This window comes from Pseudomonas sp. NPDC087358 (genome assembly GCF_044900785.1).
GTDB lineage: Bacteria > Pseudomonadota > Gammaproteobacteria > Pseudomonadales > Pseudomonadaceae > Aquipseudomonas.
In genome coordinates this window covers 236,251-293,921 of the sequence record NZ_JBJDOA010000003.1, presented here as the reverse complement: position 1 = coordinate 293,921, position 57,671 = coordinate 236,251, and the positions used below count along the sequence as shown (strand labels likewise).

Genomic DNA, 57,671 nt, shown 5'->3' with positions numbered 1-57,671 from the left:
ATGAAAAAGGCATATTCGACAATTTACATTTGGATTACTGAAAATGGAAAAAATAGTTCTCATTTCCGACTCAGACGATGAAAAATCTCGTGATATCGACGCCCCATCGCAGTGGTATACCGTGGTTCATAAAGTAGTAAACTCTCGAGAACTCGCAACGAGAAATCCTTGGTCCCACGATGCGTCAATTTACGAGAAAAAATGCTATCTAATGGATGACTGCGTAATATCATTTCGTCCTGCGCGGTATGAGGACCGCATAGGCGGGATCAAAGACTACAACAAAGGCCTCTATTTTATAGAAATCGCAAACCAGGACAGCACGCAGATATTCACCTCGAATAAGGTTTACGAGTGGGACAAGGTAGTGTCGCTGAGCGGCCTCTTTACCGGAGTCTCTTTCACTGCGGCAACGCGAGTCTGGAAAGCAAAAAAGTTGTAGCACCTTGCACTTATAAAAAACGAGAGCATCCGAGAACATTACATTACCCAGCCTTGACAAGTTAGCTATCGACAAAAACGACGGGTATATTTCGCACCTACGATCATATATTTTATTTACAGGAAAACCTGGAAGGTTCTAGCTATTGACTGAAAATCTAAGACAGCATATCCCCGGCTGCCGCCGACGGCCCCGAGGGCGGCTTCGGAGGTACGCCGCACATCAAGTGGTACAACAAAGGAGCGGACGGTCATATTTTTTATGACATACCGAACTGAATGAAAAATTAATTCACTTTCCAAAGTTTTAATGAAAGCGAGCCCATTGCGGGCGCGGATCAAGCATGTGGTTTTTTGCGATGCGTAAGCTGAGCCGCGAATCCAAACGAATAAGTTCTCTGAGAGAAGTCGGCAATCTTGAAGGCATAGTCAGCGATGGCCGCTATTACGGTGCCTACAACCTTGTCACTTACAAAGGAAGAACTGCAATTTTCAAGGGACAACTCGTAGTCGCAGTGATGGCCGGCATATTGGCCGATGAACGTCGGACCCGCGCTTTGAAAATGGTGTATCTCTCGGACGACCGCGTGATAACGATAGGGCGGCCCGGAGCTCCGCGGACCGCCTGATCGTGGTCCCCAGCAAGCTGGACTGGCACGCCCTGCGGCCAGAAGCAGAACCGCGCTCGCTTCAGCATCCAATTCCAGACCCCTGTAGCAGTCCGGCTTGCCGGCGGCAGCGCGCTCAAAATCGCCGCCGCCGGCAAGCCGGACTGCTACGAGATGCGGGCGGTATGAAGATCAGGATTCTCGCCGCAGGCCTCAGGCGCCTTGCTGGCGAATGGGAGGGTCAGTTGGTGGCGATAGCCCTGGGGCAATCTCACTTCCTCAGCTTGCAGAAACCAGCTTCAGACCCACGACCCCTGCCAGGATCAATAGAATGCAGACGATCCTCATCGGCGCTGTGCTGTCGCCCAACAAGGCCATGCCCAGAATGGCAGTGCCGGCCGCGCCGATGCCGGTCCAGACCGCATAACCTGTTCCTACCGGCAGGGTGCGCAGCGCAAGCGAAAGCAGTACGACGCTCGACAAGCCGGTAGCGACGGTGAACAGCGCCGGGGTCAAGCGTGTGAAACCCTCAGAGGCCTTCATCCCCAGCGCAAACGCAATTTCCAGCACCCCGGCCAGACTCAGTAGTAACCATGCCATGTTTTCAGACCTGCAGTGGCTCGCCAGGCATGCAGCCGAGCGAGCGATTGCGGATAGAAGTGCTCAGGCGCCCGACACGGCCAGCGTATCCGGCGCCAATGCCCCAGAGTCAGGCCTTGCAGGCGGCCGGCGCTGAGCGGAACGCCACGCCGAAACGGTTAAAGGCATTCATCAAGCCGATGGCATAAGTCAGGTCCGCGAGCCCCTTGTCGCCGAATTCGGCAAGTGCAGCCTGGTAATCAGCGTCCGCCACGCCGGTTTCGGCAACACGGGTGACAGTCTCGGCCCACGATAAGGCGCTGCGCTCACGCGGGCTGAACAGCTGGCCGGCGTCGTGCCAGACCGGCACCAGGAGCAACTTCTCCACACCAACGCCTCCCTTGAGCAGATCCCGTGAATGCATGTCGATACAGAACGCGCAGCCATTGATCTGCGATACCCGCAGATACACCAGGTCGACCAGTTGCTTGGGCAACCCACACTGTTGCAGCGAGACATAAACGCCGCCAAACGCCTTGTACGTGTCAGGCGAAATGGCGGAGTAGTTGATGCGATTGCTCATGACGAATCCTCGAAGGGGGTAATTTGAGAACCCATCCTCAGCGATCTTGGTCCAGCGCAGAAGGTCCAAGACCCGGCTTGTTATCTGGTCCATGAGCAAGACGAGCCGCCCACGTTGTGGCACATCATGGTCCAGTCCACAGGCGTGTTCTTGGCTCTTCAGGGTGGGTCATACGCCCCGTACAGTGGGCTTCAAATCCCCCGAAGCCACTGTCGAGCGAGTCAAATATGAATATTCTGCATGTGAGTTGCAGCTCCCGCGGGCAGGTCTCCGAGAGCACCCGACTGGCCAGCTGCATCATAGAGCGGCTACTCGAAGACCAGCCCACTGGGCGGGTGGTTACACGGGCCATTGGCGGTGCCAGCCTGCCCCACGTCGATGGCAACTATGCCACCTCCCAGCAATCCACCGCCGACGTGTCCGGCAGCGGATCGGCAGCGCTCAGCGAAGAACTCATCGGTGAACTGGAGCGAGCCGACGTCCTGGTCATCGGTACCCCAATGCACAACTTCAGCCTACCCTCGGTGCTCAAGGCGTGGATCGATCATGTCGCGCGTGTGCGCCGTACATTCAACATCGCAGCTCAGGGCAAAAGCGCGCTGTTGGCCGATCGCCCAGTCTTTATCGCGATCTCCTCGGGGGGCAGATTTTCCGGCGAACGCGCACGTCAGCCGGATTTTCTGACCCCGTACCTGACAGCCGTCTTGAACATGATCGGCCTGCGCGACCTGACGTTTTTCACCGTCGAAGGCACCGCGATGGGACCTGATACGCTTGCTCAAGCCCGAACCCTTGCAACCGAGGCGCTGACCCGGCATTTCGCTTCCTGGCGACTGGCCTGATCACGCACATGAGAGAACCATGAGCCCACCCGCCCAGCGTTTTTCACCCCTTGATCCTGGCTCCTCTGAACCAATCTACCGGCAGATTTACTGGCGATTTCGCGATGCGATCAATGCTGGGGCGTTGGCACCCGGTGATCGCGTCCCCGCAGCCAGGGCGCTGGCCAAAGAGCTGGGACTCGCCAGGGGCACGGTCGACAGCGCGTATTCGCTGCTGACCGCTGAGGGCTACTTTCAGCCGCGCGGCCAGGCGGGCACGGTGATCAGCAACGGCATTAGACCTGGCCCGGGCGCCACCGAGCTCGAAGGTACAAGACACGCGGGCGACAACTGCTCGATCAGGGACAAGTCGCCCGTGCTGCCTTTTCAGATGGCGCTTCCAGCGCTTGACGCCTTCCCGAGGAAAATCTGGGCGCAGATCGGCGCGCGCTGCGTGCGCACCATGCGTATGCAGGACATGGCGCAACCATCGGTACACGGCCTGGGCTCATTGCGCACGGCAATCGCCACTTACCTGCAAGTGGCCCGGGGCATCAACTGCGCGCCCACCCAGGTGTTCGTGACCACCGGCTATCGCAACACCCTGACATTGATCGCTCATGCCTTGCTCGCCCCAGGCGATCGGGTATTTATCGAAGACCCCGGCTACCTGCCGACCCGCCAGTTACTCGGCCATCTGGGTATGCATGCGGTTTCTGTACCAGTTGACAGCGACGGCCTGCTCGTCGCGCACGCGCTGGACGATCCGCTGGGCGCGCGCGCTGCTGTCGTGACACCGGCCCATCAAAGCCCGCTCAGCGTGTCACTCTCGCTGCCGCGGCGCCTGGCCCTGCTGGACTGGGCGGCGCAGCAGAACAGCTGGATCATCGAAGACGATTACGACGGCGAGTACCGCTACATCAGCCGCCCGCTGCCAGCGCTCAAGAGTCTGGATCGCCAGGGTCGTGTGCTGTACGCCGGGACATTCAGCAAGGTGCTGTTTCCGGGCATCCGCATCGGTTATCTGGTGGTGCCACCGGCGCAAGTCGAGCGTTTCGAGAAGATTGGCCAGATGTTTCTCGGCGGCTGCCCGGAACTGACCCAGGCCATCGTCGCCACTTTCCTGACCGAGGGTCACTTTGCGCGGCATATCCAGCGCATGCGCAAACTCTACGGCGAGCGCCGGGAGGATACCGTCAAAGGGTTGAAGGAAGCGTTGGGAGAGCGTGTATGCATCGACTCGCAGCCGGGCGGTATGCACCTGATATTGCGTCTGCCGCAGGAGCAGTCTGACACCGCGCTGGTCGCACGCTTGCTTGGCGCGGGCATCCATGCCGAGGCGCTGAGTGACTGGAGCATCGAGCGCAAGGGCGATTCGGGGCTGCTGCTGGGGTTCGCCAATATCCAGTCCCCGGACGTTGCCAGGCAGCTGGGGCAACGTATCCTGGCGTTGATGTGACAGCGACCATCGCGGCCATGGCCCGGTCACGATGATCCTTCTTGGACCTGTAGCGCCGGATTGATCTGGCCCATGATCCGCTCCCCTCGAACAACCCGTCAGGAAACTCCATGGCCCTTCAAAGCATCGCGGTTTTTTCCGGTTCCAACTTTGGTTTCAATCCGGCGTATGTCGAAGGCGCCCAGGCATTGGCCAGGGAAATCGCCCAGCGCGGTCTGCGCCTGGTATACGGCGGTAGCGACAAAGGCTTGATGGGCGTGATGGCCGACACCGTGCTGGCCGAGGGTGGTGAGGTGGTCGGCATCATTACCCAGCGGCTGTTCGACATGGGGCATATGCATGCGCGACTGACTCGACATGAAGTGACGGTCGACATGCGCAGCCGCAAGGGGCGCATGAGTGACTGCGCCGATGCGTTCATTGCCTTGCCAGGAGGCCTTGGAACCTTCGAAGAACTGTTCGAGGCCGCAACCCTGACGCAACTGGGTGAGCACAGCAAAGCGGTCGCTTGCCTGAACATCGGCGGTTTTTTCACGCCAGTGCGCAGCTTGCTCGACCACGCGGTCAGCGAAGGCTTCATGAAAGCCGAGCACAGCGACATGCTGATCTTCGACGCCGACCCCTGTCGCCTGCTCGATACCCTTGAACAGTGGCAGGCACCGACCGTCAACAAATGGATCGAGCCGCGGACATGACAGATGGCTGGAACCTGATCAGCCTTGCGCCGACCCGGCAAAGCAGAATGCAGGCACTCGCGGTATCTGCATCAACGCCCGCCTGATTACGCCCGCCCCGCCTGCCAATCATCCGGCACCACCGCAATCACATCGATCTCCATCAGCCACTGCGGCTGGCCCAGGCCTGAAATCACCAGCCCGGTGGAGATCGGGAACACGCCCTTGAGCCACTTGCCGACCTCCTGGTAGACCGGCTCACGGTAGCGTGGGTCGATGATGTAGGTGGTGGTCTTGACGATGTGCGACAGGTCAGAACCTGCTTCTTCGAGCAGTTGCTTGACGTTTTTCATGGCCTGTTCGGCCTGGGCACGGGGGTCGCCCAGGCCGACCAGATTGCCGTCGAAGTCGGTGCCGATCTGGCCGCGAACATAGACCGTGTTGCCGGCCCGCACGGCCTGGCACAAGTCGTTATCCAGCGACTGATTCGGATACGTCTCTTTGGTGTTGAACATGCGAATGCGGGTGTGGGTTGGCTGCGCCATGTCAGGCTCCTGGAAAATCAATCACTGGCCGCGCCGCCAGGTAGGGTCAGCGCGGAATGGAATATCACGCGCTGACGGCAGACTGGCCCAACGCCGTCGCGACCGGCGACACGCCCTGCTCTGCCTGGCGATCCGCTGCATCGCGGTAGTCCAGATAGCTGCGCTGAATGGCGATGTGGTCGGCGACGTATTTGGCATCGTGCCAGACGCCCCAGATAAACGAAGAGCCGCGCCGCGATTGCCAGGGCAGGCCCAGAAAGTAGATACCGGACTCAGTCGACACGCCGCGCTGGTGCGCAGGCTTGCCCTTGGCGTCGAACGCATCGACCTGCATCCAGCTGTAATCGCTGGCAAAACCGGTGGCCCAGACGATTGTGGTGACCCCCGCCTCGGCCAGATCCAGTTGCACAATCGGCTGGCTGATGCATTCGGCGTCGGGGAACACCCGCCGCGCTTCGGGCTCGGGTGGCAGATCCAGACCGTTGCGTTCGATGTAGGCATCCGCCGCGTCGAGCACCGCGAGGTAATTTTCGTCACCGCGAGCAAGGTTATCCGCCAGGTCCGGCTGAAAATTCACCACACCGTCGTTGAACGATCCGGTCACGCCCACCAGCTTCATGCCGCGCTGCGCCAGCTCGCGAAAGTCCACGGTACGCCCGCCGTGGGCGCCGCTGACGGCAATGGTCACGTGTTCACGACCCGGCTTCATGGCGGCTTGATCCCACTCGCCGAGCACTCCCAGCCACCAGCAGAAATCGCGGTTGCGATAGGACCGCGGCGGACGATCGTGCTGCCCGACCGACAGGTAAACCTCTCTGCCAGCGCGCTGCAGTTCGTCAGCGATCTGGGTACCGGAGGACCCGGCCCCGACCACCAGCACCGCGCCTTCAGGCAGTTGCCGGGGATTGCGGTACTGCGCCGAGTGGATCTGCGTCAGGCGCTCATCCTTGGGCGCGATGGCCGGAATCACCGGGCGCTGGAACGGCCCAGTGGCCGCGACCACGCGGTTGGCGTGGATCACCCCTTCAGAGGTTTGCACCGTAAAGCCCGGACGCCCGACATTGCGCTCGACCTTGCGCACTTCCACGCCGGTACGCACCGGGGCATTGAACTTGCGCGCATAGGCCTCGAAATAATCGGCCACCCGCTCTTTGCCAGCAAAACCGTCCGGGCTCAGGTCGTCGAAGGCAAGACCTGGAAACCGGTCGTGCCAGGCCGGACCATTGGCGACCAGCGAGTCCCATCGTCCGCTACGCCACGCCTCGGCGATGCGGCTGCGCTCCAGGACCAGATGAGGGATGCCCAGTTTGCTCAGATGCTCGCTCATGGCCACGCCTGCCTGGCCTGCGCCTACCACGAGCGTATCGATTTCTATGTTTCCAGCTGTCATACCTGTGTCCTTCACGAAGGCGGGTGTGGACGCATTCTGTGCAGGAACGGCCGATAGCGAAATTATGATTTTTGTCGTCGTAAAGCAGGAAAAAGCTAGGGCCACGCGCCCGCTCCGTCAAACCGCAGCGGCCGATTGAAAGGAATACCGCGTTCACCGACCTCTGACATGGCCGCAGGGCACTGACCGCAGCCTATGCCCTGCACTTGCCCATTGGCCGTTACTTGCGCGCCTCCAGAATCAGGTTGAACGGGGTTTGTGCGGCGCGACGAAAGTGTTTGAACCCCGCCTCCATAAACACCTGGCGCAGTCTCGCCTCGCCAGCCTGCGCGCCCAGCCCCAAGCCCACTTCCTGGGACAACGAGTTGGGCGTGCAAATGAACGTCGACGCCGCATAAAACAAGCGCCCTACCGGGGTTATGTTCTGATCCAGGCTGTCGTCGGCGTATGGCTCCACCAGCAACACCGTGCCGTCCGAGCGTAGCGTTTGCCAGGCATGTTGCGCCGCGCCGACCGGGTCACCCATGTCGTGCAGGCAGTCGAAATAACAGATCAGGTCGTAGTCCTTGCCGGGGTAATTCTTGGCGGTGCCTTGCGCGAACTGCACACGTTCGCTGACGCCGGCCTCCCGCGCGCGATCCATGGCAGTGGCGATGGACGGCGCGTGATAGTCAAAGCCTGCAAACCGGGAGGCCGGGAATGCCTGGGCCATGACGATGGTCGCGGCGCCGTGCCCACAACCGACATCGGCCACGTTGGCCCCCGCTACCAGCTTGTCCACCACCCCTTGCAATGCTGGCAACCACTGCGCCACCAGATAGCTTTTGTACCCAGGGCGAAAGAAGCGCTCGGTCCCGCTGAACATGCAAGGGTGATGATCACCCCAGGCCAGACCGCCATCGCCGCGCATGGCTGCGACCAGCTTGTCCTTGTCATGAAACATCGAGGCCACCACCATCATGCCGCCTGCGACGTAGACCGGTGAATCCTCGATGGCCAGGGCCAGCGCCTGCTCTTCAGGCAGCACGAACAAACCCTGGTGATGCTCCATATACCCCGATGCCACGTGAGCGCTGAGCCACTCCCGGATCAGCCGCGCATTGCAGCCGGTGCTGCTGGCGAGCGCTTGCGCGGTGACCGGCCGACTGTCAGCCATGGCTTTGTAAAGCCCCAGCTCATCGCCGAGGATCACGTTGGCAAGCATCGCCGCGGCGCCCATGTCGGACACCAGCTTGCCCATGAACTGGTTAAGTTTCTCCTCGTCCATTACCCACCCTCCTGTCAAGAAGGCCATCGTCGGCACGGGCATCAAAGACCTGAAAACTGTTGGCGGTGACCCGATGGATAGCCCGCCACCGGCTGGCCGGCCACAGAACCCTGGAGACGTACAGTCAATGGTTGAGGTGACCGGTCATGAAGACGAGCTGTTTCCCGCACGGGAAGTGATTGAGTCTAGTCCCTGATCGGCATTGCAGGAGTGAGCCCGGTTTTAGAGGCGGGCCTGGCGCGGGCGCCGCAGCGTTGAATGGCTGGCTGATGCAGCGAAACGACGCCAGGACGGACCAGCGCTACGTCACTGACGTCAACATCCCCCCACACATCAACCCCAGCACACTGCGCATATGCGCCGCATGCGCCTGGCGGTCGGGCACCGCTTCGGTCGCCAGACGAATGAACGCAAGGTTCGCGTACTGGTTGAACAGCGTGGCCGCAACGTCGATATCGACCGATTCACGCACTTTGCCCAGTTTCTGAAAATGCACCAGCAGCGCCTTGGCCTCTTCGACCACCGCGGCATTCCAGGGCTGAAAGGCCTGGGACGGCTCTGCGGTGAACAAGAACGGCGCCAGTTCACGCCACAGCGACGCCGGCATGGCGCGCAGCTGGTAGCGGGTCATCAGGCCTTCGAGTTCGCACAGGGCCTCCAGCGGGTCGGAATTTTCATCGAGATTCGCCCGGGCCTCGCGCATGGCCTGTTCGTCGGGTGCTTTGAGCAGCGCCAGCAGGATCTCCTGCTTGCCGCCGAAATAGTTGACCACCGTGGGCGCTGAAACGCCCGCCTGATTGGCGATCTGCTCAAGGGTGGTGACGCCGAAGCCATTGGCTTTGAACAGGGTCAACGCGGCCTCGGCAATCACCTGACGGCGATGCTCCTTCTGCCGCTCTCTGAGTCCAGTCATGGGGCCTCTTGGGTGGGGTGGAGAGTGCTGAGAGGTTACGGCGATATCTTTTTATCGACAAATATTTTCTTTACAAAAATATTTTTAGGTGACAAAACTTATTCCACCCAGGCACCTGCCCTCACCGCCCGCCGACGTTGCCCACAGGCACCCGGCGCTACCCACCCGGAGACATGCAATGACCCTCGAACGCGATCCTATCCGCTCAACCGTTGACTACCAGGCCGCTGATGCCGCGCATCACATTCATGCGTTTGTCGATCAGAAGGCACTCAACGAGGAAGGTCCGCGGGTCATGGTCCGGGGCGACCGTCTGGCGCTATGGGATAACGACGGCAAGCGCTACCTGGATGGCATGTCGGGGCTGTGGTGCACCAACCTGGGCTATGGGCGCAAGGACCTGGCGGCTGCCGCCAGCGCGCAGTTGGAACAGCTGCCGTACTACAACATGTTCTTCCACACCACTCACCCGGCGGTGATCGAGCTGTCGGAGTTGCTGTTCAGCCTGTTGCCGGCGCACTACAGCCATGCGATTTACACCAACTCCGGCTCCGAGGCCAACGAGGTGCTGATCCGCACCGTGCGCAAATTCTGGCAAGTGATGGGCAAGCCCGAGAAGAAAATCATGATCGGCCGCTGGAACGGCTACCACGGCTCGACCCTGGCCGCGACGGCGCTGGGCGGCATGAAATTCATGCACGAAATGGGCGGCACCATCCCGGATGTGGCGCACATCGACGAGCCTTACTGGTTCGCCCATGAAGGCGATCTGAGCCCCGAAGCATTCGGCCTGCGCGCGGCTCGGCAACTGGAAGACAAGATCCTCGAACTGGGCGCCGACAAGGTCGCCGCTTTTGTCGCCGAACCGTTTCAGGGTGCCGGCGGGATGATCATTCCACCAAAGACCTACTGGCCGGAAATCCAGCGCATCTGCCGCCAATACGACGTGCTGCTGTGCGCTGACGAAGTGATCGGCGGGTTCGGGCGCACCGGAGAATGGTTCGCCCATCAGGCACTCGGTTTCGAGCCTGACACGCTGTCCATCGCCAAGGGCCTGACCAGCGGCTACATCCCCATGGGCGGCCTGATTCTGTCGCGGCGCATGGCCGAGGCACTGGTGGAAAAAGGCGGCGTGTTCGCCCATGGCCTGACCTACTCCGGGCACCCGGTGGCCGCAGCCGTTGCGATTGCCAACCTCAAGGCCTTGCGCGACGAAGGCGTGGTCACTCAGGTGAAGACCGATACCGGACCTTATCTGCAGAACTGCCTGCGAGAGGTCTTCGACAACCATCCGCTGGTAGGCGAAGTACAGGGCATCGGGCTGGTCGCGGCATTGCAGTTCGCCGAAGACAAGGCCACCCGCAAGCGCTTCGCCAACGAGAACGACATCACCTGGCGCTGCCGCACCATCGGTTTTGAGGAAGGCCTCATCATTCGCTCGACCCTGGGCCGCATGATCATGGCCCCGGCACTGGTCGCCACCCGCGCCGAACTGGACGAACTGGTGGACAAGACCCGCATCGCAGTGGACCGCACCGCCCGTGAGTACGGGCGGCTGTGAGGGCAAGCCGGCTCTGGCAAGTTTTTCCTTAATCAGGCTCCACAAAAAACCTCGTTTCGCCAACTGCAGACCATGGACAGAATGCAGTCATACCCGACTCGATCCTGAGCTGTCCGGCATTGCGCCGCAGACAGCCCGGGGCCGAGTTTCAATGGCAGGTCAGGATGAAACAGGACCCACACCTATGACGTTTTCAATCGTCGGCCGTTGCGCCGAAACAGGACAGCTGGGCATCGCCATCAGCTCTTCAAGCATCGCCGTGGGCTCGCGCTGTCCCTGGCTGCGTCCGGGGGTGGGTGCGGTCGCCACGCAGAACATCACCCTCCCCGCTTTGGGCCCGCAAGTCCTTGATCAACTGGAAACGGGTCTGTCCCCGGCCCAGGCGCTGGACAAGGCGCTGACCAGCAATGGCTACAGCCAGTTTCGCCAACTGACGGCTATCGATCATCTCGGCCAGACCGCGCATTTCAGTGGCAGTGAAACCCTCGGCACGCACAATGCGCTGGCCGGTGAGCAATGCGTGGGCGCTGGCAACATGCTCGCTGACCGCGCGGTCATCGAAACCCTGGTGCACACCTTCGAAACCAGCGGCGGGCAACTGGCCGAGCGCTTGATCGCTGCCATGCAGGCCGCCGTGGCCGCCGGTGGTGAAGCAGGCCCGGTGCACTCTGCAGCCCTGGTGGTGGTCGGGGAATTGATCTGGCCCATCGTCGACCTGCGCGTGGACTGGGCCGATGAAGACCCTATCGGCAAGCTGGCGCAACTGTGGACCGACTACCGCCCGCAGATGCAGGACTACCTCACCCGCGCCCTCGACCCGACCAAGGCCCCCAGCTACGGTGTGCCGGGCGATGAGTGACGCAAGGATCGACACATGAGCAAGAGCCGGGATCTGTTGGCCGCGCTGGTAGGGTTCGACACCACCAGCCGCGAATCGAATCTGCAGTTGATCGAATTCGTTCGTGACTACCTGGCGCACCTGGATGTGCCCTGCGAGCTGATTTACAACGAGCAGCGCAGCAAGGCCAATCTGTTCGCCACCCTCGGCCCGAGTGACCGCCCCGGCATCGTGCTGTCCGGCCACACCGACGTGGTGCCGGTCGATGGCCAGGCGTGGACGACGCCGCCGTTCGAACTGTGCGAAAAGGACCGCAAGTTGTTCGGCCGTGGTACCGCCGACATGAAAGGCTATATCGCCTGCGTGCTGGCAGCGGTGCCGGCGCTGCTGGCCGCGCCGCTGCGCATGCCGGTGCACATCGCCCTGTCGTACGACGAGGAGGTTGGCTGCCTGGGGGTGCGTTCGTTGCTTGCCGAGCTTGAACAACGCCCGATCAAGCCGCTGCTGTGCATCATCGGCGAACCCACCGAACTCAAGCCGGTGCTCGGGCACAAGGGCAAGCTGGCGATGCGTTGCGACGTGCATGGCGCCGCCTGCCATTCAGCCTATGCACCCCAGGGGGTCAATGCCATCGAGTATGCGGCCCAACTGATCGGCGAACTGGGGCGGATCGGCGCGACCCTGCGCGTGCCGGAGCGCCATGACCGGCGCTTCGATCCGCCGTTCAGCACGGTGCAGACCGGCGTGATCAGTGGCGGCAAGGCGCTGAACATCGTGCCTGCCGACTGCCGCTTCGACTTCGAAGTCCGCGCACTGCCCGCGGACGATCCCCGGTTGGTCGCCGAGCAACTGCAGCGCTACGCCCAAGAACACCTGCTGCCCAGGATGCGCGCAGTGGATGCAGGCAGCGACATCCGCTTCTCGCAGTTATCGGCGTACCCGGGCCTTGCCACCGATGCAACCAGCCAGGCAGCGCAATTGATCGCGCAATTCTGCGGTACGGATGAGTTCACCACCGTGGCCTTCGGTACCGAGGGCGGATTGTTCGACGCCATCGGTATCCCCACCGTAGTGTGTGGACCGGGGAGCATGGATCAAGGGCACAAGCCCGACGAGTTCGTCAGCATCGCGCAACTGCATGGCTGTGATGCAATGCTGCAGCGGATGATCGAAATCCTGCGCTGAGCCTGGCTCTGGATTCTGGGCGCAGCCCGGCCTGCGGCCAGAATCATAAGCACGCGGCGCTATGGAGCGTGGGAGCCATCAAGCGTTGGGTAATTCCGGCTCGTAATCTCGCCGGTGTTGCATTCGCTCCGATGAAGAAATCAGGAAGAAGACATCAGCAAAACGGCCTGAATGTATTTGCGGTCAACCATAGAATCTCCCACAGCTAATCCACGCCAGCGCTCAGCTGAGCAAACACCAGGGATGGCGGGTTGGCACCTACTTCGGCGCCAACTCCTCCCGGCAGTGATCGACAAACAACTGCGCCGGCTTGGTCAGTTGCGAGCGGCGCAGCCAGGCGGCGGACAGGCCCGAGCCGGTGACCTGTTCGGCCAGGGGCACGCACACCAGTTTCTGCCCGTCGTAGGTGTACTCGCTGGCCGGTCGGGTGACCAGGATCGAGAAACCGAATCCGCGCCCGACCATGCCCCTGACCATCTCGATCGACGGTGAGCTGAACTGGATGTGCGGGGTCAGGCCGCGCTCTTCGAAGATACTCACGAAGTAGGTCCGACTCGGCTGCACGTCCAGCAGGACCATGGGTTCGAGCACCAGATCGTTGAGCGAGACCTTCGCCTGATTGGCGAAACGATGCCCTTCGGGCAGCAACGCATAGGGTTGCTGCGGCGCCATCAGGGGTGCGGTGTCGATGGTGCTGTCCAGGTCATGCTCATAGAGGATCGCCAGATCAATGCTGCCGGAGGTCAGGGCCTGCACCAGCTCCTGTTGTTCACCGTCACGAATGCGGATTTCCACTCCCGGCCAGCGGTCGCGAAATCCGGCGATCAGACGCGGCAGGTACAGCGGCGCGACAGTCTCGAAACAACCGATGTCGATCTGTCCGGACACCACATCGTTGTCTGCCAGGGCGTTCTGCTCGAACTCGTGAGCGACCCGGAGTAACTCCTGGGCCTTGCGGTAGAACCGCGCCCCGCTGGGGGTCAGCGACACCCCCTGGGCGTGATGGCGGATGAACAGCTGCACGGCGAAACTTTCTTCCAGGTGCTTGATGGCAGTCGACACCGAAGGCTGCGCGATGTAGAGCTTGCGCGAGGCCTCGGCGACACTGCCGCACTCGACCGTGGTGACGAAATACTTCAGTTGTCGCAGGTTGTAGGCTGCCATTGCTACCTCGAAAGCGCTAAAGCGGAACTCGGATCTTGCGCGCTATTCTGCGATGTTCAAAGCGCTTGAGAAACAAGCAAATTCCTGCCCATTGAAGCTAAAAAAACTGAGCCCGAAAGCAGGCACGCCGGCACCAGAACGGTGCGTCATTGGCGAGTTTTTTTATCGATAGCGAAGACATTTTTACTCATTTCCTGCCCTCTCCACATGGCCCACTATTGGCGCATCTGATCGTGGACATAGCCCCCTTGGCGGCTATCTAGGAGTGTGCAGTGACGGACCTGAAAAGCTGGCAACGCCTGGCTGAAGACCAACGTTTGATCGACACAGCCTGCATTGACGGCAAGCGCCATCCGGCCCGCAGCGGCGAAACCTTCGCCGTGATCAATCCGGCCACCAATACTCTGCTGGCCAATGTCAGCGCCTGCTCGGACGTCGATATCGATCTGGCGGTGCGTGCCGCTCGCCACAGTTTCGAAAACGGCCCGTGGCCGCGCATGCAACCCAGAGCACGCAAAGCCATCTTGCTGCGTCTGTCCGAGCTGATCCTCGCCCACCGCGAAGAGCTGGCCCTGCTCGACTCCCTGAGCATGGGCAAGCCGGTGATGGATGCCTACAGCATTGATGTCCCGGGTGCCGCCCAGGTGTTCGCCTGGTATGCCGAGAGCCTGGACAAACTCTATGACCAGGTCGCGCCCACCGGTCCCGGCACGCTGGCGACCATCACCCGCGTGCCGCTGGGCGTCATCGCCGCGGTGGTGCCATGGAACTTCCCGCTGGACATGGCCGCCTGGAAGCTCGCCCCGGCCCTGGCCGCTGGCAACAGCGTGATCCTCAAGCCCGCCGAACAATCGCCGTTTTCAGCGCTGCGCCTGGCCGAACTGGCGCTGGAGGCTGGCGTGCCCGAAGGCGTGTTCAACGTGGTCACAGGCCTCGGCGAACAGGCTGGACGTGCCTTGGGCCTGCACCCGGATGTGGACGCGCTGGCGTTCACCGGCTCGACTCAGGTCGGCAAGTGCTTCATGCACTACGCGGCGCAGTCGAACCTCAAGCAGGTGTGGCTGGAATGCGGCGGCAAAAGCCCGAATCTGGTATTCGCCGACTGCCAGGACCTGGATCTGGCGGCGGAAAAAGCCGCTTTCGGGATCTTTTTCAATCAGGGCGAAGTGTGCTCGGCCAACTCGCGGCTGCTGGTGCAGCGCTCGATTCACGATGAGTTCGTCGAGCGTTTGATCGACAAGGCCCGGCACTGGCAACCCGGTGATCCACTGGATCCGGCGAGCAAGATGGGGGCAATCGTCGATGCCCGCCAGGCGGCGCGGGTGATGGACTGCATCGGCCAGGCCAGCAGCGCCGGAGCGCGCCTCGTGGCAGGTGGTGATCGCGTGAGCATCAACGGCTCGAACAATTTCATTCAGCCGACCCTGTTCACCCACGTCACGCCAGACATGCGCCTGTCCCGCGAGGAAGTGTTCGGGCCGGTGCTGGCCATCACCGCGTTCGACACCGAGGAGCAGGCGGTGCAGATGGCCAACGACCACATCTATGGCCTGGCCGCCTCGCTGTGGACTGACGATCTGAACCGCGCCCACCGCGTGGCCAGCCGCTTGAACGCCGGAACCGTCTCGGTCAACACCGTCGATGCGCTGGACGTCAGCGTGCCGTTTGGCGGCGGCAAGCAATCGGGTTTCGGCCGCGACCTGTCGCTGCACTCCTTCGACAAATACACCCAGCTGAAGACCACCTGGTTTCAGTTGCGCTGAGGCGTTGGCACAGAACTTGAGCGTGCCCTCGAAAACCCGAACCTGTAGCCGTCCGGCTTGCCGGCGGTGACGTCCTTGAAAAGGCTGCCGCCGGCAAGCCGGACGGCTCCAGAAGTTTGCGACGCGCATCAGCAGAACATTCATGCCCCGGCGTTTTTGCCCGGGCGCAACCTGAGTAACCGACCATGAATAACAACGACTCCAGAGCGGCAACCCTTGAACTGAGCACCATCCAGCCGATTGCCGCCGATCAGCGCCACGGCCGGGCGCGCGATCTGTTCACCATCTGGTTCGGCTCCAACATCATGTTGCTGACCGTGGTCACCGGCGCGCTGGCGGTGACGGTGTTCAAGCTGCCATTCATGGCGGCCATGGTCGCGCTGATCCTGGGTAACCTGATCGGCGGCATCTTCATGGCCCTGCATTCGGCGCAAGGGCCGCAGCTGGGCGTGCCGCAGATGGTCCAGACCCGCGGCCAGTTCGGCTCCTACGGCTCGCTGCTGGTGGTCGCGCTGGTGGTGATCATGTACCTGGGCTTCTTCGCCTCCAATCTGGTACTCGGCGGGCAGTCGCTGCACAGCCGCTACCCCCTGTTCAGCACCAATCAGGGCATCGTTCTGGTGGGGCTGATCAGCGTCGTGGCAACGGTGTTCGGTTATCGTCTGATCCACGCCTACACCCGGGTGATGTCCTACCTGTCCGGGGCCATCCTGCTGCTGTGCTTCGTCTGGATCATCGCCGTGCACGGGCTGCCGGCGGACTTCATGCAGCGCAACCAGATGAACCTGGCGGGCTTTCTCGGCACGCTGTCGATTGCCGCGCTCTGGCAACTGGCGTATGCACCCTATGTCTCGGACTACTCGCGCTACATGCCGGCCGAGACCGGCGGCAAGGCGGCGTTCTGGTCGAGCTACTGGGGCTGCTGTCTGGGTTCGATCCTGCCGATGGCGCTGGGGGTGGTGGTCGGCCTGAGCGTCGAAGGCGACATCATTGCCGGGCTGATCGAAATGACCGGCAGCATCGCCACCCTGGTGGTCGCGGTGTTCTCTATCGGCATCGCTGCCACCAATGCCATGAACCTGTACTGCGGCACGCTCTCGGCGATCACAGTCGGTCAGACCCTGGTGCCGAAATGGTCGGCTGGTGCCCTCTCGCGCGCCATCACCGCGCTGCTGCTGTTCGCGATCTCTCTGACCCTGGCACTGCTGGGTCAGGACGACTTCATGGCCAATTACACCAACTTCATTCTGCTGTTGCTCTATGTGCTGGTGCCGTGGACCGCGATCAACCTGGTGGATTACTACCTGGTGGCCCACGGCAGCTATGACGTGGCTTCGTTTTTCCGCCGCGACGGTGGCATCTACGGCTATTTCAACTGGACCGCCGTGGGCTGCTACGTGCTAGGCATTCTGGTGCAGATTCCGTTCATGGCCACCGAGTTGTATACCGGAGTGATCGCCAAGGCCATGGGCGGTGCCGACATTTCGTGGATCGTCGGCCTGGTGGTGATCTCGCCGATCTACTACCTGGCCAGCCGGCGTCGCAGCCGCAAGCATTCGCTGAGCCCGGTGGGGAGGAACGCATGAAAACCGATTACGACTACATCATCGTCGGTGCCGGTTCGTCCGGTTGCGTGCTGGCCAACCGCTTGAGCGCGGACCCGTCGGTCAGCGTGTGCCTGATCGAAGCCGGCAGCCACGACAACAACCTGCGCATCCAGACGCCGGCCGGGACCATCACCCTGTACAAGAGCAAGCAATACAGCTGGAATTTCTTCTCCGCGCCGCAGAGCAACCTCAATGGCCGAAGTCTGCATACGCCACGGGGCAAGGTGCTGGGCGGCTCAAGTTCGATGAACAGCATGATCTACATTCGTGGCCATGCCAGCGACTACGATCGCTGGGCCCAGGCCGGTTGTGCAGGCTGGGACTGGAACAGCGTGCTGCCGTATTTCAAGAAATCCGAAAACAATCGCCTCGGCCAGGATCCGCGCCTGCATGGCAGCGGCGGCGAGCTGAACGTCGAAGCAGCGCGTGATCCCAATCCGGTCTCGCAGCTGTTCGTCAAGGCGGCGCAACGGATCGGTATCGGCCGTAACGACGACTTCAACGGCGCGCAGCTCGAAGGCTGTGGGATCTACAACCTGACGCAGAAAGACGCCAGGCGACTGTCCAGCTACCGCGCCTTTGTGGCACCCGTGATCGAGCGCTGCAACCTTACGGTGATCAGCGACTGCATAGTGCAATCGCTGATCCTCGAACAGGCCGTGGCCAAGGGTGTGAGGGTGATATCGCAGGGGCAGCAGACCTCCCTCACGGCGCGCCGCGAAGTGATTCTGTCGGCGGGTTCACTGGGCAGCCCTGCCCTGCTGATGGCGTCTGGCATCGGCCCGGCGAACGAGCTCAAAGACGCCGGGATCAAGGTTGAACACGACCTGCCTGGGGTCGGCAAGAACCTGCAGGACCACCTCGACGGGCTGATCACGGTGCGCTCGAAAAGTCCCCTGACCCTGGGGTTTTCCCTGGGCTCGCTGCCGAGCATTCTGCTGTCGCCGCTGCGCTATGTGTTCGGCAAAAAAGGCTGGCTGACCACCAACTACGTCGAGGCCGGCGGTTTTGCCCGCACCCCGCTGGCGGGCGCATTGCCGGATGTGCAGTTTCATTTCGTGCCGGGGTATCGCAGCCATCGCGGCCGGTTGTTCGAGTGGGGCCACGGCTATGCAGTGCACACCTGCGTGTTGCGCCCCGCGAGCATCGGCGAGATACGGCTTGATCGGGACGGCAAAGCGGTGATCGACTTCAACTTTCTCTCGGATCCGGAGGACGCCAAGGTACTGATCGAGGGCTTGAAACTGGCGCGTCGGATCCTCGCCGATCAGCAGTTCGATAGCATTCGCGGCGAGGAGATGCTGCCGGGCAAGGCGGTGCAGACCGATGAGCAACTGATGACCTACGTGCGCGAGTACGCAGCCACGGTGTTCCACCCGGTAGGCACCTGCAAGATGGGCATCGACCGAATGAGCGTCGTTGGCCCTGACCTCAAAGTGCACGGCGTGCAGGGCTTGCGCGTGGTCGACGCTTCGATCATGCCGACCTTGATCAGCGGCAACACCAATGCGCCATGCATCATGATCGGGGAGAAGGCAGCTGAGATGATTGTGCGTGGTGATCCGCCAAAGGTCGAGAGGAGTATCCCGGACCACGCCACAGCCAGTTGAAGCAGTTCAATCCGCTTCTGCCTGGAGAGCATGGGACCTGATTCTGCTTCTGCCCAGAGGGGTGGGCGTCCAGCTTACTGTCGATCTGGTGCGAAGCAGCAGTAAAAACCGGATACCTCGCAGTGTCAGGTAAATCGCGTCGGCTGATGTTGCTGCCGGTACCCGGCAGATCGTCAGCGGACTCCTACGCCCTCGGGAAGAATCAAGAGCGGACCATAACGCCTCACGAAAACGCCGCACCCCTGCACCGGGAAGCGGCGTTTTTATTGCGCCTGCCCCAGCTTCGAACACCATTTCCCAGCCCAGTTTTTTCCTCATCAGCGACCACATATTTACTCATTTTCCTGCGCCTCGACATCGGCCAACATCAACCCCGCCCCACAGAGGCACAAGGTCCGTCAGAGGCCACCAGCGGTATGAGTTTTTGGCGTCTAGCCCCACTGCCCCGAGACATATTCGAACTAAAAAACCACCATCCGGGAGTGTTCCATGATCAAGTCTTTCGTATCACGCGGCGTGTGTCCGCTGGCCCTGACTGCAATCGCTACCCTGTTCGCCAGCGGCGCCCAGGCCGGCACGCTGTCTATCGGGCATACCACCTGGGTGGGTTACGGCACCCTGTACCTGGCCAGGGACCTGGGCTATTTCAAGGAACAGGGCCTGACCGTCGAACTGACCGCCATCGAAGAAGCCTCGATGTACATGGCAGCGCAGGCGTCGGGCAAGTTGTCCGGTTCGGCCTCAACCCTCGATGAAATCCTCAAGTACCGCCCGCAATTCTGCTTCAGGGCAGTTGCGGCGCTCGATGAAAGCTACGGCGGCGACGGTGTGCTGGTGGGCAAGGATGTCAACAGCCTGCAGGACCTCAAAGGCAAGTCCGTTGCGGTCAACGAAGGTTCGGTCTCGCAATTCTGGCTCAACTATCTGCTCAAGAACGCCGGCATGAAGATGAGCGACCTGACCATCCAGAACATGACCGCCGACGAGGCCGCCACCGCCTTCATCGCCGGGCGCGTGCCGGCTGCCGTGACGTGGGAGCCGCACCTGACCACCGTGCGCAACAAGCAACAAGGCAAGGTGCTGGTCGACAGCAGCTCGACACCGGGGGTGATCGTCGATGCCGTGGCCCTGAACTGCGATGTGATCGAAAAGCAACCGGCTGACGTCAAGGCACTGGTCGCAGGCTTGTACAAGGCCGTGCAGTACACCAAGGAGCACCCGAAAGAGGCCTACGCGATCATGGCCAAGGGCGTCGGTGGCTATCTGGCCGACCCGACCGAACTGGCGGCTGCGGCCAAGGGCGTGCGCTTCTACGATCAGGCCATGAGCGAAAAACTGCTGGGCAGCAACGGCAGCATCGGCGACGCCGCAGCGGTCATCAAGCTGGGCAACGAGACCGCCAGCGAGTTGCAGGGCAAGCCGTACAACGTCAGCTACAACGACCTGATCGACAACCGTTTCGTCAGCCCGAAATAACCCAGGAGCACGTCATGTCCAAGCGCAACTCGTGGCTGAACCGTTGCCTTACGCCCAAGACCAGCCTGCCGATCCAGGTGATCTGGAGTGCCAGCGGCCTGGCCTGGGCCTTGTTGATCGGCCTGTGGGCTTTTCTCTCTTACGGCGGCGTGGTCCCGGCGATGTTCCTGCCGACACCGGGCGCGGTGTTCGATGCAGCGATGCGCCTGGCCCGTGACGGCACCCTGGGCCCGCACGTCTGGGCCAGTCTCGAAGTGGTGATGGTCGGCTTTGTGATCTCGTCGGTGGTGGCGGTGCCCATCGGTTTGCTGATGGGCAGCTTCCGGGTGGTCCAGGCGTTTCTCGAACCACTGGTCAACTTCATCCGCTACCTGCCGGTGACCTCGTTCGTGCCGCTGTTCATTTTGTGGATCGGCATCGGTCTGGAGCAACGCGTGTCGATCATCATCTTCGGCGTGTTCTTTCAGCAACTGGTGATGATCGCCGACGTGTCCAAGGGCATTTCCAAGGACCTGATCAACGCCTCCTACACCCTGGGCTCCAGCCGCACCGATGCCGTGCTGCATGTGATCGCGCCGGCTTCGTTGCCGGGTGTACTGGACACCCTGCGCGTGACCATGGGCTGGGCCTGGACCTATCTGGTGGTGGCCGAACTGGTCGCCGCCTCCAGCGGCCTGGGCTACCTGAGCCTCAAGGCGATGCGCGGGTTTCAGGTCGACGTGATTTTCCTGGCGATCGCGGTCATCGGCCTGTTGGGCCTGATCACCGACCAACTGTTCAGATTTCTTCGCTTGAAGGTGGCCGCATGGGCTCAGTAACCGCAAGTTCGGCAACCTCACTCAGAATGGCGCCAGTCATGGCACCGGCCGCCGCCACCGCCACGCCGCGCCTGCGGGTGGACAACGTCACGCTGCAGTACAAGACACCGTCGGGCAGCACGTTCACTGCGCTGGACAAGGTTTCGTTCGAGGTCCCCGACCAGCAGTTCGCCGTCCTGGTCGGCCCCTCGGGCTGCGGCAAATCCAGCCTGTTGTACCTGACCGCAGGCCTGGCCGAGCCCACCTCCGGCGACATCTACGTCGGCGGCAAGCAGGTCGATGGGCCCGGTGCCGATCGCGGCATGGTGTTTCAGGGCTACACGCTGTTCCCCTGGCTGACCGTGCGCAAGAACATCGAATTCGGCCTCAAGCGCCGTGGCATGCCGGCGGCCGAGCGCAAGGACATCGTCGAGTTCTACCTCAACGAGGTGGGTCTGCACCGCTTTGCCGACAACTATTCCAGGCAGCTGTCCGGCGGCATGATGCAACGCGTGGCGATTGCCCGGGCATTGGCCAACGACCCGCAGATCCTGCTGATGGACGAGCCCTTCGGCGCGCTGGACAGCCAGACCCGATTGCAGATGCAGCAACTGCTGCTCAAGGTCTGGGAACACAGCAAGAAGACCGTGCTGTTCGTCACCCATGACATCGACGAGGCCATCCTTCTGGGCGACCGGATCTTCGTCATGGGCGCCCGCCCCGGCCGGATCAAGGAGGTGCTCGACGTGCCCATCGGTCGCCCGCGCAACCTGGACATGGTCATGGACCCGGAATTCATCCGCATGAAGCGCAGCATCTTTCATCTGCTGCATGACGGGCCTGAGGAGCATTGACCTGTAGCAGCACGGCTTGCCGGCGGTAGCGATTTCAAGGGCGTCTGCGCCGGCAAGCCGGACTGCTGCAGGGGTATGTGCCGGACATGGGGGTCGGCGGGCGCCCTACCCTTCCAGATCGTCCCAATACGGTGGCGAGCCGATCGCCTGTACAAAGTAATCCCACACCGCCCGGGTCTTCTGTGAACGCAGGCGGTTTTCCGGGGACAGCAGGTAAATCTGGCTCTGCACCTGCTCGACCGACCCACCCCATTGCGGCAACAACCGCACCAGACGGTGATCGGCAAAGCTGGCTTTGCTGAACAGCCAGGACGGGAAAAACACGATACCCCTGCCCGCCAATGCCGCCTCCACCAGCACCTGCGCATTGTTGCTGCGCAGCGGGCCGTCGACGTCGATGATGTGCAACGGGCCGCCCTCGGGGTCGCGAAAATGCCAACGCTGCGCGCCGCCTGACCCCTTGTAGACCAGACAAGAATGATCGCGCAGGTCATCCGGGGTCTTCGGTTCGCCATGTTTTTTCAGGTAGGCGGGACTTGCACACAGCACGTGTTGCTGATCGCAGATTTTGCGTCCGATCAGGCCCGAGTCCTGCAAATGCCCGACCCGGAATGTGATGTCGGCGCCCTCCTGTACCGGGTCGATGAATGCATCGGTGACGGTCAGCTCGACGGTCAGCTGCGGGTACTTTTCGTATAGGCCGTCGAGCAGCCTGACGATGTGCAGATTGCCCAGGGCAACAGGCGCATTGATCCGCACCAGGCCACCAATTCCCGCGCCCTTGCCGGTGACCTTCTCGTGTGCGGCGTCCAGCAATTCGAGCACTTCGCGGATCTGCACGTAATAGCGTTCGCCGGCTTCGGTGAGCTTTACAGCGCGGGTGTTGCGATACAGCAGTTGTTGGCCGACCTCGCGCTCCAGTGCTGCGATGAAGCGCGACACCGACGAAGCCGGCACCTGAAAATGCCGCGCCGTGGCGGAAAAACTGCCGGTCACGGCCACCATGGCGAAGAACCTGTGGGCCTTGAGATGCATCGAAAGTGCCTCGTCTTGATTGCGCTTATCGCAATAGTATTTTGCCAATTGCCCGCATTGTGGCTGTTTTAGCAAGCTCCTACCATGGCGCCATCGTTTACCCAGAGACCGCCACCTGCGGTCGGAGCGCTATACCCATGATCGATCTGTTTGAACAATACGACCTCAAGGGCCTGACCCTGAGCAACCGCTTCGTCATGGCGCCGATGACCCGTTCACGCGCACCGCAAGACATCGCCACCGCGCAGATCGCGCTGCATTACACGCAACGCGCAACTGCCGGCCTGATCGTTTCCGAGGGCACGCCCATCTCCCGCGAAGGCCAGGGCTACCTGTTCAACCCGGGTATTTTCACCCAGGAGCAGGTCAAGGGCTGGAAGCTGGTGACCGACTCGGTGCGCAGCGTTGGCGGCAGCATGTTCGCTCAACTCTGGCATGTGGGCCGCGTGTCCCATACCTCGATTCAACTGGACGGCAAGGCGCCGGTCAGCTCCACCGGAAAACCGGCCCAGGGCGCAATCGCCTTTGGCTATACCGAGAGCGGTGAGCCCGGGTTCGTGCCGACTTCTACCCCTCGCCCCCTGAGCACCGAGGAAGTCGGCCGGGTCGTCGAAGACTTCGCCCAGGCGGCGCAGAACGCGGTGGACGCAGGCTTCGACGGCGTGGAAATTCATGGCGCCAACGGTTATCTGATCGAGCAGTTCCTGAACCCGCTGGTCAACGACCGCACTGATCGCTACTCGGCGAAGGATCTGCAGGACCGCCTGCGTTTTGTGTTCGAGGTGGTTGACGCGGTCAGCGCGCGAATTGGCGCGAACCGGGTGGGCATTCGCATTTCCCCGTACGGGCAACTGTTCGATATGCCCATTTATCCTGAGATCGACGAGACCTACTCGGCCCTCTGCGCGGGCATGAGCGAGCGTGGGATTGCCTACGTCCACGTCATGGATCAGTCGCACTTCTTCCTCGCAGGCGAAGACTCCGCTGCCCAGGAACAGGCCCTGCGCACATTGCTGACCCACTGCAAGGCGCAACTGGGCCAGACCGCATTGATTCTGGCCGGTGACATGACCCTGGAACGCGCCCAGGACCTGGTGGACGCAGGCCTGATCGATCTGGCTGCGTTCGGCCAGCCGTTCATCGCCAACCCGGATCTGGTAGCACGCCTGAAAAACGCCTGGCCGTTGACCCCGCCCGATCGCGACACGTACTACGGTGGCGATGCCAAAGGCTACGTTGACTACCCGCCGTACGCGGCAGCCTGACCTGGCGCGAGATGTTCAAACCATCGCGTCATTGGTAGCAGTCCGGCTTGCCGGCGGTAGCGTTCACCCAAGCGCTACCGCCGGCGAGCCGGACTGCTTCAGGGGACGCTTAACTTCGATGGTGGTTTCAGCTGACTGCGCTGGCGCGCCACATGCAGCATGTGCAGAGTAATCTTGCGTACCTCTTGTTTGCTGATTTCGATATGGCTTCTGAGCATTTGCTGGGCCGGTTCGATGCGACGCTGAAGGATGGCGCTGAGGATCTGGGCGTGCTCGGCGTAGGTCGCTTCGATACGCGGCGTCTGGGTGAAGTCCAGGCGACGGATGATGCGAATCTTCTCGGTGATTTCCAGGTGCATGCGGGCCATCTCGCTATTGCCTGCCGCTTCGACCAGGGCGCAATGGAAACGCTCGTCCAGCGCCGACACCCGCGCCGCATCCAGCAAGCGCTCGGTCGGGGTGACCAGCCACGTACGTTTCAGCTCATCCACGATCGGATTGCGCTCAAGGTCTATCTGCCCCAGGCGCGCCACGGCCGCGCTTTCAAGGACGATGCGCACGTCGTAGAGCTCCTCGAAGTAACTGAAGTCAAACGCCCTGACCTGCCAGCCACTGCGGAAATACACCTGCAGGTAACCCTCCCGTTCCAGCCGATACAGCGCCTGACGCACCGGCGTGCGGCTGGCCTGCACACGTTCGGCCACCTCGTTCTCGCTGAAGCGGTCGCCGGGCAACAGGCGGAATTCGAAGATGTCGTCCTTGAGCTGCTGGTAGATGCGCTCGGCCAAGTTGTCCGGGCGCGCTTTGGGCGTTTGCGTCTTGGCAATCTGCATGGTTCTGTCCAGCGAGTAGTCGGGAAATGACGCAGTCCTGTGGCCGTCCGGCCGGGCAACAACAGCCGTACTGCTACAGAGGGTTCAGCCGGTCGATCAGGTTTTTTTCAGGCTGGCGATGTAGGCTCGCCAGCCGCCGAAGCCGGTGATGTCCAACGCATCGCTCAGCGCCCAGGGTTCGCAGATAAAGCCCTTCACGCTGCGGCCGTCCGCCAGCTTGAGGTTGCCAATGCCCAGCGGCGCGGGGATTTCGGCGACGAACTCGCCGAAACGGGCCAGCGGGATATCCCACAACTCGACGATGATCGACTGGCCATTTTCGGCCTTCGCCAGCCCGGGTTTCGGCGGCACGGTACCGGGCAGTGCATAAAGCCGGTAGCTGCTCTCGGTCAGGGTCTGCTCGACCCACACCGCGTCGCGGCCGGTCAGCTGGACGTTCAGCGGCATGCCGGTCAGGTGCGCGCCCACTACGGCAACGCGGACACTGCCCTGCGGCGTCTGTGCCGCCGATGCTGCTGGTAACGGGCCACCGGTTGCGCCCATCGGCAGGCCCAGATGCGCTTGCCAGCGCTTGCCAAATCCGGCCAGCGCCGTGTCATGCCAGGCGGGCGCGATCAGGGTGATGCCCGCAGGCAAGCCATCGGCGCGCAGCCCCGCCGGCAATGCCAGCGCCGACAGATCCGCCAGGTTGGTGAAGTTGGTGTAGAAGCCGAACTGCGAGTTGTACAGCACCGGCTCCTGCGCCATTTCAGCGAGGGTACGGATCGTCGCCGAGGTGGGCACGACCAGCGCGTCAAAATCTGCCAGTGCCTCATTGATCTGCCGACTCAGCGTCGCGCGCAAGTACTCGGCTGTGTAGGCATCACAGGCGCTGTAGGCATAGCCGTTTTCGACAATGCCGCGCACCACCGGATTGATCGCATCCGGATTGGACGCAAGCATCGACGCCAGGGCAACAGTACGTTCAGCCACCCAGGAGCCGTAATACAGCTGTTCGGCCAGCGCTTGAAACGGGGTGAAGTCGATGCGGGTGAGTTCGGCGCCCATTTGGCCGAGGGTCAGCAGCGCCTGCTCATAGACCGCCTGATTCTGCGTATCGCCAAAAAACTCCAGGGTCGCGGGCACGGCGAGCTTCAGGCCTCTGCTGAAACCGACCGGTGCGCTATTGGGATTGCGCCGCGAGTAAGCGTCGCGGGGGTCATAACCTTCGGCGACGCCGGCCACGCATTCGGCGTCCTCGACCGTCAGGGCAAAAATCGAAATGCAGTCCACCGTGCGACAGGCGGGCACCAGCCCGGTATTGGACAGGCGGCCCTTGGTCGGTTTCAAGCCCACAATGTTGTTAAAACCGGCAGGTACGCGACCGGAACCTGCCGTGTCAGTCCCCAGGGAAAACGCCACCAGGCCGCGCGCGACCACCGATGCCGAACCGGAACTGGAACCCCCGCTCACGTAGTCGGCATTGAAGCTGTTAGGCACCGCGCCGTAAGGCGAACGCGTGCCGACCAGTCCGGTGGCGAACTGATCGAGATTGGTCTTGCCCATCAGGATCGCACCGGCGGCCCGCAGGCGCGCCACCACGCTCGCATCCTCGTTGGCGGTATAGGCGAATTCCGCGCAGCCGGCGGTGGTCAGCCATTGCGCGGCATCGATATTGTCCTTGATGGCGAACGGCACGCCATACAGCGGCAGTTTGCCAATCTCGCCGCCTGCGGCCTCCAGGCGGCCGGCCAACTCCGCCAGCTGCGCGCTGAGCTGTGCCGCGCTGACCAGCGAGATCCACGCGGGGTCCGTCGCCGGATAGACCTTGAGCAGCGTGAGCAAGCTGTCCGGGGTCAATTCGCCGCTCTGGTAAGCAGCAAGCCACTGGGTCACGGTCCGGCCAAACAGGGGGTGTTGAGGGTTCTGCATCACGGATTCCATCTTGTATCCAAGTTTGAATCCATTCAAAGCAATAGCTGAGCCATAGCGCTGCAGAGCTTGATAACCGGGGGTGTTGACGGGCATACAGGGAATGATGACGGCAACACATGCCCCTTGGCGGGTCACGCCTGCAAACTTTTGGTGCCAAGGAAGACTAAAGATGAACGCACCCAGCTTCTGCCAAAAGCCGGCTCCTACAGTGGGTTCGGGGTAGGCCGCAAGAATTGATCGCGGCGCGTTTTGTGTTGGGGTGACGCGCAGCGTCGGGAGGCGCATTCCCACGCGGAGCGTGGGAACGATCATGCCTCGCTCTGAGCTCTGAGCCCGAGTCAGCTTCCTGCGCGTTACTTCAACAACCCCTCCACCACCTCCGGCGTCACGTAGTGCGGGCCGTCGAACAGGTACAGCGGGTACCCCGAGTACGCCGCAAGCTGGGGTTTCAACTCTTCAGCGGTGGCGGAACGAAAGCCACCACCGACTTGCGGACGAAACGCTTCGACGATGATTTTTACCCGGTTGGCGCCAAGCGTTTTGCGCAGCGCATCGGCATAGGTACGTGCCACCGGCGCTGTGCGGGCATAGACTCCGACGCCGTCCTGGAAGAACACGCCGATGTCATCCGGCAACCAGGATTCTAGCCAGTCGGCCGTGGCCTGGGGGCCAATGTTGGCGCCGTCGTAAACGCTGATCCACAGCGGCCTTGGCAGTCTGGCGAGCAGCGCCGGTAGCTCTTTGGCGCGGCTCCAGCTGGGGTCGACTTCCGCCGGGAAATACCACCCGGTAACGTTGAGCGGCGTCTTCACCGCGGCCATGCGCTCGGACAACGCCGCCAGTTCCTCGATGTTGTCCCGCGAGCGGTTTTCGCTGAAATAACCGGCCAGGCCGACAATCGCCTCCTGCGCCCACGGCTCTTTGGCGATGCGGGCCCAGTCGGGCAGGACCGGCACCTGGGGCACGCCAGAAGCGGCCACGAACGCCTGCCCGTCCACTGCCGTCCATTGCACCAGCAGTTGATGCACCCCCAGCTTCTGCCACTGGCCCTCGATACCCACCGTGGCGTTGTCCGGCTGCCAGACGATGCCGACGACGTTCGGCCGCAGGCTGTGGCCCAACTCGTACAACGCCTCGACCGCCAGCCCCAGGGCGCCCATCAGCAGCGCAGCCAGCGAGACTCTGAGCAGCGACGACATCTGCGGTTTATTCAATGCATCCCTCACCACGAATAGGTCATGCGCGCGAACACGCCCTGGGCGCTGTCATCGCCGAACACCTTCTCGCGGTATTGCACGGAGAAGTCGATATAGGATTGTGGCGCCTTGTGCCGGGTTTCGCGGAACCAGTAGCGCACGCCGATCCCCACCCCGGCGCCACCGGCGCTGTCGGAGGATGTGTGGTTACGGCCCATGGCATCGACCTGGCTGTGCATTTTCGAGTCGTAATCGGCGGCGGCAACGATATGCGGAAAGATCACCAACCGCCGGCTGACCCGATCCAGGCGAATGCTGCGACCCAATTGCCACTCGCTGTTGAAGTAATTGCGCTTGTCCTGCAGGTAGCGCCCGCCTTCGGCATAGAACTGCGAAGTCCACCAGCTCGGCACATCCACCCGCAGGTCGGTGCCGATGCTCGAACCATAGCCCAGCCGCACCAGCCAGTCGCCTTTGACGCTGGAACCGGCCAGCGGGAAGGTGCGTTCAAAAGCCGCCATGACGTTGTATTCGGAGAACGGCTTGATGCGCGCACCGACCGCGCCTTGCAGGGCGTCCAGCCCCTTGTCGTTGCCGCTGTCCTTGTTCCACAGGGTGTCAGTGACTCGCCCGTACAGCTCGACGAAACGTGCATCGCGATAGCCGGCCGGGCGCCAGAACACCTCGGTGCTGTTCTGCACGCTGTCATTGCTGCTGCTCGGCGCGCCGCTCAAACCGTTGCTGGTGCTGGCGCCGCGATAAGTCGTGGTGTTGGTCACGCCCCATACCCGCGACAGATCGGACACCGCACGGCGAGTGTCGAACACCTGCTGGTCGGGCATCTGCAAATCGCCGGTCTGCTGGTAATCGAGCACCCGCTTGAAGTAAGCGATGGCTTGTACATCGTCGGGGCTGCGCATTGCCGTGTAGGCCGCATCCTGGACTTCTTTGGGCGCCAGACCGTTGTGCCGGTCCACACGCTTGAACACCGCAAGGGCGGCGCGATCATCGCCGGCCTGGCTGAGGAAATAGGCCATCTGCACTTCGTCGCCCGGCTGCAATTCACCGGCATCGCGAGCCTGTTGCAGACGCTCCATCGCCTCATGTGGCTGACCCATGGCAGCGTACAAGGACGCCTGTTCGCGCAGCGGCAGATTGCCCACGGCCAGGGCCTGGGCGAAGTCCTGCTGCGCGCCGCGCGAATCGCCCAGGCGCTGGCGCATCTGCCCGCGCTGGGCCAGCAAGGTGGCGTCATTACCCTTCAGCGCCAGCGCCTCGGTAGCCGCCGAACGCGCCTGGGCATATTGCTCCTGGGCGATCAATGCACTGACCAGCAAACGACGGTAGGCAATCTCGTTGGGGAAACGCCGGACCACATCACGGGCATAACTGACCGCTGCATCATTGTCGCCCCGCGCCAGGGCCTGGTAACCCTTGGCGGCGACCAGCACGGCCATCTGCTCATGGAGGGTCTGCAACCGGCGGCTCAAGGCCGGCTGCTGTCCGACCGCGTCGATGGCCTGATGGGTGGCGACCTCGGCTTCATCCAGGCGTTGCTGACGCTGCAAGGCTTCGATCAGCATCATGCGGTAATCGAGGTTGCCCGGCGCCTGGCTGATGGCCTTGCGGGCGAAGTCCGCCGAGCGCTGGTAGTCGCCGTTGGCGTAGGCGCGCAAGGCACGGCTGCCGTCCAGATAACCCGGCTTGCGCCGAGCGTCCGGGTAGCGCTCGGGGTGGTCACGGCGGTCCTTGTCGCGCTCAGCGAGGGTGATCAGCTTGCGCAGCCGGTCCACGTCGGCCCGCTGACGCAATGCCTCCTGAGCCTTGGCAATTGCCAGATCGTAGTCCTTGTCGTTGTAGGCGCTGTAGGCCTCATTGGCGATGACGAAGGCTGGCCCGGTCAACGGCAGAGGCAGGATTTGCGGCTGCGACTGCGCCTGACACAGCAACGGCAGCATCCCCAGGCTCAGACCCAGATTGAACCTGAGCCTGCGATGGCAAAACTGCGCAAGCTTCATGACGGTTGCTCCGTTCGATCATTCGATGAAGGGTGGCTGTGCTGGTACGCCACTGCCTGTTCGATGGTTTCACGCGACAGCACACCGCTGTCCACCAGGTAGTCGCCGATGCGGCCATGGACATGCGGACGGTAATGCAGCATGGCGCGGTCGAAGGTCTGCCGTTCCAGCAAGCCTTGATCGATCAGCAACTCACCCAGCAGCGGCGTGGCCGCAGGCAAGGGTTGACCGACGACGACTTGCAGCTGGCGCAACTGCGTGACGATTTCGCTTTCCCGCGCGATCAGCTGCACCGGTTCCACGCCCATCTGCTCGGTCAGTTGCAGCAATCCCTCTTCCGATAAAGGACTGGCCACAGCGACTTCCGGACGTCCCTGGATGTCCAGCGCCAGCGGCACCACGCGCCAGCGCAAACAGAACTCATCGGCCAGCACTGACGTCGGCTGCACCTTGGCCGCGACGTCGAACACCCGCGGCAGGTCGTTCTGGAAAGCGATGGCCTCGGCCAGGGTTTCGTCGTCGAGCCAGCCATGACTGAGCAGGATGCGACCCAGGGGCATCTGCCGGGTCTGTTGCTCGTCGAGCGCGATCTGCAGGTTTTCATCGTTGATGGCCTGCCACGACAACAGCACACTGCCCAGTTTGCGCGGCGCCCGCGCCACCAGATCGGTGGACGGGAAATCATGCATGGTCTTGTCCCAGACCAGTTTGCGATTGAGCAGCTTGCCCACCAGAAACAGGCGCCAGGCCCTGGCTGCGGCCATGAAGTTGACGAAGTTGCCAACGACCATCCGCGGCATCGACAACAGCCCGTGCTGCCAGCCGTAAATGATGGTGGTGAAGTAGCAACGGTGAGCCATGCGCCAGAGCAACGCCACACCGTTGGCCGCCAGCAGAAAACCGACCAGGCCACTGGTTTCGAAGGGCGTCGGGAAGCTGGTGTTCCACAGGCCGCTGGCACGCAGCACGATCAGCACCAGCAACTGGGCAAGAATCACGTAGGCGATGATGCTGACAAACGAGGTGACCACGCCCTTGCGGTCGCGGAACAACAGATAACGATTGGCCAGCGATCCGCTCCAGCCCATCTGCTCCCAGCCTTGCAGGCCGATGCCCAGGGTCCAGCGGGCTTTCTGACGGAAGGCGGTGCGAAAGGTATCGGGGAAGAACTCGCGCACGCATAACGGCATTTCCAGGGTCGACTCGTAGGGCGCGCGAAACCAGGACTTGCGCAGCACCCGGTACAGCACCGGGAAGCGCACGAAGATCGCACTCATGCCATAGCGGGCCAGACGCGCGCCGACGTCGTAATCCTCGGTCAGGCTGTCGGTGTTGAACGGCTGGTTGTTGGTCTCATCGGCCAGCACATGCAGGGCGCGGCGGGAGAAACAGGTGCCGACGCCGGCAGAGGGCACGCTGTCGGTCATGCTTTCGCGTACCACCAGGTCCTTGCCGTGCCACTCGGCGAACTCATCCATGTAGGTGCCTGCGACCCACTCGTACCAGTTGCGTTCCAGCGATACCACCGGCAGCTGGATCATGTCCTTGCGCGGCAGCAGGTAGTTGAACAGGCGCATTTCCAGCGGATGCAGCACGTCCTCGCTGTCGTGCAACACCACCCCGGCAAAGCTTACGCCATGGGTCTGCTCGTAGAGGAAAATCGCCTGGATCACCCAGTTCAGGCAGTCGGCCTTGCAGGTCGGGCCGGCGTGGGGCACCTCCACGCGATGCAGCTGCTTGTAACGACGGCGCATGCGCTCGACTTCATCGATGGTGCGCTGATCGTTGATGTAGGTGCCGACGAAAACCACGTAGTTCTGGTAGTCCAGGGTCGCCACCATGTTCTCGATCATCGGCGCGATGACGTCGTATTCCAGCCACGCCGGCACCATGATTGCCAACGGCTGCTCATCACGGGCCATCAGTTGCTCGGCGGTCAGCGGCCGATAGCGGCGCTCGGCAGTGAACTTGCGATACAGGCGCCGGGCCCAGTACCACAGGTCGATGAACAGATCGTCCACGCTGGACACCAGGATGATGGCCGCGACCACTATGGTCGCGACCTCCAGCGCGCTGTAGTAATGGGCCAGCCAGTAGGGCCAATAGAGCGAGGTCATCGCAGCGCCCTTACTGTCGGTTGCGACGGGCGCGACGGCCGGCCAGCAGCAGCAACAGAAAGGCGATCAGCGCTGCCGGAATCAGCCACAGCGCCGAGGGTTTGCGCCATGCATCCAGGCCCTTGGGCTCTTGGTCGTCGATCATTTGACTGCCCGTCGGATCCTTCGCGTCAAAGGTGGTCAGCGGCCCGTCGTCACCCAGAATGGTCACGTTGCCGCGCTCGAGCAGCACTGGCCGGCCGAAATTCGGCGCCTGGCCACCCAGGGTGCGATAGAGCATGCCATGCTGGCTGCCGGACTCGACCACTTGCAGGACCGCCAGATGGTTGAGCGACTTGAGGTCGAGCAGGGTCTGCTCCTTGTGATGAATCAGCAGCTGGCCCTGGTAGTCGACCTGCACCGACTCGTCGCTGCCCTTGACCGGTACCTCGAAGGCCAGAAACGGCTTATCGGGCGTCACTGCCACCTTGGCGTCGTCACTGACCTTAAGCTGCGCGCGCAACGGCGAAACACCACTGGCACTGGCGACCCGAATCAGCTGCGGCAGGCTGCTGGCCGGACGGTCGAGATAGCTCTGCGGGACCCACAAATCGGTGGCCGCTGCGAAACGCGCGGCCATGCCGGAGAAGTCATTGTCCAGTGCGGTCTTTTCCAGGGTCAGATGGCTGCTGGGCAGGATCGAGACCGGGAACGCCTGTGGGGTTTCCCGGCACAGGTCGCTGACCGGCTGACGCTGGAACGACACCCGCAAGGTATTTTGCGCGGCCAGTGCGTAGCGCGGGATACGTGCTTCGATGCGTTCTTTCTGGCCATTGGCATCCAGCTGCCGGGCGCCAATCAGGAAATCGTTGAGGAACAGGCTGGCCACCGGCGCGGTGCCCGAGGCGCCCGGTGCAGCGGCGACATCCACTGCGGCGCTGACCGGTACGCGGCCGTCATAGGCCATGCTGCCCAGCGCAAAGCTTGCGCTCCAGTCGGCCTTGGCCAGCACATCGATGCTGCCAGGCTGGCCGCCCAACCGCGTCAGGGCTACCCGCCCGTCTTCGCTGAGCGGCATGTTGGCTTCTTCACCCACGGTCAGCTGACGGCTGCGTGCCAGCTTGTTCCAGGCGGCGCTGAACAGACCGATGGCTTTGCCTGCGGCATCCTGATTGATCATCAGCACCGGGTGCGCGCCGAGCAGTGCCAGACGAACATTGTCGCTGCCGGTGGCGGTGATCGCCGCGTTGACATGGCGCTCACGCCATTGGGCAAATGCGCCGGCGGCGGCTGGATCGAGACTTTGCACCTGGCGTTGCAGGGCATCCAGCGAGTCGTTGATCGCCTTGAGCAACTGCGGATCACTGACCGCCATATCGGCATTCAGCGCGGGCGCCTGCCCGAGCATCAGCAGCGCACCGATCTGCGCCGGATCATCGAGCGTGCGCTGGCCTTTGCCGTCGAGGCTGGCGAAGGCCGGAATGGCCCTGAGTTCCGCCGGAATGCTCAAAGCCCCCAGGTCGATGCTGTCCTTGAGCGATGGAAACGGCACGATCCGCGCCTGCTTGCCGATACGCTCCAGGCCCACCCCCAGACGCCAGGCTGCGTCATAACTGGCGCCGGACAGCGGTCCGGGAGCGACCAGGATGCCCGGCTTGCCCGGCAAGGCATTCCAGGCGGCACCGACGTCCTGCAACTGGCTGGCATCGTAGCTGTAGCTCAGGCGGGTATGAGGATCGATGCGCAGCACGTTGCCGATGGCGCGGTCGTCCTCGCATTGCACCCGGGAGATGATCGACGACCAGCCAATGCCCAGTCGCACCGAACCGCTGTTTCGCGGCGCTTTGTCCACACCCAGCACGGCGCTGGCATCGCCCTCCCCCTCATTGAGCCCCAGCGCGCGCACCGGGTATCCGTCCAGAGACAGCAGCAGCGTGTTGCGCCCGGCTTCGCCGTTAAGGTAACTGGCGTCGAAATGCAGCGTGGCATCGGTCAAGGGCACATCGCCGGGGACCGGCAGGTACAACTCACGGCGGGCGTCGGTGGCATTGAGAATGATCGGGCGGTCGATCCCCAGGTCGCGCAATTCGACGACTCGCTGCTGGCGAGTGTCGGCATTCAGACGGCCGATAGCCTGGCTTAACGGGCTCTCGGCGGCGACCGCGAAGGCAGGGGCGACAGCCAGCAGGCTCAAGCCACAGGCAAGGGCGTGCAACGCCGCCGGGTGAACGGTAACGGAAGACTTCATTCAGGCAGTTCTCGATCAATACGAATGTGCGTGGGCGCCCGGCGAATGCACGGGCCGACAACGCCGGGCGTGTGCTCTCGCGGTTCAATCCGCTCCCACAGGGATCATCGGGCCGGGCCATGGCAATGGCCGGCCGGGTGGTCGGCGACGTCGCTAATGCAGACTGGAAACCGAACGCAGGTGCACGGGCGGGCGTTGCGCCTCGGCCGGCTCTGAACGTTTGCCGGGCAGCTGCACGACGAACTCATCCACCGGGCGGCCCATCAAGGCGTCGACGATACGTGCGCAGGCATTGCCGTCGCCGTAGGGGTTGGCCGATTGCGAGGCCATGCGCCACAACTGCTCGTCATCGAACAATGCACACACGCCACGCACGATGGCATCGGGATTGGTGCCCACCAGGCGCACGGTGCCCGCCGCAACGGCTTCGGGACGTTCGGTGACATCGCGCATCACCAGCACCGGCTTGCCCAGCGACGGGGCTTCTTCCTGTACGCCGCCGGAGTCGGTCAGCACCACATGGGCCAGTTGCATCAGGCGTACGAACGACAGGTAATCCAGGGGTTTGATCAGGTGCACGTTGGCCAGGTCACCCAGCTGTTCGGTCACCGGCCCCAGCACATTGGGGTTCAGGTGAACCGGGTAGACGATCTGTATGTCGTCGCGACTGGCCAGCGTGCGCAGCGCCTTGCAGATGTCGAGAAAGCCGTCGCCGAAATTCTCCCGGCGGTGGCCGGTGACCAGCAGCATCTTGCGCGCAGGGTCCAGAAAGCTGAACTGGCGGTCGAGCGCCACGCGCAACTGGCGGTTGCTGTCGATGCGCTCGGCGGTCATTTTCAGCGCGTCGATCACCGTATTGCCGGTGACGAACGAGGTGCCCTGCAACCGCTCGCCCAGCACGTTGCGGCGCGACTGCGCGGTGGGCGTGAACAGGTGATCGGAGATCAGATCGATGCTGCGCCGGTTCATCTCTTCCGGCCAGGGCTGGTGGATGTCACCCGTGCGCAGGCCGGCTTCGATATGCGCCACGGGAATGCGCCGATGGAACGCCGACATCGCGGCGACCATCGCCGAGGTGGTGTCGCCATGCACCAGCACCGTGTCTGGCTGGGCATGTTCGAGCACCGGGTCGATGGCTGCATACAGCGCAGCGGTCAGGGTATTGAGGGTCTGCCCCGGGGTCATCACATCGAGTGTGTAGTCGGCCTTGAGCTCGAACATGTCCAGCACCTGCTGCAACATGCTCTGATGCTGACCGGTGATGCAGATCTTCGAGTCGATCCCGGGCTCGGCGGCCAACGCCTTGACCAGTGGCGCCATCTTGATGGCTTCCGGTCGGGTACCGAAAATCGAAAGGACTTTAAGCCTGGAGTGTGCACGCGCCATTCATTCCTCCCGCGCATCGACATGCGCCGCTCGGCAGCGGCCTGAGGCCATAAACGGCTCAGATCACTGACAGGTAGTTTTTATCAACGGGTAGAAACAATCGCAGAGATAATTCGATATTCACTTCATTGTGAAACTAAGCCAGTCCTTATTACCCGGAACTGCGAGGATTATTAGCAGATAAAAAACGCATTGCAAAAGGTTTTATAGCGCTTTCAACAAGTTGATGTTTTTCAAAAACTTTTACACTAAAAGAGGGTCTGTACAAGATTTGCTTTCGCTTGTGACCGCCCGAAGGCCCCGTCCGCGTGGGCACGAGAGTGTGCCGCAGTGCACATGTCAGAGTAAAGCGTTGAACTTACAGTCATTAATGGCTGTCGCCGCCGAAGGGTTGTTAATGCATTAGTTAATTAGACGTTACTCTAGCAGTCGCTGAGAAACGGATCCAAAAAACCGACGAAGCTGCAATCGACATAAACAATCCTGTGCCCGGCGTTTCGACAGTTGGCCGTGTCGTTACGCCGGGCCAGGCAGAGCTGTGACAAACCGGTTAGTTCAGACCCGCGCATCATCGAGCGTCTATTTACACCAGATATTTGTTGAACCACTCCAGCGTCCGGTCCCATGCCAGTCTGGCCGCTGCATCGTCGTAACGGGGGGTCGAGTCGTTGTGAAAGCCGTGGTTGGCGCCGGGATAGATCCAGGCCTGGTAGGTCTTGCCGGCGGCCTTGAGCGCCTGCTCATAGGCCGGCCAGCCATCGGTGATGGGTTTATCCAGCTCGGCGTAATGCAGCAACAAAGGGGCGTTGATCCGGCCGACGTCCTCGGCCTTGGGTTGCCGGCCGTAGAACGGCACTGCGGCGGCCAGTTCCGGATACGCGACAGCAGCGGCATTGGCCACCCCACCGCCATAGCAGAAACCTGTGATGCCCACCTTGCCGGTCGATGCATGGTGCGCCATCAGCCACTCGATGGCGGCAAAGAAATCATTCATCAGCTTTTCAGGGTCAACCTGCTGCTGAAGCTCCCGGCCCTTGTCATCATTACCGGGGTAGCCGCCGACCGAGGACAGGCCATCGGGTGCCAGCGCCACGAATCCGGCCTTGGCCAGACGCCGGGCAACGTCTTCGATGTAAGGATTGAGGCCACGGTTCTCATGCACCACCAGCACCGCAGGCACCTTGCCGGTGGCTTTGGCCGGACGCACCAGATAACCGCGAACCTGGCCGTGGCCCTTGGGCGAGGGATAGGCAATGTACTGGGCGACGATGTCCGGGTCGGTGAATTCGACCTGTTCGGCCAGCGCATAATCCGGGCTCAAGGACGCCAGAATCGCCGTCGCCGTGAGGCCGCCCAGGGTGAACACCGCGGCGCGATCAAGAAACTCGCGGCGATTGATTTTGCCATGCACATAGAAGTCATACAGCTCGAGCAGTTCCGGGGCGAAATCCTTGGCGGTGAGACGGGTCATCGGTGTGCTTCCTCATCGAATGTCGACTGGCGACCTGGCCCCGCAGGCGGGCTGCTCAGGCGTGGCGCGCAACAGTGATTAAAGCAGTGTTTTGCAGCCGTGAAAAAATCCCGGCCGTGCCCGCCCGATCGGGCTGAAAGCTGACCGGGGTGAAAACCATCAGCGGTCGATTACACGGTGCTGCTTGCCTGCGCCGACCCGCCAGCGGCTTACAGCGCTTGCAGCCCCCACAACACCTGCAGCACATGCTGCGTCGAACGTTCGACGTTTCCGCCGCGATGGGCGATGCCCAGTTCCCGCCATAGCGGCGGTTGCAAAGCCCGCATGGCGATTCGCGTTTCCGGCGGTGGCGTCGAGGCCTCGTGGGGCAGCAAGGTCGCACCGTAACCTGCGGCCACCAGACTCTTGATCGCGTCGTTGTAGTTGAGCTGGATCCGCGGCGTCGGTTGCGGACCCTGGCTGGCGAACCACTCCCCTACCTGGCGCGACAGGCGCGTGCTGTTGTCGTTGAGAATCAGCGACTGGCCGGCCAGCCACGGGGGAGTGATCACCTCGGGGGACTCCCAGCGAGCCGGCAAAAAGGCCATGATCGGGTCGCGTCGCCACGGGGTGATCTGCAACCCTTTGACCGGCGATTGCGGCAAAGCGATGACGCCGATGTCCAGACTGCCGTCGCCCAGCTTGTGCAAGGTCTGCTGGGAGGTCAGCACCGCGACCTGCACGTCGATGCCGGCGTGATCCTGACCCAGGGTTTCCAGTGCCTGCGGGATCAGTTGCGCGATAACGCCGGTCGACGCACCCAGCCTCACGCGCCCCGCCAGCCCCTTTACCTGGCGCTCGACATCCTCCAGCGCCTGCTCGGCATCGGCCAGCAGACGCCGGGCGCGTTCGATCAGGGTCTCGCCAATCGCCGTTGGCTGAATCCGCCCCCGGGTCCTGGACAGCAACGGGCCACCGATCCGCGCCTCCAGATCGGCAATGTGCAGGCTGACGGTAGGCGGCGCCAGATTGAGCACCCTCGCCGCCTCGGCGAACGAGCCGTGCTCGGCAATCACCAGCAGGGTTCGCAGGCGGTCCAGACTGATTTCACGCATACACCGTCACCTTCAGAAAAGCTGAACACGAACGTCATTAAATTCAACTTTCTCTATCTTAGTCGCTATCGGAAGATGATCGCCATTGACCACTGATGCCGAGGGCAGAACATGACCATCCCTGTTGTTTTCATCGACGGCGACCAAGGCACAACCGGTCTGCAGATTCACCAGCGCCTGCAAGGCCGCACCGACCTGAAACGGGTCACCTTGCCCGCCGGACAGCGCAAGGACCCGAAAAGCCGGGCAGCAGCGATCAATGCCTCCGACATCGCCGTGCTGTGCCTGCCGGATGACGCCGCACGCGCCGCCGTGGCAAGCATCGAAAACCCTGCGGTACGGGTAATCGATGCCAGTTCGGCGCACCGCACCGACCCTGACTGGGTCTACGGTTTTGCCCAGCTGAGTCAGCAGCAGCAAGCACTCATCGCCACGGCCAGAAGGGTCAGCAACCCGGGCTGCTACCCGACCGGCGCGGTGGGCCTGCTGCGTCCGTTGCTGGACGCAGGGCTGCTGCCGCGTGATTACCCGATCAGCATCAACGCCGTCTCCGGCTACTCGGGCAAAGGCCGTGCCGGGGTCGATGAGTTCGAAGGGCCGGACGCGGCGCAGGCCACGCCGTTTCAGATTTACGGCCTGAGCCTTGCGCACAAGCATGTTCCGGAAATCCAGCGCTACAGCGGTTTGAGCGAGCGGCCAATGTTCATCCCGGCCTACGGCTCGTTCCGTCAGGGCATCGTGCTGACCATCCCCCTGCAACTGCGACTGCTGGGCCCAGGCGTGACGGGCGCTGGGCTGCACGCCTGCCTTGAGCAACATTACGCTGGCAGCGATTTTGTCGAGGTCATGCCGATGGAGCAGTCACAGGCCCTGAGCGGGCTCGATCCTCGGCAATTGAACGACACCGACAAACTGCGTCTGATGGTCTTCGAGAACGCCGGGCATGTGCTGTTGGCGGCGGTCTTCGACAACCTGGGCAAAGGGGCAGCCGGTGCTGCGGTGCAGAACCTGGACCTGATGATCGCTGGCGCCTGATCGCTCCCGGTTGCAGTGCTCGATCAGGCAGCTGCAGGGTTGATGCCCCGCTTCAAAGCCACGTGGCCTCGCTGCTGCCCAACGCACAGGCGGCAAGATCCCAGCGGGTCGGCGCGCCCTGCACCTGCCCCGCTGGCTTGAGTCGTTGCGCCGGGCCCCAGGCGCTGTGTTCGATGTGTGGGGCAAAGTCCGCTGATTGCACAGGGGTCAGCGGGTGCGCTGTCGGGAAATCGACCGGGCATTGCATGAGCAGCCTGGCACTGCGCGCGAGAGACGCCTGCATCTGGCTGCCGTGGCCGCTAACCAGGCGTTGGCTGAGCCCGCTGACAGCCGCAGCGGCCATCAGGTAACCCGTCGCGTGGTCGAGTGCCTGCACCGGCAATGGCACAGGTTTGTCGCTGCCGCTGGCGCGCATCCCGGCGTCGGCGATTCCGCTGCTCATCTGCACCAGACTGTCGAACCCCCTGCGCTCGCGCCATGGGCCGGTCCAGCCATAGGCATCCAGCGAGATGTCGACCAGCCCGGGGTTGAGCTCACGACGACGTTCTACGCCCAACCCCAGGTGCGCGAGCGCATCGGCTCGATAACCATGAATCAGCACATCGGCCTGGATCAACAGTTGCTCAAAGGTTCTACGGTCCGCCGGCGCGCGCAGGTCGAGTCGGGCGCAGCGCTTGCCCAGCACCACCTCCGGCACCGTGCCCGGTTCTTCCCAGCCGTAAGGGTCGATGCGCAGTACTTGCGCGCCGAACCCGGCGAGAAACCGGGTGGCGACAGGGCCGGCCAGAATCCGCGTCAGGTCCAGCACCCGAATGCCATGCAACGGCCGTTCGACGCTGCCTGCCCAGGTCGCCGGTGCGCCCTGCGGCCCGCGCTGGCGATGCAGCAATGGCTCAGCGTTGACGCTCATGCCTTGTGGATGCACGGCCCATTGCCGGGCCGTGCGCATGGCGGCGGCACAGCCCTGACGCTCGACGATGGCGCTTTCCAGCGCACTGGCTTGCCAGCGACCGACCGCCTTGGCCACGGCATCACGATCGGCGCGGGTGCCGAGCACGGCCAACGCCGCGTCACGGTGATGCGGCGCATTGGTATGCAGCCTGATCCAGCCGTCTGCGGTTTGATAATCACCTGCCACGGCGTCCCACTGCGCCGGCAGCGCCCAGCCTTGCGGACGAAGCGAGCTGGCAAACCACAACGAGGCCAGGCGCCGGTCTACCACCACCTGTGGTGCTGTGCCCGACACCTGTTGCAGTAGCTCGCTGACCGCCAGATGAGCGACGCCCACCGCGGCGGCGGCGAAATCGGTGACGGCGAACACTGAGGGGAGTGATCCTTGTGCGCTGATGCGCAACCGCAGCAGCTGCTCGGGATCGCCCGCCAGTGCCTGCCAGAACTCACCCAGGAAATGCCCCATGGCGGCCGGCATGTGTTGATCGTTGCTCATGCTCATTGTTGATGAACCTCCGTCCTGCGGCAGATCGCCCGCTCAATCATGTCAACTCAACCCGCAACCATTCGATCAGCCGATTGGCTTCCTCGCGCGGTGCCTGCCCATCACGGCGATAGACCGACAGCGCTTCGCACAGGTGAACGCTCTGCGAGAACGGCGCGAGCAAAACGCCGTTGTCGAGCATTCGCTGCGAGGTGCGCCGCCAGCCCATGGCCAGCCCGTGACCTTCCACCGCTGCGTGCAGCATCAGCGCGTAAGTGTCGAACGACCGCCGCCGGGCACCCGGCGGCACTTCAGCGCCGAAGGTCGCCAGCCAGGTATCCCACTCCAGTTGATAAACCGGTAACGCATCATGGTGCAGCAAGGTGTGGCCGCTCAGCTCATCGAGACCCACGGCGGTGCGACCTCGCAGGTAACCGGGGCTGCACACCGGGAACACCTCGTCCGTTGCGCTGAACAACAGCGGGTGCAGGCCGTGGTCGCGATTGCTGCTCTGCATCGCCACGTCGAAGTACCCCTGGAACTCGGTCAGGGGAGCGGTCCAGGTGACCATCTTCAATTCAATGTGCGGGTACTGCTGGTGGAAGTTCGACAGCCTGGGCATCAGCCAGTGAAATGCTTCACAGGGCTGGCACAGCAACACCACTTCATTCTTGCCGGCCACCCCGCGCAGTCGATCTGCGGTGCTGGCGACCTCGCGCAATGCATTACCCAGGGTGAGGCTGAATTCGCGTCCGGCGTCGGTGAGGAACACCCCCCGGTTGCGGCGCTGAAACAGGCGGATGCCCAGACTGTCTTCCAACGCCCGGATCTGCCGACTGACCGCGGCCTGGGTCAGGTGCAATTCATCGGCGGCGCGAGAAAAGCTCAGCAGGCGCGCGGCTGCTTCGAAGGGCAACAGGCTGGCCAGCGGCGGCAAGGACTTACCCAGCTTATTCATGATTTCCAGTAATGCATGCTGACGAAGACATCATTTGTAGCACAGCGCGCAGGATCGGCAAGATATGGCTCGCACAACGTCACACGGACTAGGGCTTGACGGCGGGAAGGAGCCCAAGAACGTCAGCGCAGGCAAGCCGGACTGCCAGAGGTCGGCGTCAGGTGACGAGGTGGTTTCAAACGGCACAGGTATTTTCATCGGGCTGCAGGGATGTTTCAAACCCCAGGCAGCCGTAACAGCACGGCAGGAGTCAGCATGAGTGCATCGCGTACGGTCATCTTGCAAGGCGTCGGATTTGCCGTGCTCGCCACCATGAGCTGGGCCTGCAACTTCATCGCACCTTATGTACTGCAGGGCTACAGCATCGCCGACTTCATGCTGGTGCGGTTCGTGATGGCCGGGGTGCTGGGTGCTCTGCTGCTGGCGCGGTACCGCGCACAATTGCGCGGCTTGCATGCACGCCAATGGATGACCGCCATGGGGCTCGGTGTGCTGGGGTATCTGGGCTACAGCAGTTGTATTGCCGGCGGCGTGATCTACGGCGGCCCGCTGATGATTGCCGCATTCATCGCAGCGGTGCCGATGTTGCAGGCCTTGCTGGGTAACGCCAGGCATCGCTCGCTGCGCTGGGGCCAATTGGCAATGCCGATAGCACTGCTGTGCCTGGGTCTGGTGTTGATCAATCGGCAGGCGATCGGCGATCCGCCCGGCCCGGCTGCCGAGCTGTGGCTGGGCCTTGCATGTTCGGTGGGCGCAGTGTTGCTGTGGCTGTCGTTCAGTGCCGTCAATCAGGCGGCATTGGAGCGCCTGCACGGCGAGGCGACCAGCGCCTGGACCTGCCTGATGATGATTGGCGCAGGGCTCGCTGCCCTGCTGCTGACGCCGCTGGCCTTGGCGGCTGATCTGCTGCGCCTGCCGGTGTTGGGCGTTGCCATCCCAGCGGCCATCGAGCTTTACGGCTGGGCGCTGTCGATCGCCTTGCTCTCTTCAGTGATTGGCGCCTGGGCCTGGAACATGGCTTCGCGCCGTCTGCCGATGGTCTTGTCCGGGCAATTGATCGCACTGGAATCGTTCTTCGCCACAGTGCTGGGCCTGGCCTTCAATCATCGCCTGCCGACCCTGGCCGAAGTCGTGGGACTGGGCCTGATTCTGTTCGGCACCGCCTGCGCGGTGCGGATGATTCTGGCGCCAGCGACACGCGCCGGTCAGCGTTGCCCACCCACCTCGGATCCGGCACAAACGCCACACCCGTAGCAGCGGGCATGCCCCTCGAGCGCAAGTAGGAGCGGGCTTGCCTCTGGGCCGCACTCGGACGAGCGGCGACGCAGTCGTCGTAAAACCTGCGCCTGCGGTGTTTCTGACACACCGCGTCATCCGGTTTGACGACGGGTTCCCCGCCGATCGCGGGACAAGCCCGCTCACGCCCTCTGGCCAGAATCAAAAGCAGGCGGCGCAACAGGGGTCGATTGCTTCTGCGCGCGGGCCGTCAGATGTCCACCCGCTTCTGCCCGAAGGGCGTGGGAGTTGGCTTGCCGACGATCTGGCGCGAAGCGCCAGCAAAGCCTGTGGACGCGATGCACCTGGCCCGCCGCGCCGTCTGACTCTACTGCCGGTGCCCGGCAGATCGCTGGCAAGCCAAGCTCCCACGGCCTGCGGCCAGAATCAGAAGCAGGCGGCGCAAGGGGGTCCGTTGCTTCTGCCCGCGGGCCGTCAGATGTCCACCCGCTTCTGCCCGGAGGGCGTGGGAGTTGGCTTGCCGACGATCTGGCGCGAAGCGCCAGCAAAGCCTGTTCACGCGATGCACCTGGCCCGCCGCGCCATCTGACTCTACTGCCGGTGCCCGGCAGATCGCTGGCAAGCCAAGCTCCCACGGCCTGCGGCCAGAATCAAAAGCAGGCGGCGCAACAGGGGTCGATTGCTTCTGCGCGCAGGCCGTCAGATGTCCACCCGCTTCTGCCCGGAGGGCGTGGGAGTTGGCTTGCCGACGATCTGGCGCGAAGCGCCAGCAAACCCTTTCCCAGAAGCAGATGCGGAGCGGCACCTAGCCGCCAATCAGGAAATTCCCCGGGCGCACGCCATCCCCCGCTTCCAATACTGGCACTTGCGCGTCGTCCTTGAGCTTGACCCCGGACAACTGCAGGCGCCAGGCCTCGCGCATCAGGTACAGCAACTTGTGGGCGGCCATGGCGTAACTCATGCCTTCAAGGCGTACGTTGGAGATGCAATTGCGCGCGGCATCGTTGAGGCCGACCCGTGGCGCGTAGGTGAAGTACAGGCCAAGGCTGTCCGGCGAGCTGAGCCCTGGGCGCTCGCCGATGAGGATCACCACCATCCGCGCCTTGAGCAGCTCTGCCACTTCATCGGCCACCGCGACCCGCCCCTGCTCGACCAGCGTCACCGGCGCCAGACTCCAGCCTTCGGCCAACGCCATTTCATCGATCCGCCCAAGCATCGCCAGGCTATGACGCTGCACCGCCAGCGACGACAAGCCATCGGCCACCACCACCGCCAGATCAAAGCCTTGCGGGTGGGCCTGGGCATAGCCGCGCAGCTGCTCCACCGAATCGGCGGACAACCTGCGCCCCAGATCGGGTCGTTGCAGGTAGACATTCCGGTCCGCCGCCGAGCTGTGCAGCGTGAGGCATTCGCGCTGACCCGTTGCCAGCTGTTCGCTCAACAGCGCGTGATCGAATGGCAGATGCACCGCGTCTCGTGCCTGCGCATGGGCGAACTGAAAGTCCAGTTGCGCTGCGGTCGGCAGGCTGGTGCCGGCATGCCCCAGGGCGATGCGCGCCGAGGTCAGCGAGCGCAGCTGACGCCAGGCATCGGCCTGGGCCGGCGATTTGCTGTGGTCATCACTCATGGCCAATCCTTCTGTGTTTCAACTGCAATCGGAGCGCTACTTCAACTGCGCCAGTGCCTGACGGAACAGCGGCGGTACACCCTGTCCCAGGCGTACTCCGGCGTCATCCTGACGCAGGATATCCATGCGCGTCAGCCACGCCTCGAACTCCGGCGCCGGGCGCAGGCCAATGGTCTTGCGCGCATACAAGGCGTCGTGAAACGAAGTGGTCTGGTAATTGAGCATCACGTCGTCGGAACCGGGAATGCCCATGATGAAATTGATCCCGGCCACCCCCAGCAGGGTCAGCAACACGTCCATGTCGTCCTGATCGGCTTCGGCATGATTGGTGTAGCAGATGTCGCAACCCATGGGTACGCCCAGCAGCTTGCCGCAGAAGTGATCCTCGAGCCCGGCACGGATGATCTGCTTGCCGTTGTACAGGTATTCCGGGCCGATGAAGCCGACCACGGTATTGACCAGAAACGGGTTGAAATGCCGGGCCACGGCGTAAGCGCGGGCTTCGCAAGTCTGTTGGTCGACGCCATGGTGGGCGTTGGCCGACAGCGCACTGCCCTGCCCGGTTTCGAAGTACATCAGGTTGTTGCCCAGGGTGCCGCGTTTCAGACTCAAGCCCGCTTCGTAGCCTTCCTGAAGGATGTCCAGGCTGATGCCGAAACTGCTGTTGGCCGCTTCAGTGCCTGTGATCGACTGAAACACCAGATCAACCGGCACCCCCTTTTCGATGGCCGCCACCGAGGAGGTGACGTGGGTCAGCACACAGGCTTGAGTGGGAATCTCGTAGTGACGAATCACGCCATCGAGCATTTTCAGCAGCTCGGTGATGGCGCTGATGCTGTCAGTGGCCGGGTTGATGCCGATCATCGCGTCGCCGTTGCCGTACAACAGGCCGTCGAGCACGCTGGCGGCAATGCCGGCCGGATCGTCAGTGGGATGATTGGGCTGCAAGCGGGTCGACATCCGCCCGCGCAGGCCCACGGTATTGCGAAAGCGGGTAACGACGCGGATCTTCTGCGACACCAGCACCAGATCCTGCACGCGCATGATCTTCGACACCGCCGCCGCCATCTCCGGCGTCAGGCCCGGCGCCAGCGCCTTGAGGCTGGCCTGGGTGGCATCGTCGCCCAACAGCCAGTCGCGCAAGCCACCGACCGTCAGGTGACTGACCACGGCAAACGCTGCCTTGTCGTGGCTGTCCATGATCAGGCGGGTGACTTCATCCTCCTCATACGCAATCAACGCCTCGTTGAGAAAGCGCTTGAGCGGCACCTCGGCCAGCGCCATCTGCGCCGCCGCACGCTCGGCGTCGCTGCTGGCGGCGACTTCGGCGAGGAAGTCGCCGGAACGTGCGGGACTGGCCTTGGCCATGAGTTCCCGCAGGCTGTCGAAGCGCCAGACCATGCCACCGATGCTGTGGGAAAAACTCATGCGTAGCCTTCCTTTTATCGATCCACTTGATTAACCGGCGACTGCAACAACCGCGCCGCGGCTGCGCACCAGCTTGCAGAACAGCGCACCGAGCGCCATCAGGCAGACGAAGATGGCGCAGATCACCAGATTGAACCAGACCATCGCCACCAGACACACCACCGCCAGTACCAGCGCGATGCCCGGCACGATCGGATAACCCGGCGCGCGGAAGCTGCGCTCAAGGTCCGGCTCGCTGCGACGCAGCTTGAACAGGCTGAGCATACTGATGATGTACATCACGATAGCGCCAAATACCGACATGGTGATCATCGCAGCCGTCAGGGTCATGCCTTGCAGGTTGATCAGCCCGTCACTGAGGATCGCCGCGATACCCACCACGCCCCCGGCGATGATCGCCCGATGCGGGGTCTGGAAGCGAGACAGTTTGGCCAGGCTCGGCGGCAGGAAGCCGGCGCGTGCCAGGGCGAAGAACTGCCGCGAGTAGCCCAGGATGATGCCGTGGAAACTGGCGACCAGACCGAACAGACCGATCCACACCAGCATGTGCATCCAGTTGGAGTTATTGCCCACCACCGCCTTCATCGCCTGTGGCAGCGGATCGTTGATGTTCGACAGCGTGCGCCAGTCGCCAACGCCGCCGGCGAAGACCATCACACCGAGCGCCAGCACCACCAGGGTCAGGATGCCCGCGATATAGGCACGCGGAATGGTGCGCTTGGGATCCTTGGCCTCCTCGGCCGCCATGGCCGCGCCTTCAATTGCCAGGAAGAACCAGATGGCGAACGGGATGGCCGCGAAGATGCCGCTCAGCGCTGGCAGGCTGAACGTGTCGGAACCGGCCCAGCCGCCGAGCACGAAATTGCTGAAGCTGAAGCCCGGCGCAACCACGCCCATGAACACCAGCAACTCCGCGACCGCCAGCACCGTGACCACCAGTTCGAAGGTCGCCGCGATGCTGACCCCCAGAATGTTCAGGGTCATGAACACGAAATAGGCGCCGATCGCCGCCACCCGCGGGTCGAGTGAGGGGTATTGCACGTTCAGGTACGCGCCGATCGCCATGGCGATGGCCGGCGGGGCAAAGACGAACTCGATCAGCGTCGCGAGCCCGGCAATCGTCCCGCCGGTTACCCCGAAGGCCCGCAGGCTGTAGGCGAACGGGCCGCCAGCGTTGGGAATGGCGGTGGTCAGTTCGGTGAAGCTGAAGATGAAGCAGGTGTACATCACCGCCACCATCAGCGTGGTGACCAGAAAGCCCAATGTGCCGGCAGTGCCCCAGCCGTAGCTCCAGCCGAAATACTCACCGGAAATCACCAGGCCCACGGCCAGGCCCCACAGATGCAGGGTTCCCAATGTTGGTTTGAGTTGTGAAACAGTCATGAGTGTGCACCCCGGTAGCCAAGCGACGGTATTTGCCTGAGGTCGAGCATAGCCACTGCATCACGGCCAAGGCTTGACCGTACAGCGCACCGGTTGTGCTGTGCGGTCAAGTTTGCGCAACGATTAGCCGGGGTGCGCCAATCCAGCGCGTGCTGGAGGGTATATGCGTTATTTCGGTTCAGAAACAAGCTGTTTTCGAGGGCCGGGAGAGTGGCGTTGGGTACAGCATCTGTGGGATTGCGCCACCCTTCCCCGCGCGGTGTGAGTCGATGAGTAGCAAATCGAATACCGGAACACTGCACTTTCCACTGTAGGAGTGAGCTTGCTCGCGATGACGCCCGAACATTCAACACATCTCGGCGCCCCTGCCTGACGCGATCGCGAGCAAGCTCACTGCCGCGGAACCTGTTATCTGCGCTCCATGCGATGGCCACCTCGGCAACAAGGTATGACATTTGCTTGAATAAAATTCATACAGACCGTGAAGGCCGTTCAATCCGATGCTTCAGACCCTCATCTCCAGCGCAGCCCCGAACCCCTGCGCCGCGAGCAATCGCGGTGTGTTGTCGGCTGCCGCCAACGGTCTGGACAGTTTCATCGTGCAGCACGGTGGCGATCTTGATCGGGTGTTCGGCCGCTCGGGCATCGATCCCGAACAGCTGCTGCATCCGACCCTCAGCTTGCCGCTGCCCAACTACTGCAAGGTGCTCGAAGAAGCCGCGCAGCAGACCGGGTGCGACAATTTCGGGCTGCGCTACGGCCAGCAGTTCCAGCCACAGGCGCTGGGTCTGCTGGGTTACATCGGCTTGTGCTCGGCAACGCTGGAGGACGCGCTGATCAACTTCTCGCAGGCGTTTCCCTTTCATCAGCACAGCACCCTGATTGAACTGGTCGACCAGGGCGAGTGTTACCGCTTTGATTATCAGGTTCGTCACGGCGCCATCCACGAGCGTCGCCAGGACGCCGAACTGACCATGGGCATGGCGATGAACCTGATGCGCCATGTACTGGGAGCCAACTGGGCGCCCCGGCAAGTGACCTTCGAACACGCCCGGCCACAAGACTGGCACGAGCACCGCGACGCCTTTCAGGCCGACGTGGGTTTCGGTCAGGGCTGCAACTCGCTGTTGATCCCCAAATGCGAGCTGATCGACCAGGCCATGCCCGGCAGCGACCCGATCCTGCTGATGCTGATCAAGGACGCCATTCGCCAGCTGGGCGACAACGGCAACGAAACCAGCCTGCTGGAGCGCGCACGCCAGACCATCCTTGCCACTTTGCACCTGGGCGAACCGGCACTCGATGAGATCGCCCATCACCTGGGCCTCTCCGAATGGACCCTGCAACGCAAACTGCGTGAACAGGGCCTGAGCTTCACGCAACTGGTCGACCAGATCCGCCAGGACTCGGCCGTGGCCCACCTCAAGCAACAGAACCTCAGCGTCACCCAACTGGCCGCCATGCTCGGGTACTCGGAAACCAGCGCGTTTTCCCGCGCCTTCAAACGCTGGTTCGGGCTGAGCCCAAAGCAATGGCGCAGCGCAGCTGTCATCTCGTAGGAAACATCCGGGGCTGGAACACCGACCTACTGGATTTGCGGTGTGTCACTACGCTTGATCGCTCCCACGCTCCGCGTGGTATCGCCTCGCCAGACGCTCTCCGCGTCGCCTGCTGCTGGAGGACGCAGAGCGTCACAAGCTGCGTTCCCACGCGGAGCGTGGGAACGATCAACGGAGCCTGCCAGCAAGCCGGCTTCTACAGTGGATTTGCGGTGTGTCACTGCGTTTGATCGCTCCCACGCTCCGAGTGGTAGCGCCTCGCCAGACGCTCCGCGTCGTCTGCTGGAGGACGCAGAGCGTCACAAGCTGCGTTCCCACGCGGAGCGTGGGAACGATCAACGAGGGGCCTGCAGCAAGCCGGCTTCTACGGTGGATTTGCGGTGTGTCACTGCGCTTGATCGCTCCCACGCTCCGCGTGGTAGCGCCTCGCCAGACGCTCCGCGTCGCCTGCTGGAGGACGCAGAGCGTCACAAGCTGCGTTCCCACGCGGAGCGTGGGAACGATCAACGAGGGGCCTGCAGCAAGCCGGCTTCTACAGTGGATTTGCGGTGTGTCACTACGCTGATCGCTCCCACGCTCCGCGTGGTAGCGCCTCGCCAGACGCTCCGCGTCGCCTGCTGCTGGAGGACGCAGAGCGTCACAAGCTGCGTTCCCACGCGGAGCGTGGGAACGATCAACGGAGCCTGCCAGCAAGCCGGCTTCTACAGTGGATTTGCGGTGTGTCACTGCGTTTGATCGCTCCCACGCTCCGAGTGGTAGCGCCTCGCCAGACGCTCCGCGTCGCCTGCTGCTGGAGGACGCAGAGCGTCACAAGCTGCGTTCCCACGCGGAGCGTGGGAACGATCAACGGGGCCTGCCAGCGAGCCGGCTTCTACAGGTGATCGCGCAAAGGCCCAGTGCGTATCCTGGCTCTGAAACCCAGACCCAGCGGCCGCGCATTCAGAACCTGGAGCGACGATTCTGTGCCGAATCAATCACGTCGTCTGGCCGTTCCAGATAATCGTCATCTAGCGCGCCCTGCACAGTCGTCATGTCGGGCCCGGGCTGCAGCACAGGGCCTCACCCCTCCTTGCGTCCGATGTCCTGTAGCCAGTCGTTCAGATTCCCCGGCAGCAGCAGCTCATGGCGCGCGCGGGAGCTGGCGGTGTAGAGCAGCGAACAGACGCTGGCCAGCGAGTGCGGCGAGCCGGCCCGCGGCGGGCGCATCAGGTCGCGGGACAGCAGCACGGTGTCGAACTCCTGATTCTTCACGTCTTCGACCTTGGCCAGCTTGATCACCGCATGCGGATCGCTGCAAAAGCGCTGCAGGGTTTCGATGAAGTTCTGCTCGGTGTTGCCCTGCCCCAACCACTCGTGCACGGCCTTGAAGTCGTGGCTGGCGCCCATGGCCGAGGCCAGCGCATCCCAGTGGCTATAGCGGAAGATCAAGCGATGCTGGGGCCGCAAATCCTGTGCATAGAGCAACACCAGCCCCTTGATGAACAGGGTCAGGTCCTGGGCGGTGCCAGGCGGCAGCACAAACCGCGCACCGGCATCGGTCAGGCGTTTGAACCAGGCGAACAGGCCCCATTCGTTGGCCACCAGAATCGTCGTCGGCTTGTCAGGAATCGGCATGACGCTGTGGCCGACGATCCGCGTTGGATACGGCGCACGCCCCACGAAACCCTCCTTGATATCGCTGGGGTGCAGCTGGATCAGCGGGTTGAGCACCTCGGCCATCTGCCGCCCGGCGCGGATGGACTGGGTTATGAAGCGCTGGCGTATGGAGCCGCCATGGCGCGGCGCCTTGCCACTGAGCTGCTGGAACTCGTCGCCCAGGGTGATCACCGCCTGCGGACTGCGATCCAGAATCTGCACCATGGGCGCTGTCAGTTCGTGGCTTTCGTCGATGATGATGTGGGTGTAGTTCTCGAACACCACCTCAGCGCTCAACGACAGAAACTTGATGCGGTGGCTGTTGCGCACCGGCAGGCGTATCTGCGGCGCCGAGGGCCGGACGGTTTCGCGCCAGAGCAGGCGGCTGTACTCCAGCAGCATGGCAATGTCGGCCTGGCTCGCGGCGTAGCCCAGCGACGGCAGGTGCCGGGCCTCGATGGTGGCCAGCGGCGACAGGCAGAAGCTGTACACCGTGGTCCGACACACCCAGGCCACCTGGCGCGCAGGCAGACTGCCCACGGCCTGCAGCCTGAGCCAGTCAACCACCTGCTGATCGGACACCAGAGAATCGGCGCCGGTGCGTTGCCTGCCGGTGTTGCGCCAGCCGGCGGAGGTCTGGTTGCGGTTGAGCAGCAAGTTGGCCATGTGGCCGAAGGTGCAGGCATGGAGCTTGCGGTTCACGTCGCCTTGACGGACGCGCTCCTCCAGTGCCTTGACCTGCTGCGGATAACTGGCCATGAGCAGGGTCGTTTCGGGTCGCAGGGTTTCGAAGAACTTGGCCAGCAGGAACGTCTTGCCCACCCCGGCGTAGGCCTGCACATGAAACGACTCATCCTGACAGCCGCGAAACTCGTCGAAGATCCGGCTCTGCTGATCACTCAGGCGCATGACCTCACCCGACGGCAGGACGATCTCCCGGACCAGCGGCGCCAGTTTCTGCCGATGCCGTTTGCCAAAGCCGAAGTCCCATTGGCCTTCCTGGTCGAGAAAGTCGCGGTCTTCGATTTCATTCTCTTCGAGCAGACCGATGCCGGTGGTTTCGAGCACGCTCAGGCTTGCGGCCAGGTGGTCAGCGGTGAAGCGTCCGCGCACCAGGTCCGCGAAAACGCCGCCCGCCTCTTCCATCGACAAGGCCGCGCGCATGACATCGTCGAGCATGCGCTCGAGCTTCTCGATCGGGGTGTTTTGCAGCGAAAGCGCCTTGAGATTGAGCAGCAGCATCAGCGCGGCCAGCTGAGGCCGGGTTGCCGTTTCCAGGAAGTCCTCCAGCGGCTCGCCTGCCGCCAGGGCTTGGATGACCTGTTCAGTCAAGGGCAGGAAGAGCGAGGGTGGCGGAGCGAAGGAATCGGCTGAACTCATTGCGGGAAAGATGTCCTGGTGAACGCGACGGCGTGAGGCGTGGGCGGCTAGTGATGATATGCCAAACCCGCCCGGACTGCGCCATGCCGTCCGCACATGCAGCCATCCCGACGGTCGCGATTGTTACAACGCCACCGCCGGTGAGCCGTGCGACCCCAGCACGAGTCAGCCCAGCTGATACCTCATGACTGCAGACAATGTCCCTACAACGCCTCCAGTTTTTCGCGCTCTTTGTGCAGATCCACAGCGCTCAATGGCACGTAGCCTTCTTCGCTGTTGCGCTGCTCACGCACCGCTTGCTGCCCTTCGTCCGACAGGGCCAGGCGCAGGTACTGCTTGATGAACGGCGCCAGTTTCTGCCCGGGCGGGCTGTCGACATACAGGTGCAGGTAGGCCGACAACGGGTACGCCCCCGCTGCGACGCTGTCGTAGTCCGGTGACTTGAACGCCTCACCCGCCTTGCCGGCCAGCGGCAGCACGCGCACATGGACGGAGGTCCTGCTGGCGTCGACCCAGCCGGTCAAGCCTATTGCATAGGGGTCGTTGGCCACGGCACTGATCACCTCCTCGCGGGTGTTCAGGGCTTCGTACTTTGCGGCGAAAGGCTTGCCGCCGAGCTTGTCCATGCGCAGGTTGGTGGCAAAGCCGCCATCGTCGCGCAGGCCGTAAAGATGAATACGCCGCGCGGCCCAGGCTTTCACACCCAGTTGTCCCCAGGTGTTGAGGTCGCCCTCGGGCTGGCCTGCGGTGACGATGCGCGCAAGATCGGTCAGGCTCAGGCCAGGCAACGCGTTGCTGGCATTGACGTAAACCGCAGGCGGGGTCTTGTGCGGTGCGCGCGGGCCAAAGCCGGAGTAGCCGATGCGGATGTCCAGCGGCGGGTAACCTTTGACTTGCTCGAAACCATGCATGTCGCCCAGCCACGCTTCGCGGGACAGCGGCGCGATGACCGTGGCACCGGCGGTCAGCGCCGGGATGCCGACCGACGAGCCCTTGGCCGTCAGGGCAAACCGAAAACCCGGATGCTGCTGACTGAACAGCGTATTGAGGTTCTCCATCAGGTCCTGCATGCCGTCATTGCCGATGATGGCGATGGCGCCGTCGGCGGTCAGGTAGGACGCATCGGCAGGCGGCGACAGTGGCTGTGCGCTCAGCGCAAGGCTGGTGCCCAACAGCGCCAATGCGCCCAGAGTCTTTTGCAGCAGAACGGTGGTCATAGCGGCGCTGCCTCATCCAGTTTGGCCAACTCGGCACGAGCATCTTTGCCGGTCAATGGCAGATAGCCCTTGGGCTGGCTGGCGATCAGGGTCTGGCCCTGACGCGAGAGCACGAACCTCAGGTATTCGCGCACCACCGGGTCAATGGTTTTGCCTGGCTCGCGCCGCAGATAGAAGTACAGGTAGCGGCCATACGGATAGCTGCCGTCGGCGACCTGCGCAGGGCTGCCGGTGGTGATCACGCCAGTCTTGGGATCGATGATCCGCAGTTGCTTGATCCGGTCGTTCTCCAGACCGATGGCGGCAATGCCGATACCGGCCGGATCGGCAGCCAGACGCTGCAGAATCAGTTCGGTCTTGCCATAGGCCTCGTAGCCGGGCGTCAGCGGCAGGCCGCCTAGCTGGTCCTTCTGCATGTAGGTGCCAAAGCCGGTGAACTCGGGGGTGCCGTAGGGGTGTATCGCACGCTCGGCCCATTCACCCTTCAGACCCAGTTGCCCCCACCGCGAAAAGTCGCCCTGGGGATGGCCGATGGTCAGGGTGCGATTGATCTGCTCGATGCTCAAGGTATCGAGCGGATTGGCCCGATTGACGTAAGCGGCCAGCGACGTCGCCAGGTGTTGCGAGGTGTCGTCGCTGGCATAGGCCACGCGGATTTCCAGCGGGTCGCTGCCGACGATCTTGTGGTAGGCGCTGGTCTCCAGTGGGTTGATCGCCCGGCCCATGGCGCCGAACATCGTCACCCCGTGGGTCAGCAGCGGCACTGCGCTGGTGGTGCCTTTGGACTCGATGCGAAAACGCCAGTCGGGATGGGCGTCGACCAGGGCTGCGTTGAAGCGCTTGACGATGAAGTCCACGTGGTCGGCCCCGGCAATGCGAAAGGCGCCCTGCTTGTCGATAAAACGCGAGTCGGCAAAGGCGCTTGCCGGTTGTGGGGTGTAATCCGCCAGTGCGGGGTCAATGGGCGGTGCGGCAACGGCGGACGAGCCCAGCACCAAGCCGGTTATCAGCGCCGTTGCGCGAGTCGTGAACATACGGCCAGTCATGGCGATTCCTTTTCCAAATGAACATCTGCGGCAAACGGCGGGTTCTATCGAGGACCTGCGGCTGACCTGTAACCGTCCGGCTTGTTGGCGGCGGTACTGGGCCAGCATCCAGCTGCCTGCCACGCCTGAAAACTCAACCATCAAAATTCAAGCTTGGCCCGCGCCACCAATTGCCGCGGCTCACCGATGGCAATTGCAGGCGAGCCCAGGCCGCTCGACGAGGTGTAGTACTTCTCGTCAAACATGTTTTTCAGGTTCAACTGCAGGGTCAGGTCACGCTCGTCCAGCTTCATTCGGTAGGAGACGAAGGCGTCGGCGACTTTCGAGGACGGCAAGTAGTATTCGGTCCCGGAGCCATCATTGACGCCCCAGCGGCTGGCGAAGCGCGCACCGGCCCCGGCGCGCAGATCACCCACGCCGACGTGCCCGAAATCGCGGGTCAGGTACACCGCGCCCGTGTGTTTCGACACGCCGTCCAGCGGCTCGCCCTTGAGTACCGGGTCTTCCAGCACCTTGGTGTCGGTGTAGGCGTAGCTGCCGGTCATGCTCCAGAACTCGTTCAACTGGCCGGTGATGTCCGCCTCCAGCCCGCGCGAGCGCACCTCGCCCGACACCCGGGTGCAGGTCTCGGTGCCGCACGGCTCGCTGGTCTGCACGTTCTTCTTGTTAATGTTGAACAGTGCAACCGTCGCGGTGATCGCGTCATTTTCAAACTTGGTACCGATCTCGTAGGCCTTGCCCTCTTCGGGCGGCAAGTCGCCAATCGGCGCGGCAATCGAGGTGTTGGGACGGAACGACTCGGTGTAGCTGCCGTACACCGACCAGTCCGGCTGGATCAGGTAGACCAGCCCCACCCGTGGCACCACCTTGCTGTCCTTGACATCGGCGCCGACCACAAATGGCCGGCCCTTGCCGGTCATCTCGTCAAAGGCGTCGTAGCGCAGCCCGGCCTGGAAAATCCACTGTTCGCCCAGGTGCATGGCGTCCTGCACGAAGAATGCGTGGGTGCGCAGGTGATCGGTCTGATCGCTGTTGGGCGCACTGACCGTGCTCGGCTGCGCGGTCAGGCCGTAGACCGGCGCGTTGTAGTTGAAATCGGCCTTGTTGGCGCTGCGATACAGGTCACCCAGCTCACGCTCGTTTTTCATGTAGTCGGCGCCGATCAACAGCTCGTGGCGCACGTCGCCCCAATACAGGTCACCCAGCGCGCTGACCGTCGCGGTGTGCGCGAACTGCACCGCGTCACGGGTGGCATCGCCCCTGCGGGTGACCACGCCGGTGTTGTAGTTGGCCGAAATGAAACGCGACTGGTAGTCGTTGTAATAGTTGCGGCTGTAGGCGTAGCCGGTGCGCAAGGTCCAGATGTCGTTCAGGCGATGATCCATGCGCAGATCGAGGGAGTCGGAGCGACCGGTGGTGACGTTGAACGGCTCGTCCAGGCGCCGGTTGCGCGGAATATCCAGCACCTTGCCGGTCTTGGTGTTGATCTGCGTGCCACGGTCGAACGGTACCGAATACTCCATGTGTTCGTAGGCCACCGACACCGTGGTGTCGTCGCCGTACCAGGCCAGGGACGGCGCGATCACCGACTGGTCGATGCTGCCGAAATTGCGCCAGTAGTCGTAGTTCTGCTTGTCGGCGATCAAGCGATAGGCCAGGCCGTTGCTGCCGATGGGACCAGTCAGGTCGATCTGCTCGCCGCCGCCACCAAAGCTGCTGCCAAACGCGGAAATGGAATGCGCATCCACCAACTGCGGCTTTTTCGTCACCACGTTGATCACCCCGCCCGGGTCCTGCACGCCGTAGAGCATCGACGCCGGGCCCTTGAGCACTTCGATGCGCTCGGTGGTCGGCGTGAAGTTACGGGCCTGCACCGACTGCATGCCGTCGCGCATGATCGAGTTGTCACGATTGGTGCCGAAACCGCGCTTCTGAATCGCATCCTGGGTGCCGCCCAAGGTATTGCCCTGCTTGACCCCGCTGACGGCATTGATCGCTTCGTCCAGGCTGTTGGGCTGACGGTCTTCAATGACCCGGTTAGTGACCACATTGACGGTCTGCGGTATTTCCACCAGCGGCGTTTCGGTGCGGGTCGCGACCGAGGCCTTGCGCGCCTGGTAGCGAGTGCGGCTGTGTTCGGTTTCGCTGATTTCGCTCTGGGAATCGGCGTCGATATTGACCGCATCCAGCTGCATTTCTTCGGCGCTGGCCAGTGAACTCAAGCCAAGGGAGCAGAGCAACGCGGTGACCGAACACATCCCCAGCCATGCAGCGGGGCGGGGTGCGGGCAAAACGGGTAGACGAAAACCGGATTGAGCTGTCATGAACGGATAAACCTGAGGCGTCGAGTAATGAAAACGTTCGTTGCGAAACGAATCTGATTCTCACTACACGGATGCCGACCCGGTTTACCTCACATGATTGTGGAAAATAATGTTCAAGCCCGGGGATGCCGCACCCATTGTGCTTCGGGCAGAATCAAAAACAATCGCCGCACCCCAGTGCTTCGGCCCGCAGAGGGCCCTTCTGGCAGAATCAAAAGCACTCGCCGCACCCATTGTGCTTCGGCCCGCAAAGGGCTCTTCTGGCAGAATCAAAAGCACTCGCCGCACCCAGTGCTTCGGCCCGAAGGCCGTGGGAGCATGGCTTGCCGGCGATCTGCCGGGCACCGGCAGTAAGATCAGACGCCCCGGCCGTGTCAGGTAAATCCCATTCGCAGGATTGGCTGCCGCTTCGCGCCAGATCGCGAGCAAGCTTGCTCCTACGCCCTTCGGGCAGAATCAAAAACGGGCGCCCCACCCATCGTGCTTCGGTCCGCAGAGGGCCCGTTTGGCAGAATCAAAACACTCGCCGTACCTCAGTGCTTCGGCCCGCAGAAGGCCCTTCTGGCGTATCAAAAGCACTCGCCGCACCCCAGTGCTTCGGCCCGGAGGGCGTGGGAGCCTGGCTTGCCGGCGATCTGCCGGGCACCGGCAGTAAGATCAGACGCCCCGGCCGTGTCAGGTAAATCCCATTCGCAGGATTGGCTGCCGCTTCGCGCC

General features: G+C 62.7%; 44 protein-coding genes (1 of these 44 running past the window's edge). 18 read left to right on the top strand and 26 right to left on the bottom strand.

The genetic code is table 11. The annotated features are described in order from the left end of the window. A protein-coding gene (locus tag ACI2KS_RS08120) for a hypothetical protein (RefSeq protein WP_404619510.1) crosses the window boundary here: on the top strand, positions 1-41 show its end. Its footprint begins 250 nt before the window's first position; only the last 41 of its 291 coding nucleotides appear in the window; its start codon lies beyond the left edge, outside the window; its stop codon occupies positions 39-41. Between the two features lie 2 nt (positions 42-43). Then, positions 44-442, top strand: a complete 399-nt coding sequence (locus ACI2KS_RS08115; protein ID WP_404618923.1) for a hypothetical protein — start codon at positions 44-46, stop codon at positions 440-442. An 886-nt stretch (positions 443-1,328) separates the two neighbouring features. Here the strand turns inward: ACI2KS_RS08115 and ACI2KS_RS08110 are convergent. Together ACI2KS_RS08110 and ACI2KS_RS08105 are read right to left on the bottom strand one after the other, a co-directional pair. Then, positions 1,329-1,649, bottom strand: coding sequence for a DMT family transporter (locus ACI2KS_RS08110; protein ID WP_404618921.1), 321 nt, complete (start codon positions 1,647-1,649; stop codon positions 1,329-1,331). A 109-nt stretch (positions 1,650-1,758) separates the two neighbouring features. Beyond that, positions 1,759-2,211, bottom strand: a complete 453-nt coding sequence (locus tag ACI2KS_RS08105; protein ID WP_404618918.1) for a carboxymuconolactone decarboxylase family protein — start codon at positions 2,209-2,211, stop codon at positions 1,759-1,761. 227 nt (positions 2,212-2,438) lie between these two features. On the opposite strand from ACI2KS_RS08105, the gene ACI2KS_RS08100 reads away from it, so the two are divergent. The 3 genes from ACI2KS_RS08100 (at position 2,439) to ACI2KS_RS08090 (ending at position 5,186) form a co-directional block, all read left to right on the top strand. Then, positions 2,439-3,053 (top strand): FMN-dependent NADH-azoreductase, encoded by a 615-nt coding sequence (locus ACI2KS_RS08100; RefSeq protein WP_404618916.1) that lies wholly within the window; start codon positions 2,439-2,441, stop codon positions 3,051-3,053. Positions 3,054-3,072: 19 nt separating this feature from the next. Continuing rightward, positions 3,073-4,491 (top strand): PLP-dependent aminotransferase family protein, encoded by a 1,419-nt coding sequence (locus ACI2KS_RS08095; RefSeq protein ID WP_404618914.1) that lies wholly within the window; start codon positions 3,073-3,075, stop codon positions 4,489-4,491. A gap of 110 nt (positions 4,492-4,601) precedes the next feature. Next, on the top strand, positions 4,602-5,186 hold the full coding sequence (locus ACI2KS_RS08090) for a TIGR00730 family Rossman fold protein (protein ID WP_404618912.1): 585 nt from the start codon (positions 4,602-4,604) through the stop codon (positions 5,184-5,186). Between the two features lie 86 nt (positions 5,187-5,272). Here the strand turns inward: ACI2KS_RS08090 and ACI2KS_RS08085 are convergent, their stop codons facing one another. The 4 genes from ACI2KS_RS08085 to ACI2KS_RS08070 all read right to left on the bottom strand — a co-directional run bounded on the left by ACI2KS_RS08085 (position 5,273) and on the right by ACI2KS_RS08070 (position 9,280). After that, entirely contained in the window at positions 5,273-5,710 is a 438-nt protein-coding gene (locus ACI2KS_RS08085) for a RidA family protein (RefSeq protein ID WP_404618910.1), read from the bottom strand. 64 nt (positions 5,711-5,774) lie between these two features. Continuing rightward, positions 5,775-7,100: a flavin-containing monooxygenase gene (locus ACI2KS_RS08080; protein ID WP_404618908.1), complete on the bottom strand. Its 1,326-nt coding sequence runs from the start codon at positions 7,098-7,100 to the stop codon at positions 5,775-5,777. 220 nt (positions 7,101-7,320) lie between these two features. Further along, the gene (locus ACI2KS_RS08075; RefSeq protein ID WP_404618906.1) at positions 7,321-8,367 is read right to left on the bottom strand and encodes a class I SAM-dependent methyltransferase; all 1,047 of its coding nucleotides are present in this window, start codon (positions 8,365-8,367) and stop codon (positions 7,321-7,323) included. 301 nt (positions 8,368-8,668) lie between these two features. Beyond that, positions 8,669-9,280, bottom strand: coding sequence for a TetR/AcrR family transcriptional regulator (locus ACI2KS_RS08070; RefSeq protein WP_404618904.1), 612 nt, complete (start codon positions 9,278-9,280; stop codon positions 8,669-8,671). A 178-nt stretch (positions 9,281-9,458) separates the two neighbouring features. Between ACI2KS_RS08070 and ACI2KS_RS08065 the strand changes: the two genes are divergently transcribed. From ACI2KS_RS08065 to argE, 3 genes are all read left to right on the top strand, one after another. Further along, positions 9,459-10,841 carry an aspartate aminotransferase family protein gene (locus ACI2KS_RS08065; protein ID WP_404618902.1) on the top strand — a complete coding sequence of 461 codons (1,383 nt, stop codon included), beginning with the start codon at positions 9,459-9,461 and terminating at the stop codon, positions 10,839-10,841. Positions 10,842-11,025: 184 nt separating this feature from the next. After that, positions 11,026-11,700 carry a DUF1028 domain-containing protein gene (locus tag ACI2KS_RS08060; protein ID WP_404618900.1) on the top strand — a complete coding sequence of 225 codons (675 nt, stop codon included), beginning with the start codon at positions 11,026-11,028 and terminating at the stop codon, positions 11,698-11,700. Between the two features lie 15 nt (positions 11,701-11,715). Then, positions 11,716-12,864, top strand: a complete 1,149-nt coding sequence (gene argE / locus ACI2KS_RS08055; protein ID WP_404618898.1) for an acetylornithine deacetylase — start codon at positions 11,716-11,718, stop codon at positions 12,862-12,864. A 258-nt stretch (positions 12,865-13,122) separates the two neighbouring features. Here argE and ACI2KS_RS08050 read toward each other — a convergent pair whose 3' ends face one another. Then, positions 13,123-14,028 carry a LysR family transcriptional regulator gene (locus ACI2KS_RS08050; RefSeq protein ID WP_404618896.1) on the bottom strand — a complete coding sequence of 302 codons (906 nt, stop codon included), beginning with the start codon at positions 14,026-14,028 and terminating at the stop codon, positions 13,123-13,125. A gap of 272 nt (positions 14,029-14,300) precedes the next feature. Here ACI2KS_RS08050 and ACI2KS_RS08045 point away from each other — a divergent pair, with 272 nt between their 5' ends. From ACI2KS_RS08045 to ACI2KS_RS08020, 6 genes are all read left to right on the top strand, one after another. Continuing rightward, positions 14,301-15,791, top strand: a complete 1,491-nt coding sequence (locus tag ACI2KS_RS08045) for an aldehyde dehydrogenase (protein WP_404618894.1) — start codon at positions 14,301-14,303, stop codon at positions 15,789-15,791. A gap of 185 nt (positions 15,792-15,976) precedes the next feature. Continuing rightward, positions 15,977-17,377: a purine-cytosine permease family protein gene (locus ACI2KS_RS08040; protein WP_404618892.1), complete on the top strand. Its 1,401-nt coding sequence runs from the start codon at positions 15,977-15,979 to the stop codon at positions 17,375-17,377. Then, positions 17,374-19,008: a GMC family oxidoreductase gene (locus tag ACI2KS_RS08035; RefSeq protein ID WP_404618890.1), complete on the top strand. Its 1,635-nt coding sequence runs from the start codon at positions 17,374-17,376 to the stop codon at positions 19,006-19,008. The genes ACI2KS_RS08040 and ACI2KS_RS08035 overlap by 4 nt, the downstream gene beginning before the upstream one ends. Before the next feature lie 489 nt (positions 19,009-19,497). Further along, positions 19,498-20,484, top strand: a complete 987-nt coding sequence (locus ACI2KS_RS08030) for an ABC transporter substrate-binding protein (protein ID WP_404618888.1) — start codon at positions 19,498-19,500, stop codon at positions 20,482-20,484. Between the two features lie 14 nt (positions 20,485-20,498). Further along, entirely contained in the window at positions 20,499-21,302 is an 804-nt protein-coding gene (locus ACI2KS_RS08025) for an ABC transporter permease (RefSeq protein WP_404618886.1), read from the top strand. After that, entirely contained in the window at positions 21,290-22,135 is an 846-nt protein-coding gene (locus ACI2KS_RS08020; protein WP_404618884.1) for an ABC transporter ATP-binding protein, read from the top strand. Before ACI2KS_RS08025 ends, ACI2KS_RS08020 begins: the two co-directional genes overlap by 13 nt. Before the next feature lie 105 nt (positions 22,136-22,240). On the opposite strand, the gene ACI2KS_RS08015 is transcribed toward ACI2KS_RS08020, so the two are convergent. Next, the gene (locus ACI2KS_RS08015; RefSeq protein WP_404618882.1) at positions 22,241-23,170 is read right to left on the bottom strand and encodes a LysR substrate-binding domain-containing protein; all 930 of its coding nucleotides are present in this window, start codon (positions 23,168-23,170) and stop codon (positions 22,241-22,243) included. A 137-nt stretch (positions 23,171-23,307) separates the two neighbouring features. Between ACI2KS_RS08015 and ACI2KS_RS08010 the strand changes: the two genes are divergently transcribed. Continuing rightward, positions 23,308-24,435 (top strand): alkene reductase, encoded by a 1,128-nt coding sequence (locus ACI2KS_RS08010; protein ID WP_404618880.1) that lies wholly within the window; start codon positions 23,308-23,310, stop codon positions 24,433-24,435. A 98-nt stretch (positions 24,436-24,533) separates the two neighbouring features. On the opposite strand, the gene ACI2KS_RS08005 is transcribed toward ACI2KS_RS08010, so the two are convergent. The 9 genes from ACI2KS_RS08005 to ACI2KS_RS07965 all read right to left on the bottom strand — a co-directional run bounded on the left by ACI2KS_RS08005 (position 24,534) and on the right by ACI2KS_RS07965 (position 38,691). Then, positions 24,534-25,268 (bottom strand): GntR family transcriptional regulator, encoded by a 735-nt coding sequence (locus ACI2KS_RS08005; protein WP_404618878.1) that lies wholly within the window; start codon positions 25,266-25,268, stop codon positions 24,534-24,536. Positions 25,269-25,364: 96 nt separating this feature from the next. Next, complete coding sequence (gene atzF / locus ACI2KS_RS08000; RefSeq protein ID WP_404618876.1) at positions 25,365-27,179, bottom strand: allophanate hydrolase; 1,815 nt, start codon at positions 27,177-27,179, stop codon at positions 25,365-25,367. A 356-nt stretch (positions 27,180-27,535) separates the two neighbouring features. Further along, entirely contained in the window at positions 27,536-28,381 is an 846-nt protein-coding gene (locus ACI2KS_RS07995) for a hypothetical protein (RefSeq protein ID WP_404619488.1), read from the bottom strand. 23 nt (positions 28,382-28,404) lie between these two features. Continuing rightward, positions 28,405-30,336 carry a tetratricopeptide repeat protein gene (locus ACI2KS_RS07990; protein ID WP_404619486.1) on the bottom strand — a complete coding sequence of 644 codons (1,932 nt, stop codon included), beginning with the start codon at positions 30,334-30,336 and terminating at the stop codon, positions 28,405-28,407. 56 nt (positions 30,337-30,392) lie between these two features. Then, positions 30,393-32,513, bottom strand: a complete 2,121-nt coding sequence (locus ACI2KS_RS07985) for a glycosyl transferase family protein (protein WP_404618874.1) — start codon at positions 32,511-32,513, stop codon at positions 30,393-30,395. A gap of 10 nt (positions 32,514-32,523) precedes the next feature. Beyond that, a complete protein-coding gene (locus ACI2KS_RS07980) occupies positions 32,524-34,740 on the bottom strand; it encodes a hypothetical protein (RefSeq protein ID WP_404618872.1) in 2,217 nt (738 codons plus the stop codon). A 153-nt stretch (positions 34,741-34,893) separates the two neighbouring features. Further along, on the bottom strand, positions 34,894-36,126 hold the full coding sequence (wecB, locus tag ACI2KS_RS07975; RefSeq protein ID WP_404618870.1) for a non-hydrolyzing UDP-N-acetylglucosamine 2-epimerase: 1,233 nt from the start codon (positions 36,124-36,126) through the stop codon (positions 34,894-34,896). Positions 36,127-36,709: 583 nt separating this feature from the next. Next, the gene (gene yghX, locus ACI2KS_RS07970) at positions 36,710-37,597 is read right to left on the bottom strand and encodes a YghX family hydrolase (protein ID WP_404618868.1); all 888 of its coding nucleotides are present in this window, start codon (positions 37,595-37,597) and stop codon (positions 36,710-36,712) included. Positions 37,598-37,806: 209 nt separating this feature from the next. Further along, positions 37,807-38,691, bottom strand: a complete 885-nt coding sequence (locus ACI2KS_RS07965; protein WP_404618866.1) for a LysR family transcriptional regulator — start codon at positions 38,689-38,691, stop codon at positions 37,807-37,809. A 111-nt stretch (positions 38,692-38,802) separates the two neighbouring features. On the opposite strand from ACI2KS_RS07965, the gene argC reads away from it, so the two are divergent. Continuing rightward, on the top strand, positions 38,803-39,726 hold the full coding sequence (argC, locus tag ACI2KS_RS07960) for an N-acetyl-gamma-glutamyl-phosphate reductase (RefSeq protein ID WP_404618864.1): 924 nt from the start codon (positions 38,803-38,805) through the stop codon (positions 39,724-39,726). A gap of 52 nt (positions 39,727-39,778) precedes the next feature. Here the strand turns inward: argC and ACI2KS_RS07955 are convergent, their stop codons facing one another. Both ACI2KS_RS07955 and ACI2KS_RS07950 read right to left on the bottom strand, forming a co-directional pair. Then, a complete protein-coding gene (locus ACI2KS_RS07955; RefSeq protein WP_404619484.1) occupies positions 39,779-41,173 on the bottom strand; it encodes a CoA transferase in 1,395 nt (464 codons plus the stop codon). 46 nt (positions 41,174-41,219) lie between these two features. After that, positions 41,220-42,119, bottom strand: a complete 900-nt coding sequence (locus tag ACI2KS_RS07950; protein ID WP_404618862.1) for a LysR family transcriptional regulator — start codon at positions 42,117-42,119, stop codon at positions 41,220-41,222. Positions 42,120-42,374: 255 nt separating this feature from the next. Here ACI2KS_RS07950 and ACI2KS_RS07945 point away from each other — a divergent pair, with 255 nt between their 5' ends. Continuing rightward, complete coding sequence (locus ACI2KS_RS07945) at positions 42,375-43,373, top strand: DMT family transporter (RefSeq protein ID WP_404618860.1); 999 nt, start codon at positions 42,375-42,377, stop codon at positions 43,371-43,373. A gap of 787 nt (positions 43,374-44,160) precedes the next feature. Here the strand turns inward: ACI2KS_RS07945 and eutC are convergent. The 3 genes from eutC to eat are packed head-to-tail and all read right to left on the bottom strand — an operon-like array spanning position 44,161 to position 47,793. Continuing rightward, positions 44,161-44,982, bottom strand: a complete 822-nt coding sequence (eutC, locus tag ACI2KS_RS07940; protein WP_404618858.1) for an ethanolamine ammonia-lyase subunit EutC — start codon at positions 44,980-44,982, stop codon at positions 44,161-44,163. A gap of 36 nt (positions 44,983-45,018) precedes the next feature. Continuing rightward, positions 45,019-46,410: an ethanolamine ammonia-lyase subunit EutB gene (locus tag ACI2KS_RS07935; RefSeq protein ID WP_404618856.1), complete on the bottom strand. Its 1,392-nt coding sequence runs from the start codon at positions 46,408-46,410 to the stop codon at positions 45,019-45,021. Positions 46,411-46,440: 30 nt separating this feature from the next. Beyond that, positions 46,441-47,793, bottom strand: coding sequence for an ethanolamine permease (gene eat / locus ACI2KS_RS07930; protein WP_404618854.1), 1,353 nt, complete (start codon positions 47,791-47,793; stop codon positions 46,441-46,443). A gap of 500 nt (positions 47,794-48,293) precedes the next feature. Between eat and ACI2KS_RS07925 the strand changes: the two genes are divergently transcribed. Next, on the top strand, positions 48,294-49,352 hold the full coding sequence (locus ACI2KS_RS07925; RefSeq protein ID WP_404618852.1) for an AraC family transcriptional regulator: 1,059 nt from the start codon (positions 48,294-48,296) through the stop codon (positions 49,350-49,352). Positions 49,353-50,411: 1,059 nt separating this feature from the next. Here ACI2KS_RS07925 and ACI2KS_RS07920 read toward each other — a convergent pair. From ACI2KS_RS07920 to ACI2KS_RS07905, 4 genes are all read right to left on the bottom strand, one after another. Then, positions 50,412-52,367 carry a hypothetical protein gene (locus tag ACI2KS_RS07920; RefSeq protein WP_404618850.1) on the bottom strand — a complete coding sequence of 652 codons (1,956 nt, stop codon included), beginning with the start codon at positions 52,365-52,367 and terminating at the stop codon, positions 50,412-50,414. A gap of 203 nt (positions 52,368-52,570) precedes the next feature. Further along, positions 52,571-53,584: a PstS family phosphate ABC transporter substrate-binding protein gene (locus tag ACI2KS_RS07915; protein WP_404618848.1), complete on the bottom strand. Its 1,014-nt coding sequence runs from the start codon at positions 53,582-53,584 to the stop codon at positions 52,571-52,573. Continuing rightward, entirely contained in the window at positions 53,581-54,630 is a 1,050-nt protein-coding gene (locus tag ACI2KS_RS07910) for a PstS family phosphate ABC transporter substrate-binding protein (RefSeq protein WP_404618846.1), read from the bottom strand. Before ACI2KS_RS07910 ends, ACI2KS_RS07915 begins: the two co-directional genes overlap by 4 nt. Before the next feature lie 140 nt (positions 54,631-54,770). Continuing rightward, positions 54,771-56,954, bottom strand: a complete 2,184-nt coding sequence (locus ACI2KS_RS07905; RefSeq protein WP_404618844.1) for a TonB-dependent siderophore receptor — start codon at positions 56,952-56,954, stop codon at positions 54,771-54,773. Positions 56,955-57,671 lie beyond the last annotated feature (717 nt).

Coding starts and splice junctions, on each gene's coding strand:
- ACI2KS_RS08115 (WP_404618923.1), top strand. CDS start 44: ATGGAAAAAATAGTTCTCATTTCCGACTCAGACGATGAAAAATCTCGT.
- ACI2KS_RS08110 (WP_404618921.1), bottom strand. CDS start 1,649: ATGGCATGGTTACTACTGAGTCTGGCCGGGGTGCTGGAAATTGCGTTT.
- ACI2KS_RS08105 (WP_404618918.1), bottom strand. CDS start 2,211: ATGAGCAATCGCATCAACTACTCCGCCATTTCGCCTGACACGTACAAG.
- ACI2KS_RS08100 (WP_404618916.1), top strand. CDS start 2,439: ATGAATATTCTGCATGTGAGTTGCAGCTCCCGCGGGCAGGTCTCCGAG.
- ACI2KS_RS08095 (WP_404618914.1), top strand. CDS start 3,073: ATGAGCCCACCCGCCCAGCGTTTTTCACCCCTTGATCCTGGCTCCTCT.
- ACI2KS_RS08090 (WP_404618912.1), top strand. CDS start 4,602: ATGGCCCTTCAAAGCATCGCGGTTTTTTCCGGTTCCAACTTTGGTTTC.
- ACI2KS_RS08085 (WP_404618910.1), bottom strand. CDS start 5,710: ATGGCGCAGCCAACCCACACCCGCATTCGCATGTTCAACACCAAAGAG.
- ACI2KS_RS08080 (WP_404618908.1), bottom strand. CDS start 7,100: ATGACAGCTGGAAACATAGAAATCGATACGCTCGTGGTAGGCGCAGGC.
- ACI2KS_RS08075 (WP_404618906.1), bottom strand. CDS start 8,367: ATGGACGAGGAGAAACTTAACCAGTTCATGGGCAAGCTGGTGTCCGAC.
- ACI2KS_RS08070 (WP_404618904.1), bottom strand. CDS start 9,280: ATGACTGGACTCAGAGAGCGGCAGAAGGAGCATCGCCGTCAGGTGATT.
- ACI2KS_RS08065 (WP_404618902.1), top strand. CDS start 9,459: ATGACCCTCGAACGCGATCCTATCCGCTCAACCGTTGACTACCAGGCC.
- ACI2KS_RS08060 (WP_404618900.1), top strand. CDS start 11,026: ATGACGTTTTCAATCGTCGGCCGTTGCGCCGAAACAGGACAGCTGGGC.
- argE (WP_404618898.1), top strand. CDS start 11,716: ATGAGCAAGAGCCGGGATCTGTTGGCCGCGCTGGTAGGGTTCGACACC.
- ACI2KS_RS08050 (WP_404618896.1), bottom strand. CDS start 14,028: ATGGCAGCCTACAACCTGCGACAACTGAAGTATTTCGTCACCACGGTC.
- ACI2KS_RS08040 (WP_404618892.1), top strand. CDS start 15,977: ATGAATAACAACGACTCCAGAGCGGCAACCCTTGAACTGAGCACCATC.
- ACI2KS_RS08035 (WP_404618890.1), top strand. CDS start 17,374: ATGAAAACCGATTACGACTACATCATCGTCGGTGCCGGTTCGTCCGGT.
- ACI2KS_RS08030 (WP_404618888.1), top strand. CDS start 19,498: ATGATCAAGTCTTTCGTATCACGCGGCGTGTGTCCGCTGGCCCTGACT.
- ACI2KS_RS08025 (WP_404618886.1), top strand. CDS start 20,499: ATGTCCAAGCGCAACTCGTGGCTGAACCGTTGCCTTACGCCCAAGACC.
- ACI2KS_RS08020 (WP_404618884.1), top strand. CDS start 21,290: ATGGGCTCAGTAACCGCAAGTTCGGCAACCTCACTCAGAATGGCGCCA.
- ACI2KS_RS08015 (WP_404618882.1), bottom strand. CDS start 23,170: ATGCATCTCAAGGCCCACAGGTTCTTCGCCATGGTGGCCGTGACCGGC.
- ACI2KS_RS08010 (WP_404618880.1), top strand. CDS start 23,308: ATGATCGATCTGTTTGAACAATACGACCTCAAGGGCCTGACCCTGAGC.
- ACI2KS_RS08005 (WP_404618878.1), bottom strand. CDS start 25,268: ATGCAGATTGCCAAGACGCAAACGCCCAAAGCGCGCCCGGACAACTTG.
- atzF (WP_404618876.1), bottom strand. CDS start 27,179: ATGCAGAACCCTCAACACCCCCTGTTTGGCCGGACCGTGACCCAGTGG.
- ACI2KS_RS07995 (WP_404619488.1), bottom strand. CDS start 28,381: ATGTCGTCGCTGCTCAGAGTCTCGCTGGCTGCGCTGCTGATGGGCGCC.
- ACI2KS_RS07990 (WP_404619486.1), bottom strand. CDS start 30,336: ATGCTGCCGTTGCTGTGTCAGGCGCAGTCGCAGCCGCAAATCCTGCCT.
- ACI2KS_RS07985 (WP_404618874.1), bottom strand. CDS start 32,513: ATGACCTCGCTCTATTGGCCCTACTGGCTGGCCCATTACTACAGCGCG.
- ACI2KS_RS07980 (WP_404618872.1), bottom strand. CDS start 34,740: ATGAAGTCTTCCGTTACCGTTCACCCGGCGGCGTTGCACGCCCTTGCC.
- wecB (WP_404618870.1), bottom strand. CDS start 36,126: ATGGCGCGTGCACACTCCAGGCTTAAAGTCCTTTCGATTTTCGGTACC.
- yghX (WP_404618868.1), bottom strand. CDS start 37,597: ATGACCCGTCTCACCGCCAAGGATTTCGCCCCGGAACTGCTCGAGCTG.
- ACI2KS_RS07965 (WP_404618866.1), bottom strand. CDS start 38,691: ATGCGTGAAATCAGTCTGGACCGCCTGCGAACCCTGCTGGTGATTGCC.
- argC (WP_404618864.1), top strand. CDS start 38,803: ATGACCATCCCTGTTGTTTTCATCGACGGCGACCAAGGCACAACCGGT.
- ACI2KS_RS07955 (WP_404619484.1), bottom strand. CDS start 41,173: ATGAGCAACGATCAACACATGCCGGCCGCCATGGGGCATTTCCTGGGT.
- ACI2KS_RS07950 (WP_404618862.1), bottom strand. CDS start 42,119: ATGAATAAGCTGGGTAAGTCCTTGCCGCCGCTGGCCAGCCTGTTGCCC.
- ACI2KS_RS07945 (WP_404618860.1), top strand. CDS start 42,375: ATGAGTGCATCGCGTACGGTCATCTTGCAAGGCGTCGGATTTGCCGTG.
- eutC (WP_404618858.1), bottom strand. CDS start 44,982: ATGAGTGATGACCACAGCAAATCGCCGGCCCAGGCCGATGCCTGGCGT.
- ACI2KS_RS07935 (WP_404618856.1), bottom strand. CDS start 46,410: ATGAGTTTTTCCCACAGCATCGGTGGCATGGTCTGGCGCTTCGACAGC.
- eat (WP_404618854.1), bottom strand. CDS start 47,793: ATGACTGTTTCACAACTCAAACCAACATTGGGAACCCTGCATCTGTGG.
- ACI2KS_RS07925 (WP_404618852.1), top strand. CDS start 48,294: ATGCTTCAGACCCTCATCTCCAGCGCAGCCCCGAACCCCTGCGCCGCG.
- ACI2KS_RS07920 (WP_404618850.1), bottom strand. CDS start 52,367: ATGAGTTCAGCCGATTCCTTCGCTCCGCCACCCTCGCTCTTCCTGCCC.
- ACI2KS_RS07915 (WP_404618848.1), bottom strand. CDS start 53,584: ATGACCACCGTTCTGCTGCAAAAGACTCTGGGCGCATTGGCGCTGTTG.
- ACI2KS_RS07910 (WP_404618846.1), bottom strand. CDS start 54,630: ATGACTGGCCGTATGTTCACGACTCGCGCAACGGCGCTGATAACCGGC.
- ACI2KS_RS07905 (WP_404618844.1), bottom strand. CDS start 56,954: ATGACAGCTCAATCCGGTTTTCGTCTACCCGTTTTGCCCGCACCCCGC.